Here is a 56,785-nt window from a genome sequence, read left to right as displayed (position 1 = left end):
CGACGGCGTGACCTTCAGCGAATGGCTTAGGACCCGCGTCTTTGAATGCGAGGCGGGCTTCAGGCGGATAATCTGTGGGCCAAGGCGGACCGGTTTGTCATATTGATAATGGGTCAGATGATAGATGCTGGCTTTGATCGACATATTGCTCTTTTTGTCCGCGCGCCGTTGATCGGCTTAGCTGTTCCCAAGGCCAGTGTGTGCAATGCAGCGAAAGAATGCAAGGCAGAAAGGTTAACGCGGGGATGACGTTCAGGCAGCTCTGTTGAAGGTCACCGACGCCTTCAAGCCCCTGCCGCCGCGGCCGGGGATGAGTGTCAGTCTTGCGTTGAAAAGATTGGCGATTTCCTCAACGATCGGCAGGCCGAGACCCGCGCCGGGCGCACCGGATTCATTGCCGCGCGAGAAACGCTTTCTGACCGCTTCGAGCTTTTCGGGTGGAATGCCCGGGCCATTGTCCTCGACCTCCAGCCGCACCGTCTCGGCATCTTCAAGGATACGCACGGTCACTTCTGCGCCCTGGCCGGCATAGGCAATGGCGTTGCCCGCAAGATTGCGCAGCATTTCGCCGATCAGCAGCGGTTCGGCGCGGATCATGGCTGGGCCTTCACCCTCGAAGCCGAGATCGATGCCGGCTTCGGCAGCACGCGGGATCTGCTCGCCGGTGATCTCCTGGGCGATGGCGGTGAGATCGATGGCCGAGGCTGTCAGCGCTTCCTTGGCGGTGGCGGCATCGATCTTGGCCATGAGCAGAAGCTGCGCAAGGATACGCTCGGCATGGGCGACCGCCTGATCGCCCTTGAGGGCAGCGTGCTGTGCCTCATCCAGCGAGCTGGAGCGAGCGGAGAGGGCAAGCTGGGTGCGGATGATGGCAAGCGGCGTGCGCAGCTGATGGCTGGCATTACCGGTGAAATTGCGCAGCGCATCGAGGGCCGATTGCAGGCGCACCATGAAGGAGTTGACGGTATCGACGAGCGGCTGCACCTCGCTCGGCACGGATTGTTCGATCGGGTGCAGGTCGTCGGGGCTGCGTTCGCCGATGGCATCGCCAAGCTTGTAGAGCGGTCGCAGTGCCACCGTGACAGAGATCCAGACGATGACGGCAGCACCGGCAATCATGACAGCGAGACGCAGGGCCGAGCGCACGAGGATCGCCTGGGCGAGCTGACGGCGGGCGATGGTCGTTTCTGCGACGGTGACAACGAACGGCACGGAGCGGATACCGGTCGAGGCGGATCGTCCCAAGGTCGCGACGCGGATCGGCTCGCCACGGAAGATATCGTCTGCGAAGGTGGCGGTATCGCCCTGCGTTTCCTTCAATACAGGAAGCGCCTGATATCCGGTGATGAACGTTCCGGGCGGGCCGTCTACACGGTAGAAGACACGGTCCTGCGCTGCCGAGGTGAGCATCTCCAGCGCGACATAGGGAATGTCGACCTCGAGCGTGCCGTCTTCGGCGACGACCACGCGTTCGGCAATCGCCAGTGCCGAGCCGGCCAGCACGCGGTCGGAAACGATATTCGATGTCTGCACGGCCTCGCGCCAGGTATCGGCAAGCGCCAGCGTGCCGATGACGGCGGTCGAGACAAGCAGCCAGAAAAGCAGTCGGCGCCGGAGCGAATAGGCAGCCGTCATGAGGCCTCGGGCAGTTTGTCGAGGTAATAGCCGATGCCGCGTGCGGTCTTGACCGTCAGGCCGTGCGGCGAGAGCCTTTTCCGCAGCCGGCTGACATATTGCTCGATGGCATTGGACGAAATGTCGTCATCGAAAGCGGTCAGCGACTGCATGATTGCTTCCTTGGCGACAACCTTGCCAGCACGCATGAAGAGGATTTCCAGAAGGCCGAGTTCGCGGGCGGGAATATCGAGCGGGGTATTACCGGCCGAAAAGGCGCGAGAGTTAAGGTCGAGCGAGATCGCCCCGAAACTGACGGTCGAGGAATGCAGCCCAGCCTGGCGACGCAGGAGCACGCGGACGCGCGCCTCGAATTCGGCAATGTCGAAGGGCTTTATAAGATAGTCGTCAGCGCCGAGATCCAACCCTTTGACGCGTTCTTCAGGGGAGCCGCGCGCTGTCAGGATAAGCACAGCAGCCCGGCTGCCGCGCGCGCGCATGGCGCGCAGCACATCCAGCCCGTCCATCTCAGGCAGGTTCAGGTCAAGAATGACGAGATCGAAATTTTCGGCTGCAATCACGGCGTTGGCCGAGGCTCCGTCATGGACGACATCTACGGCATGGCCCGTACCACGCAAGATCGCCGACAGGCCGTCGGCCAGCGCGATATTGTCTTCGGTCAGCAGGATGCGCAACGGATGTTTCCCTCGAATTTTTGAGGGAGTTTATCAGGGACGGCAGCCCGATGTCACAGCGATTCTGGTAATTGGTGAATGGAGAGTGGTGCGTGGGAACTCACACCCCGCGGCAGCAAACTGCCGAGGGAAGAAATACGCCGCATGTCGTGAGCCGGACCCGCTGCGACGCCGTTGACCAGTGTCGATGCGCCGACATGCCGATGGCGGGGCGCAGCCTGTCATGATAAATATAGGAGAGAAGCTCGGGGAGGCTTTGCGGATGGGGAATCTGTCGGTTGCACTGGTGGAAGGCCCTGAAGAGATCGATGCTGTTCGGCATCTCAGCCGGGCCTTCCGACAATGGCTCTACGACAACTATCCGGACGAGCGGGCCCAGATCGAACTTTACTACAGTCCGGAAAAATTCGAGGCGATGCTCGCCGATTTGCCGAAGATCCACGCAAGACCACAGGGCGCAATGTTCCTGGCGCGGCTGGATGGAGAGATTGTCGGCTGCGTGATGCAGCATGAGATCGCGCCGGGCATATCGGAGATGAAGCGGCTCTTCGTTTCCGATCTGGCACGCGGCAGCGGGGCAGCGCAGGCGCTCTGTAAGGCGTCCCTTGCTCAGGCCAAGAAGGATGGCTACCGGATGATGCGGCTCGATACCGGCCATCGGCAGGTCGCTGCTCAGAAGCTCTATCGCCGCCTGGGTTTTCGCGAGCGAGACGCCTATTACGACATTCCCGATGATCTGAAGCCGATCCTGCTGTTCTTCGAGCGCGAGCTTTGAAGCCCGACGGTAGCGACCATTGGAAACCGACCCTTGTCTGGCCTGTGCAGCTCGGGCATTCTTGCTCGATGAGGAGCGTTTTTTTTCTGTTTTTGTGCCTGGTGCCCGGCTTTGCGGTCGCGGATCAGGTCTTCTATCCGGCGAGGTCGGGCAATGCCGGCGCGCCGGTGCTGACCGTCTATTCCTCGCTCGACGAGCCGCTGGCCCAGCCCATGATCGCCGGCTTTCAGGACGCCAATCCGGATGTGGCGGTCAAATATGAGGACATGCTGACAGGAGATATATACGACCGTATCGTCAAGGAGACAGATGCAGGTCACAAGACGGCGGACTTCGCCTTCTCCTCTGCAATGGACCTGCAGGTAAAGCTTTCGAATGACGGCTATGCGCAGGTGAGCGATCTGCCGATGAGCGCCCAATGGCCGAAATGGGCGAACTGGCGCAACACGGCCTATGCATTGACCTTCGAACCGGCCGTCTTCGTTTATCACAAGCCGAGCTTCGTCCATGAATCTGTCCCGAGTTCGCGAGCGGAATTCGTCGATTACCTCAAGCGCAAGGGCAATGAAGTCTATGGACGGATCGGGACTTATGACATCGAACGTTCCGGCGTGGGCTTTTTGTTCATGGCGCGCGATCAGGAGCAGTTCGGCGACATCTGGTCGGTGATCGGCGCGATGGGCGCGGCCGGCGTGAAACTCTACTCCACGAGTTCGGCGATCCTCGAGCGGGTCGCCGACGGGCGCTTCGTGCTCGGCTACAATATTCTTGGTTCCTATGCGGCCGATTGGGCTTCGCGTCATCCTGATGTCGGCATCGTGTTGCCGAAGGACTATACGGTCGTGATGTCACGTATCGGCCTGGTGCCTCAGGCGGCGGCCGAACCGGAACTCGGGCGGCGATACCTTGCCTTCTTCATGTCGAAGGAAGGCCAGACGATCATGGCGCGCGAGTTGCAGATACCGGCCGTCAGCCCGGAAGTTGCCGGCGAGAACACCGCCAATACCTTGCAGGAACTGCTCGGCGCACAGTTGCGTCCGGTGCCGGTCAGCCCGGGTCTCATGGTTTATCTCGACCAGGTGAAGCGCGCCCGGCTGATTGCGCACTGGAATGAGGTGCTGCGGACGCAATAGGAACCCGCTCGCCGGTGCCGCCGCTTGGCAGCGCCGGTAATGGCAAGGGGCGAAGCTCGCTTGCCGCAAACCTCATCCTTTCGCATCGATGCTGCCATAACCGCAGCAATCAGCCTTTGTGAATCACCACTTCCAGATATTCCGCCGGCACGACCATGGTGCCATCCTTGGCGCGGTTGAAGCGTGCGATGAGCGCGAGGAAGTCCTCCTCGAGAGCCGTCTTTCCCGGCTGCGGCAGAGCCTCGAAAGCCTTGTAGACGGGACCATACCAGGTGCGGAAAACCTCCAGCCAGTGTGCCGGCGAGCGATAGCGGAAATTATACATCCGCGACGTTGCCTCGATGCCGGCCTGGCCGTCGAACATTTCCTCCAGCCGGGCCTTCGTACCCCAGAGTGCAGGCGACCTGACGCCCGGCATGGGCGGAATATGCTTGCCTATCGTCTTGAAGACCTGGCCGATGAAGCTCTCCGGCGTCCAGTTGGCCATGCCGATGCGCCCGCCGCGCCGGGAGACTCGCAGCATTTCCTTTGCCGCCTTGTCCTGATCCGGCGTGAACATGACGCCGAACGTGGAGACGACGACATCGAAGCTTGCATCCTGGAAGGGTAAAGCTTCCGCGTCGGCCTGCTGGAAGTTCACCGCCAGGCCGTTTGCCATCGCCCGCTCTCGGCCGCGCTCCAGAAGTTCCGGGACGTAGTCGGTCGAGGTCACCTCGGCCCAGCGACGTGCAGCAGCAAGCGTCGCATTGCCGTTGCCGGCAGCAATATCGAGAACCTTTTCGCCGGAACGCAGGTCGAGGGCCTCGCATAGATTTTCGCCGACGATCTGCAGCCGGGCGCCGATGACGGAATAATCGCCGGATGCCCAGGCCGACTGCTGACGCGACTTCAGCGCGGCGAGATCCGGCGCGGGTTGAGCTGTGGCATCTCCTGTGGTTTGCATGGCATGTTTCCCCTCATGTCGGCGAGGATGGGCCATTGCCGCGATCGCTCGCCGGTTTCGCCTAATTCAGGTTTTGAGCGCAGCCTTCGACCGGTTTCTTGAAGTGCTCCAGGTCGGCTCGCAGGCGGAGCGTGCCTCGGGATGGCAATCGGCCTAGGTACTCATCCGCCATTTGCCTTCCGATTGTCCCCCGCGCCGAAGTATCCGCCATGTCTCCGCTGGCGTCCAGTACAGACAATGTACTAGTCATATGCCTGCCCTGGGTATGTGCTGCCATCTTTCGCGCGAAGGTAGCCAAATTGCGGCAAAAAAGTGTCCTGCGCACTGGATATCCCGAGGATGTCAGCTAAATGACAGCTTCATATGATGGCTTGGGCTACTTCTTCTCCGTGGAGGCGGAGAGTTGAAGAATTCCGGGAGGACTTCCGCTCGCTATCAGGACAATTGCGTCCACCGATCGGTGATCTCTCCTCATTTTCAAAAAATAGCACAGGCGGTTCGCTCAGCCGCAGTACGGAGGACACATCGTGAAGCACACTTTCATCGCAACTCTTTTGGCAGCGGCTATTGCGCTGCCGGCCTACGCCGCCGATTACACCATCATCGCTCCGGCAGCGCCCGGCGGCGGCTGGGACCAGACGGCTCGCTCACTGCAGACGGTGCTGCAGCAGGAAGGTATTTCCAAGAGCGTTCAGGTTCAGAACGTACCCGGCGCCGGCGGCTCCATCGGTCTTGCGCAATTCAGCAGCCAGAGCGCAGGCAATCCGAACGCTCTGATCGTCGGCGGCTACGTCATGGTTGGCGCGCTGCTGACCAACAAGTCGGTCGTCACGCTGAAGGATGTCACCCCGATCGCTCGCCTGACCGGCGAGTATGAAGCTGTCGTCGTTCCCGCCGCGTCCGACATCAAGACGCTCGCCGATCTCGTCACCAAGCTGAAGGCCGATCCCGGCGCCGTTTCCTGGGGCGGCGGTTCTGCCGGCGGCACGGACCACATCGCCGTTGGTCTGATCGCCAAAGCTTCCGGTGTCGATCCGACCAAGATCAACTATGTCGCCTTCTCGGGCGGCGGCGAAGCACTCGCCGCTATCCTCGGCGGCCAGGTCACAGCTGGCATTTCGAGCTACAGCGAATTCGAATCGCAGGTGAAAGCCGGCACGCTGCGTCTGCTCGGCGTTTCCAGCGATGCCCGCATCGACGGCGTCGATGCACCGACCTTCAAGGAAGCCGGTACCGACGTTTCCATCCAGAACTGGCGCATGGTTGCCGCCGCTCCGGGCCTGACCGATGAAGAAGTCGCCTCGATTGCGGCTGACTTCGACAAGCTGCACAAGTCTGCCGCCTGGCAGGAAACCCTGAAGACCAAGGGCTGGGCCGACACCTACCTTGCAGGCGACGAGTTCAAGGCGCAGCTCGAAAAGGATGTCTCGGCTACCGCGGGCATTCTCAAAGATATCGGTCTCGTTCAATGAGTGAAGCCGATACCTCATCGGCAACGAAGCGCCGCCCCGATTGGGCGGCGCTGATCATTGCCCCTTTCCTCATCGTGGTCGCCGTCGTGGTCTTCTGGGATGCCTCGCATCTGAAGACGATCGCGCAGTATGACCGCATCGGACCGTCGACAGTGCCGAAAGTCGTAGCACTCGGCCTCTTCTGTCTTGGCATCTGGACGGCTTTCGAAGCCTGGCGCGGCGATTTTCCGGAACGCGAACATCAGGAAGTGGCGCCAGTCATCTGGGTTGTGGCGGGCCTTGCCGGACAGATGCTGCTCCTGCGCACCGCCGGTTTCTCGATTGCGACGGGCGTACTCTTTGCACTCACCGCGCGCGGTTTCGGCAAGCGCCAGATCTGGTTCTCGCTGCCTATCGGCATCATCATGAGTTTCATTGTCTGGACGATCTTCTCGCAGCTCCTGCAGCTCTCGCTGCCGGCCGGGCCGCTCGAACACCTGTTCTTCTGATAGCGCTCGCCTCGCACCGGGCGCTCTCAGTTTCGTTGCTTTTGCGCGGATGGTCCTGTGCCCCCTCAGGAGCCGCCGCTTGGGAAAAAACCATGAGCACATTCGAATTCCTCTGGCAGGGCATTCTGGTTGCTGCGCAGCCGATCAACCTGCTTTACGCCCTCATCGGCGTAACCCTCGGCACCGCCGTCGGCGTGCTGCCGGGAATCGGCCCGGCGCTGACGGTCGCGCTGCTTCTTCCTGCCACCTACAAGCTCGACCCGGGCGGCTCGCTCATCATGTTCGCCGGCATCTATTACGGCGGCATGTATGGCGGCTCGACCACGTCGATCCTTTTGAATACGCCGGGTGAAAGCGCCTCGATCGTCACGGCGCTCGAGGGCAACAAGATGGCGCGGGCAGGGCGCGGCGGACCGGCGCTGGCGACAGCGGCCATCGGCTCGTTCGTCGCCGGCCTTATCGCCACACTCGGCCTTGCTTTCGTGGCACCCTACATCGTCAAACTGGCATTGGTTTTCGGTCCGCGCGAATATTTCGCGCTGATGGTGCTTGCCTTCGTCACCGTCTCCTCGGCCTTCGGGGATTCGGCGCTGCGCGGTCTCACCTCGCTCTTCATCGGCTTTGCGCTCGCCATGGTCGGCATCGACCAGCAGACCGGGCAGGCGCGCCTGTCCTTCGGCATTCCCGATCTGCTCGACGGTATCGAGGTGACGACGCTTGCCGTTGCGATGTTCGCGATTGGCGAGACACTCTATATCGCCGCCCAGGGGAAGCGCGGCGAAGACAAGGTGGAGGCGGTACGCGGCTCGCTCTGGATGAATGCGCAGGACTGGGCGCGTTCCTGGAAGCCCTGGCTGCGTGGCACGATCATCGGCTTCCCGATCGGCGCCATGCCGGCGGGCGGTGCTGAAATCGGCACGTTCCTTTCCTATGCCACCGAAAAGCGTCTTTCGAAGAACCCGGAGGAATTCGGTCATGGCGCGATTGAAGGCGTTGCCGGTCCGGAGGCTGCCAACAATGCTTCGGCTGCCGGCACTCTGGTGCCGCTCCTGACGCTCGGTCTGCCGACATCGGCGACGGCGGCGATCATGCTCGCTGGCTTCCAGCAATATGGTCTGCAGCCGGGACCGCTGCTGTTTGCCACCAACCCACGGCTCGTCTGGGGTCTCATCGCCAGCCTGCTCATCGCCAATGCGATGCTGCTGGTGTTGAACCTGCCGATGATCGGCCTCTGGGTCCGCCTGCTGACGGTCCCGAAACCGTGGCTTTACGCCGGCATCCTGCTGTTTGCCACGCTCGGCACGATCGGCGCCAACCCCTCGGTCTTCGAACTCGGCATGCTGCTCGGCTTTGGCGTTCTCGGTTATGTCATGCGGATCTTCGGCTATCCGATCGCGCCTGCCGTCGTCGGTCTCATTCTCGGACCGCTGGCCGAGCAGCAGCTTCGCCGTGCGCTCTCGATCAGTCAGGGTGACGTAACCACACTCGTCATGTCGCCGATCGCCTGCGGCCTGCTGATCGTGGCGGCTGCCGCCTTCCTCATCCCGCTGATCCTGAGATTGCGTGGCCGCGGCCAGGTTCTCTCTCAGCTCGCGGCAAATGAAGACTAAAACAAAAAGACGACCTGACCCCTAATTCAGGCCGGCCGTGGCAACATGGCCGGCCTTTCTTTTGGCGTTTAACAATTTTTTCCGGCTGAAATCCGCTGTCCTCTCCAATCATATGATTGAAATCGAATGATAAAATTGGATTTGTAGTAACGTTTCCCGGACTGTTTTTCATTTGCCGGCGAAAGAAATATGCGCTTTTTGCATGGCAGCGGTGATTTCTTGCGCGTTGTGAGTGCATGCGGATTTTCCCATCTAGGAAAGGTCAACGAAAGAGCGAGAGGAAAAGAAGATGTCCGCTTTCAGAAAGTCGATCCACAATGGTTTCCTGGCCCGCGCCTTTGCAGCGCTTGGTGCCGCAAACGCAGTCAGCGCCGCTGTCGAAGGTGGCCGCAAGCCGCGCGCACGCGACCTGCAAGAACTCGGTATCGATCCGGTAAGTTTCGGCCGTGTCATCCGGTAAGACGTGCCGAATGCGCAGATTGAATGCCAAATCAGATATTGAATGAATGAGCCCGCAACCGATGGTCGCGGGCTTTGTTTTTGGACTATCCGAGCCGCAGCGCCAGACCGCAGCGGCTTTTGCTTATCAGGCGTGAAGGCGCTCCCGTTCGGGCATATGCGCTTCCTTCTGTCGCTCCTGTCTGTTGTAGCGGATCGAGGACCAGAGCGAGATGCCGATGAGGGCAGCGCCGCCAAGGCCAGTGATGACCTCGGGTATGTGCGTCAAGGTCTGCACATACATGATCACCGAGAGGATCAGGATCGCGTAGAAGGCGCCGTGTTCCAGGTAGCGGTATTCGGCAAGCGTTCCCTTCTCCACCAGCATGATCGTCATCGAGCGCACATACATGGCGCCGATGCCGAGACCGATGGCGATGATGAAGAGATTCTGCGTCAGTGCGAAGGCGCCGATGACGCCATCGAAGGAGAAGCTGGCATCCAGAACTTCCAGATAGATGAAGGCGCCGAGGCCACCCTTTGCCGCTTCGCTCATCGCGCGCTGCGATGCGTCGAGGAGACCGCCGATGACTTCGACCACCAGGAAGGTCACGAGACCGTAGATGGCGCAGTAGACGAAGGTGGTCGCGTCTTCACCCTCCAGGAGAGAGGAGAAGAGCAGGATCAGCAGGAGCACGAAGGCGATCTCGATGCCCTTGATCGCGGCCGAACGCGCCATGATCCGCTCCAGTGAGCCGATCCAGTGGACTTCCTTCTCATGGTTGAAGAAGTAGGTAAGGCCGACCATCATCAGGAAGGTACCGCCGAAGGCGGCGATCGGCAGATGCGCGTCATTCATGATGCGGGCATATTCTGCCGGCTCGCGGGCCGCCAACACGAGCGCTTCCCACGGACCGATCTGGGCCGCGATGGCGACGATCGCCAACGGGAAGACGATGCGCATGCCGAAGACGGCGATGATGATGCCCCAGGTCAAGAACCGGTGCTGCCAGACCGGAGTCATTTCCTTCAGCTTGTTGGCGTTGACGATGGCATTGTCGAAGGAGAGCGAGATCTCCAGAACGGCTAGCACGCTGCAGATGAAGAAGACGGTTGCCATGCCGCCCAGCGTGCCGGTCGATTGCCAGCCGAGAAATGCGCCGAGCGCAAGGCCGAGCGCCGTGACGATGAAGGCCCAGCGGAAATAGCCGAGCGAAGACTTGTGGGATTGAGGCTGGCTCATGACTGCACCTCGCAGCCGCAAACCGTTTTTGAAGATGAGGTGAAAACAGAAAAACGCATACCGCAACGGGCATGCGCGTTTGGCATGGTGAGCTTTTTCATCGATGAAAAATCCGCCGGCTAATTTGCAGGCGGTACCGACATCACGAGAGCGCCGTAAAAACTCTCGCCAGAGGGGCCCGGCACCAGGGTTCCCCCGCAACCGATGTCTGGATGAGGCGCGGGTGCCTCACTAGGTAGTGAAGTTGCTGCCCCAGTCAAGACGTGGGCTCGGTCACGGTTACCGATTTCTTTGGAACCATGCGAGCGCTCACCCGTTAGAACCTAGCTGAGCCGACGAACGCAGCTCAGAATTCTTGAAGGAGGGCGACGATGCATAATTCGACCCATGTTCCCGACAGGCGCACGGAAGCCTCGGACCGCATCAAGCGGGCGAAACCCAATCGTATGCAGAAGGCACAGGTTCTGCCGCCGCATCATGTGGACCTGACGCTGACCCCGGGTGTTATCCACGACATTCACGTGCCGGCGCATGTGACCGGCAGCGATCTTTCAAAGGGCGGTCCCGACATCAAAAGCGACAATGCCCATGTCGCAAAACCCGTCCGCTGAAAACCAGTTCCGCAATCCATCAAACAGGTGAGACACGAATGACGATCAATCTTGTGCCGCGCGATATTTTCATCCAGCACGAATATGAATGGCAGGCCGTGCGCGATGCGGCCGAGCGCCGGATCGATATTGGCAAGCGCGAGATGCCATCTGTGCAGCCGAGCGGGCAAACAGCGAAGACGCCCGCAGCGGCACCTTCGGCAGCGCAAGGCTGCTGAGTCCCAGGTAGAATTTACACGAGACGCCCGGCCATGAAGCCGGGCGTTTTCGTTTCCGGCGAATTTCGGCTTGGGAAAGCGATCCGTGGCGATGCCTTGCCAACCTTTCGGAAAGGATTGCGCTGCGATAATCCGCCCCGTTCAAGGGAATCGGATCGATGGCCAAGACAGCAACACGCGGCCGCCGCAAGGCGCCGGCAAAGAGGAAGAGCGGCGCATCCTCCGGAGGCGCGATGCCCTGGTTGGTGCTCGGCATCGCCGCGGTGGGCGCCATTGCCGCCTATGACAACTGGAAGACCATCCGCCCGATGTTAGGGAAGGCACCGGCTGCCGTTATCCGCGAAGCGGCTGAAGCCAAGCCTCAGGCACCCAAGGAAGCACCGAAGCAAGTTGCCGTCGCAGCACCTGCCGCCAAGCCGCGGCAGACGAACGATCCGGTGCCGCCTGCGGCGATCCCCTCGGCTCCAGTGCCGACCGCAAAGATCGTGCCGGCCTCTATCTCCCCTGTTGCCCCGTCCTCTTCGGCAACCGCCAAGGCCGCCTTTGGATATTGCGGGCAAGGCGAGCATATCAATTGCGTCGGCGATGCCGGCACCTTCTGGTACAAGGGTGAGAAGATCGTCATCGCTGATATGGTGAGCCCGGATGTCGACCGCGCTCGCTGTGAAGACGAACGGAAGATCGCCTTTGCCGCCAAATCCCGTCTGCTCGCGCTGCTGAACGCCGGTCCGTTCAACATGAATGCTGCCGGCAAGGTGGATGACCGTGGCGCGCCGCGTGTCATTTCGCGCGACGGGCGCTCCTTCGGTACGCGTCTTATCAATGAGGGCCTGGCGAGGAAGCCGGGATCTGCCTCGAGCTCCTGGTGCGCCTGAGGCCGTCAGTCCAGCGCTCTCTATTTTCCACCGTTTTTTCCGTGCCGGCGCCTTGCCGTTGGTGCGGAAGCTGCCCGTGAAGGCCGAATCCTTGCTTTCCGCCGTGCACTCGATGGCCATCGGCTTGCCGGCATAGGGATTGCCGAAGGTGCAGAAGCCGGCAACCTTCACTTCACCCGTCATCTTGTTGCCGACGCCGGTGGTGACGAGGCTGAGTGGCAGGCGGGCATTGCCATTGGATGCGGGCTTGATGCCCTTGCCGTCGCCCTGGAAGCCCAACAGCTTGCCATCAGAGGTGAAGATGAAGGTGACCGTGCCGTTGACGAGCGTCACACTTGCCAGCTCTCCCTTGCAGCCCTTCGTGGCATCAAACTTGGCAACGACCAGCTTCTGGCACTTGCCGCCGAGCGCGATGACGCCGGGCGCACCCGGAAAATTGTCATCCGCCTGCGCTGCTGCGGCAAAAGTGAGGGTGGAGAAGGCGGCGATGGCAAGCGCAGATAATTTCATTTCGATTCGAACCCCGTGAACTGACGAGGCGAATCAACACCTCGGGCTCCATTATCGCGCATGGCATGGCTCTGTGTCCGAATTTGGTTTGGCGTCGAAGATGGATTTCTATCGCCTCAGCACGGATACATTTGCTCCAATGACCTGAGCAGGACCAAGGGGTAAGCCTGGAACGTCTTCTCACCGATATCCGGGTGCCGCTCAAGATATCTCTTCACGATTTCGACGTACTCGGTTTGCGAAATCGTGACGTTCCGCGGTGAGCAATATAAGAGGGGCCTGCCCTCAGCTGCGAGGTGGGTGTTCACCATTCGAAGTGTCAATCCCGCCCCGCCAATCAGCATCGTGACGACGCTTGTCTCCTTGCTCTCCATGAGCGCGCGGAGCGTCATGTCTTCTTTTGCGGAAGCCGGGCTCCAGCTCAACACCAGCAGCAATATCAATCCGATGAAAATTTTCATGTGCACCCCCAATGAGGGAGAGCGAAGCAACATTGCAACCGTTTGGTCAAGCCACTTTTCAGGGAAGTTTCGGCAAATGCGGCACGAACAAGCAGACACTTCGCACCGGTCTTAGAAGAGCCTGCGAAGGCCACAGCGCCAAAACTAAAAAGGCCTTTCGATTTCTCGAAAGGCCTTGCTTTTCAGCGAATTAGGATGGTGGGCGTGACAAGGATCGAACTTGTGACCCCTACGATGTCAACGTAGTGCTCTCCCGCTGAGCTACACGCCCATCCGATGTCGGCGCATAGACCACAAAACCTCCGGAGCCGTCAATAGGCTTTTTTGAAGTTTTGTGACGATCCGCCAAGACGCCTTATGCGGCAAGCATCTTGTTGACCTCTTCGACGAGGTCGCGCAGGTGGAAAGGCTTGGAAAGGACCTTCGCATCCTTGGGAGCCTTCGAATCAGGGTTCAGTGCAACGGCTGCAAAACCGGTGATGAACATCACCTTCAGGTCGGGATCGAGTTCGGTCGCGCGCCGCGCCAGTTCGATGCCATCCATTTCCGGCATGACGATATCGGTCAAGAGCAGGGAGAAGGGCTCCTCACGCAGGCGGTCATAAGCGCTAGCGCCGTTGTCGTAGGAAAGGACCTTGTAGCCGGCCTTTTCAAGCGCCTTCACCAGGAAGCGGCGCATATCATTGTCGTCTTCGGCGAGAAGTATCTTCTGAGTCATTAATCCGGACCGCTGATCACTACGTTTTTTATGGGATACCAGCCGTCTACACTATACTTCGCCCGGTAAACAACCGGTGAAATCGCCCTAGCCGCGGCCGCTATCCCTTCCATGTAGTATGGACTTAAGGGCAGGCAACTGGCAACATAGCCCTCACAGCCACTTGATGACATGGTAAAGAGGGCAGAAAGTGCCGGAAATACGCGAATACGAGCTTTTTGAAGTGCATGAGCCCGTGTCGCAGACCATCCCCTTCGTCTACAACTCCCCTCACAGCGGCCGTATTTATCCACCGGAATTCATCGCACAGTCGCGGCTGGAAGGCATCTCGATACGCCGGTCCGAAGACCATTATGTCGATGAACTGTTCGGTGCGGCCGTGGACCTCGGCGCGCCACTCCTGCTTGCGAACTTCCCGCGCGCTTATCTGGACGTCAACCGAGAGCCGTATGAGCTCGATCCGCGCATGTTCGACGGCCTGCTGCCGCCTTATGCGAATATCAATTCGCTGAGGGTTGCCGGTGGACTTGGTACCATTCCGCGCATCGTGGCCGAGAATATGGAAATCTATGCGCGCCGGCTGCCCGTACAGGAAGGGCTGGAACGTGTCGAAAGCGTCTACAAGCCCTATCATTCGACGCTGCGGCGGCTGATTGCGCGCACGCATGTACAGTTTGGCTTTGGCGTCCTGATCGATTGCCATTCCATGCCCGGCAATGTGCGCGTTGCCGGCAGCAATGCGCGACCCGATTTCATCATAGGCGACCGCTACGGGACTAGCGCTTCGTCAGAGCTTTCGCGCACGGCGATCGGCATCCTCGAGGAAATGGGTTTTGCCGCGATCCGCAACAAACCTTATGCCGGCGGCTTCATCACCGAACATTACGGCCGCCCGTCGCGCGGGCTGCATGCGCTGCAGATCGAGGTCAATCGTTCGATCTATGTCGATGAGGTCACGCTGGAGAAGCGGCCCGATTTCGACATCGTGGTGACCGCCATTACGTCGTTCATGCGGCAGATGGCCGACTACGTCGAGAAATTCTCCGGCGACCGGGCGCTTGCTGCCGAGTAATTTCTCAATCAGGTCAAAAAAAACCGCGCCTTGTCAGCGCGGCTAAGTCTAGGGAGGAAACACCCAAGGAGGGTATTTACAGTCAGAAGACTGTAATCAGGAAACTACTGTTGCATTGCACAAATGTCAAGCATTATATTGCACTGCAAAATCTTTAGGCAGCTAAGCCAAAATTGCCCGTTTCATTTGCATTCCACTGCTTTTTCGCTATGAAAAGCGCCATTTCCCGCCAGCTATACGGATTTCTCCATGCTTCCTGACCGTTCGTTCTTCAACCGTCTTGCCGAAGCTGCGAAGGCGGAAACCCTGCCGCGTTTTCGCTCGGGCACCAATGTCACCAACAAGCTGTCCTCCGGCTTCGACCCGGTCACCGAAGGCGACAGGGCGGCGGAAACCGCGATCCGCGCGCTGATTGAGGCGCATTTCCCCGACCACGGCATTCTCGGCGAAGAGCACGGCAATGTCGGCCTTGATCGCGAGCATGTGTGGGTGATCGACCCGATCGACGGCACGCGCGCATTCATCTCGGGCGTTCCTGTCTGGGGGACACTGATCGGCCTGCAGAAGAACGGCCGGGCTATTGCCGGCATGATCGAGCAGCCTTTCACCGGCGAACGCTATTTCGGCGACGAGAATGGTTCGACCTACAGCGGACCTGAGGGCGAGCGCCGGCTGCAGGTGCGTGATTGCGGTGCTCTTTCCAATGCCATCCTGTTCACAACATCGCCACATCTCTTCGTCGGCGAGGAGATGGACAAGTACCGCGAAATCGAAAGCAAGGTACGGCTTTTCCGCTATGGCTGCGATTGTTACGCCTATGCGCTGCTGGCGGCGGGCCATGTCGATCTTGTTGTCGAAAACAGCCTCAAGCCTTACGACGTCGGCGGCATCATTCCTGTCATCGAGGGTGCCGGTGGCATCATGACCACCTGGGATGGCGGGCGGCCGGAAAATGGCGGTTCGATCATCGCTGCCGGCAGCAGGGCGGTTTATGAAGAAGCCGTCGAGATTCTGCAGCGCTGAGGCTCATGCGCCGATCGCAGCCACATCCTCGGTCGCCTCAGCATCGCTGCCTGGAATGAAGGCGTGGAGCGCTGCCAGCGCGGCGGCGCGGTACATATCTCTTTCCTGGAATACCTCGTGTCGGGCGCCATTGATCGGCACGAGTTGGCCGGCACGGAAATAGCGCGAAAGCCGCTCTTGCGCCGTATAGGGCACCAGGCCGTCGCGCGTCGGTGCGATGACGACAGAGGGGATCGTGATCGAGAAGAGATGATAGGGCTGGGTCACCCGGTCGATCGCTTTCATGCATTCGTGCATCCAGCGGGCAGTCGGCGCTCCCAGAGCAAGTTCCGGGTGAGCCCTTGCGATCTCCGCGTTTCGCTCGAAACGCGTTTCATCCGATGTCAGAGGGTTATCGGGGAACTGCAATTCTTTCATCTTGCCGAGCGGCAAGGCACCAAGGCCGATCGTGCTGAGCGTCGCCGACACCGCGCGGATCATCCCCTCGGAAGCGGCCTGGCCAATAAGGCCGAGGAAAGGGGCGGACAGCACCATGCGCTCGATACGCGTCGAAAGATAAGGTGCGGCAGAAAGCGCGATCAGTCCGCCGGTCGAATGGGCGAGCATGTAGAAGGGCAGCCTTGTATCCGGCAGCACGACCTTCTCGAGGAAGGTGTCGAGATCGCGCTCGTAGTCGGAAAAGCGGCGCAGGTGGCCGTGATTGCGCTTCTTGATCAGCCGTGGTGAGCCGCCCTGGCCGCGCAGGTCGTAGGTCGCGACCCAGAGACCCTTGGAAGTGAGATCGCGGATCGTTTCGAAATACTTTTCGATACATTCGCTACGGCCGTGCAGAAGCACCACAGTTCCATGGGCCGCCGGTGTTTGCGACCGGAAGACGGCATAACGCAACCTATGGCCGTCGTGTGTCTCGAAAAAACCTTCGGTGCGGTTCTCCGGCGCCGGATTGTCTGGAGTTGAGTAAAGCACCTGTTCCATGGCCAGTGTTTCTTCGCGTGAGATATTGACTAGGGGATACCGCAGGGATTGGGAAAATCAATGACGAAATTACTGCTTAATGTAAGCGAAGTATAATGGAACGAGATTTCTCCATACGACAAGCTCGGCGAAAGCTGAGACACGCTAAAGTTAGTGAGAACGAAAGATTTGTCCCGGCATGAAGCCGGTTATCCGCACGTTCATGACTGAAGATTGGGGCGCCGGGAGGCCGGTCACGAATTCGGGTCCTCCATCGGCCTGTCAATTTCGGCGCCCGCCAATCAATCGGCTCGACCATCTGCGGCTGGATTGTCTCGATATCGATCCGCGGATCGACTTGCAGAGCTCTATGCTTGAAGAAAAGTGGCCGGCGGAGCTGAGGGAGCTCTTGGCCGGCCGAATTGAGGCTGAAGAAGAAGGGACGATACACTTCAGCCGTCGGGCCAGTGTCACCCGATGCGCCTATCTCTAGTGAGAGGCGGCTGAACCTTCTCCGAACCTGCCGTTCATGCAGGGTTCACGCAGAAATCCCAGCGTTTTGAAGAGGGCTTGAAGTCCATGAAGGCCATCCCCATCTGAACTTTGCGGACGCCAGAAGGGTCCGCGCAATCGTCCCGGAGCCGCCAAGAATGGGGTTTCACGGACATGCTATCGCAACACGTCGCTTCCCTAGGAGGACATCATGCGTCACGTAGACTTCTCTCCCCTTTATCGTTCCACCGTTGGCTTCGACCGTCTGTTCACGATGCTCGACAGCCTTTCCCAGCCGGACCAGGTTCCGACCTATCCGCCTTACAATATCGAACGGACCGGTGAGAACACCTATCGCATCACCATGGCCGTTGCCGGCTTTGACGAAACCGAACTCGCCATCGAATCGCATGCCCACGCGCTCACCGTGAAGGGTGAAAAGCGCGAAGAAAATGCCGATGGCGGCGAGTATCTCTACCGCGGCATTGCAAAGCGCGCTTTCGAGCGCCGCTTCCAGCTTGCCGACCATGTCGAAGTCACTGCCGCTTCGCTGAAGAACGGCCTCCTGCATATCGACCTTCTGCGCAGCATCCCGGAGGCTCTGAAGCCCCGCAAGATCGCTATTGCCGCTGAGCCGGTCGAGGCTCCGAAGTCGATCGAAGCGCAGGTCGTCAACAGCTAATCCGCTTTCAACCGGATCAGACCGAAACGGCGCCCGAAAGGGCGCCGTTTTTGTTTTGAAGCCGTCTCACCTGGTCAGGCCGGGCTTGTCGCTTCTTCCAGCTTTTTTTCCGATGTGCGGCGCGCTGCGGCAGCGGCATATTTCTGGGCGATGACGGCGCAGACCATCAGCTGGATCTGGTGAAAGAGCATCAGCGGCAGGACGATCGCGCCGATCGATTGGCCGGCAAAGATGACGTTTGCCATTGGAACACCGCTCGCAAGGCTCTTCTTCGACCCGCAGAAGGTTATGGTGATCTCGTCGGCCTTGTTGAAGCCCAACCAGCGGCTGCCATGCATGGTGATGACGAGGACGAGCGCCAGCAGCAGCATATCGGCGATGATGACGGCGACGATATCGGCGATCGAAAAGGTGTGCCATAGCCCTTCGACGACGGCCGTCGAGAAAGCCAGGTAGACAACCATCAGGATGGAGCCGCGATCGACGGGCATCAGGATTTTCTTCTTGGAGCGGATCCACTCGCCGATCCAGGGCTGCAGGATCTGGCCGACAACGAAGGGAGCCAGCAATTGCAACAGGATCTGTTCCAGTGCGTCGAACGAGAAGCCGCCATGGCCACCGACCGAGAAGAGCAGGCCGACAAGCAGCGGTGTCAGGAACATGCCGAAGATGTTCGAGGCCGACGCCGAGCAGATCGCCGCGGGGACGTTTCCGCCGGCCATCGATGTGAAGGCGATCGAGGATTGCACCGTCGACGGCAGCACGCAAAGGAAGAGGATGCCGAGATAAAGCGGCTGCGGCAGGATCGAATCCGGGATGAAGCCTATCGCCAGCCCGAAGATCGGGAAGAGGCCGAAGGTAGTCAGCAGGATCATGAGGTGCAGGCGCCAGTGCAGCAGACCGGCAACAACGACATCACGCGAGAGGCGTGCGCCGTGCAGGAAGAACAGCAGCGCAATGGCAAAATCGGTCGCTACCCCGAACCAGCCGGCAAAGGCGCCGCTCGCGGGGAAGATCGACGCGAGGATGACGGTGCAAACGAGCAGGATGGTGAACGTATCGGGTAGAAAGCGCCGCATGGCTGTCTCGCCTAACTTAAAGAGTCATTGTTCTGTCGCTCATTATGATCCAGGATGCAAGGAATAACAGTTATTGCAAATCTGGATCTCCCCGATGCTGGATCTCTCACAGCTACGCAGTTTCGTCACCGTCGAGCAGATGGGCAGCTTTACTCTGGCCGCCGAAAGGCTGGGGCTTGGGCAGTCGACGGTCAGCCAGCATATCCAGAGGCTGGAAACGTCACTCGGGCGCCGGCTGCTGGAGCGTGATACGCACAAGGTCGTGCTGACCGGCGATGGCGAAGCCTTGCTGACACATGCGCGGGCGATGCTGTCGATCGAGGGGCAGGTGCAGTCGCTGTTCAAGAGCGGCAGCCTGCGTGGGCGGCTGCGGCTTGGCGTTTCCGAGGATTTTGTGACGAGCCGCTTGCCGGCGGTGCTGGAAGATTTCGTACGCTCGCATCCTTCCGTCGATATGGAACTGACGGTGGCACTTTCCGGTGTACTTTATGAAATGCAGGATGCAGGGGCGATCGATCTCGTGCTTGCCAAGCGAAGGCTCGGCGATGAGCACGGAAAGCTCGTGTACCGGGAGCCGCTGGTGTGGCTGGCGCGTGATCCGGAGCATGTGCTCGCATCCGGTCCACTGCCCTTGATCGCTTTCCCGCCGCCGAGTGTGACGCGCGCCATTGCGCTGGAAGCGCTCGGTCGGCAGGGCGTGGACTGGCGGATCGTCTGCACCTGCGGCAGCCTCAGCGGACTGACGGCAGCAGCACGCGCCGGAATGGGAGTGCTCGTGCAGCCGCGCAGCATGGCTCCCTCGGGGTTGAAGGAAATCTCGCCGGCCCGGCTACCGGTGCTGGAGGATGTCGAGTTCGTACTGGTGCCGCGAAAGGGAGCCGATCAGGCGCTCGTGGCGGCACTTTCGGATGATATTCTAAAGAAGGTCAGAGGCTTGCGGTCGGCCTGAAGATCTTCAATCAGAATTCCCGCCGGCGACGGCGGGATTTTCCCTCGCGAATCTGGCATTTGCGAAATCAGGCGGCCAGGCATTTGAGGAAGCCATCGACATCGGCTTCGGTCGTTGCAAAGCTGGTGACGAGACGGACAAGAGTTTCGCCCTCCGAAACGAGATCCGGCATCCCGGCAGGGATCGGCCACTCGTAAAATTTTGCACCCTTGCTCTCAGCCGTTTTTGCCGCCGATTTCTGAATGACCGCGAAAACTTCATTCGAGGCGGTCGGCCAGGCGAGCCGGGCCGAATTGCTGGCGCCGATGCCGGCGCGCAAGCCGTCGGCCATGCCATTGGAGTGTCGGGCGAGATCAAGCCAGAGGCCGTTTTCGAAATAGGCGTCGAACTGGGCGGAGATGAAACGCGACTTGGAGAAGTGCTGGGCAGCCCGCTTGCGGATGAAATGCATTTCCTTCGCCTGTTCCGGATTGAAGAAGACGATCGCTTCAGCACACCAGCAACCATTCTTCGTGCCGCCGAAGGAGAGCATATCGACGCCGCGCTTCCAGGTCATTTCGGCAGGTGTTGCATTCAATGCAACGAGCGCATTGGCAAAGCGCGCGCCGTCCATGTGCAGGGGTAGTCCTCGCTTCTTGGCGATCGTGGAAATCTCGCCGATTTCCGGCAGCGAATAGACGGTACCGATTTCGGTGGATTGGGTGATGGTCACAGCGGTGGCGCGGCCATGACGAAGGGCATCCTCCGGGAAGTGCGCGATCTTTGCCGAGAGCTTGGTCGGATCGATCTTGCCGGCCTCGCCGTCGACGGCCATGAGGCGGGCGGAGCCGGAGAAGAATTCTGGGGCGCCGCATTCATCCTCGATCACATGGGCTTCTGAATGGCAGAAGGTGATCCCGCCAGGGCGCTGGACGCTCGCCAGCGCCAGGGAGTTGGCAGCGGTGCCGGTCGCAACGAAGAAGACGGAAACCTCGCGCTCGAAGATTTCTGAAAAGCGGGCTTCCACTCGCTTGTCGAGATCGCTGTTGCCGTAAGCGGCGGCAAAACCGGTGGATTCGGCGAGCAGGCGTTCGGCAATGGATTTATGGGCGCCAGCCCAGTTGTCAGAAGCAAAAATCATAGAGAAAACCACTGAAAATGATGGGGAGGGAGTTTCGGGAGTGGACACTACGCCAAAGCTTCACAGGATCAAGGGCGGAAACCTAGATGCATCACAAAAATTGAACTGCGCAATCAATAAACAAAATGATAAGTTGGAAGGTAATTTTATGTCGCCATTTTGGTTGATCTGGCAATCTTCCGTCGCAAATTGACGTTTTTTTAAGATGGCGCTCTTGCGAAGAGGAATTGTTTCTGGCATTGAACGGACGAACTAGGACAGGGTTGCTGTCCTATTTTGGTCTTCACGGCCGAAGAGGCGCTCGAAAGCCCTGGAACAGACCGGCTTTCACGCTATAGTTCTTTCGAGCGCTGAGCCTTCCATATGGCGGCGCACGGAAGCGAATGGCAGGCGCGGAACGCGACGGTTTGCTTTCCCTGAAAGCAGATGTCTGCGACCGGATCTTCATGATGCAACAGCGCTGTCACGCGCCGGACCTATCTTAAAGGTGCGGTGCGCGACGAAAAGCCGCCCGCAGCCCCGCGGGCTTCGACAGGAGGAAAGACGATGACGAAGATGACGCCATCCACGCATATTGACCAGTTTGCAGCAGACGCGCGCGCAATGGCCAATACGCGTAAATCCGCCTCCGGTCTGCCGAAGAAACAGGGGCTTTACGATCCGCGCAATGAGCACGATGCCTGCGGCGTTGGCTTCGTTGCGCATATGAAAGGGCAGAAGTCGCATCAGATCGTCAAGGACGGTCTCTTCATTCTCGAGAACCTGACGCATCGCGGTGCCGTCGGCGCCGATCCGCTGATGGGCGATGGCGCCGGCATTCTGGTGCAGATTCCCGACCGCTTCTTCCGCGAGGAAATGGCCAAGCAGGGCATTACCCTGCCGAAGGCCGGCGAATATGGCGTCGGCCATATCTTCATGCCGCGCGACGAAAAGCAGATCGAACACTTCAAGAAGGTGATCAAGGACGTTATCGCCGAAGAAGGTCAGGTCCTTATCGGCTTCCGTGACGTACCGGTCGACAATTCATCTCTGTCAAAGGCGCCGGCGATTGCAGCGACCGAGCCGCATCACGTGCAGGTCTTCATCGGCGCCGGCAAGGATGCCGCGACGAACGACGAATTCGAGCGCCGGCTCTTCACGCTTCGCAAGGTCATTTCCAACCGGATCTATGACGAGTTCGACGGTGAGGAGAGCCATTTCTATCCGGTGTCGCTGTCCAGCACGACCGTCGTCTACAAGGGCATGTTCCTGGCCTATCAGGTCGGCGCCTATTACAAGGACCTGGCGGACCCGCGTTTCGAAAGCGCGGTCGCCCTCGTGCATCAGCGCTTCTCGACCAACACCTTCCCGTCCTGGAAGCTCGCGCACCCCTATCGCATGGTCGCCCATAACGGCGAAATCAACACGCTGCGCGGCAATGTCAACTGGATGGCGGCGCGTCAGGCTTCGGTCTCTTCTCCGCTTTTCGGCGAGGACATTTCCAAGCTCTGGCCGATCTCCTACGAAGGCCAGTCGGACACGGCCTGTTTCGATAACGCGCTCGAATTCCTTCTGCGCGGCGGCTATTCGCTATCGCATGCCGTCATGATGCTGATCCCGGAAGCATGGGCGGGTAATCAGTCCATGTCGCCCGAACGCAAGGCATTCTACGAGTATCATGCCGCGCTGATGGAGCCGTGGGACGGACCGGCTGCCGTTGCCTTCACCGATGGCAAGCAGATCGGTGCGACGCTCGACCGTAACGGCCTGCGTCCGGCACGCTATCTCGTCACCGATGACGACCGCGTCATCCTCGCATCGGAAGCCGGCACGCTGCCGGTTCCCGAAGAGAGCATCATCCAGAAGTGGCGCCTGCAGCCCGGCAAGATGCTGCTGATCGATATGGAAGAGGGCCGGATCATCTCCGATGACGAGGTGAAGGCGCAGCTTGCGAACGCGCATCCCTATCGCAGCTGGCTCAACCGCACGCAACTCATTCTGGAAGACCTGAAGCCGGTCGAGCCGCGCGCGCTTCGCCGCGACGTCTCGCTGCTCGATCGCCAGCAGGCCTTCGGTTACACGACCGAGGACACCAAGATCCTGATGTCGCCGATGGCGACGACGGGTCAGGAAGCGATCGGCTCGATGGGCACGGATACGCCGATCTCGGCCATGTCCGAGAAGTCGAAGCTGCTTTACACCTATTTCAAGCAGAACTTCGCGCAGGTGACGAACCCGCCGATCGACCCGATCCGCGAAGAGCTGGTCATGAGCCTCGTTTCCTTCATCGGTCCGCGTCCGAACATTCTCGACCATGAAGGTATGGCGAATGCCAAGCGACTGGAAGTACGCCAGCCGATCCTGACCAATGGCGATCTCGAAAAGATCCGCTCCATCGGTCACACTGAAGACCGTTTCGACACCAAGACGCTCGACTTCACCTATGATGTAGAGCGCGGCGCCGAAGGCATGCCGGAAATGCTCGACCGTCTGTGCGAGCGTGCGGAAGCGGCGGTCAAGGGCGGCTACAACATCATCGTGCTCTCCGACCGCCAGATCGGTCCGGATCGTATCGCGATCCCGGCGCTGCTGGCGACTGCTGCCGTGCACCATCACCTGATCCGCAAGGGGCTGCGCACCTCGGTCGGTCTCGTCGTCGAGACCGGCGAGCCGCGCGAAGTGCATCATTTCTGCCTGCTGGCCGGTTACGGTGCGGAAGCGATCAATCCCTATCTCGCTTTCGACACGCTGCTCGACATGCATGCCAAGGGTGAATTCCCGAAGGAAGTCGACGCCAACGAAGTCGTCTATCGCTATATCAAGGCTGTCGGTAAGGGCATCCTGAAGGTCATGTCCAAGATGGGCATCTCGACTTATCAGTCCTATTGCGGCGGGCAGATCTTCGATGCGATCGGCCTGCAGTCGGAATTCGTCGACAAGTATTTCTTCGGCACGGCCACGACCATCGAAGGCGTCGGTCTGGAAGAAATCGCCAACGAGACGGTCATCCGTCACAAGTCTGCCTTCGGCCGCGATCCGATCCTGGCGAGCAACCTCGATATCGGCGGCGAATATGCCTACCGTATGCGCGGCGAAAGCCATGCCTGGACGCCGGATGCCGTGGCTGCCCTGCAGCATGCGGTGCGCGGCAATGCCGAGGATCGTTACCGCGAATTCTCCGAGATGGTGAACACCTCGGCACTGCGCATGAACACGATCCGCGGCCTCTTCAAGATCAAGAGCGCCGAGGCACTCGGCCGCACGCCGGTCTCGCTCGACAGCGTTGAGCCTGCCGTCGATATCGTCAAGCGCTTCTCGACGGGTGCCATGTCCTTCGGCTCGATCAGCCGCGAGGCGCATACGACGCTGGCAATCGCCATGAACCGGATCGGCGGCAAGTCGAACACCGGTGAAGGTGGTGAAGAGAGCGACCGTTACATGCCGCTGCCGAATGGTTCGTCGAACCCCGAGCGCTCGGCGATCAAGCAGATCGCGTCCGGCCGTTTCGGCGTGACGACGGAATATCTGGTCAATGCCGACGTGTTGCAGATCAAGGTCGCTCAGGGCGCCAAGCCCGGCGAAGGCGGCCAGTTGCCCGGCCACAAGGTCGATGCGGTCGTTGCCAAGACCCGTCACTCGACGCCGGGCGTCGGCCTGATTTCGCCGCCACCGCACCATGACATCTACTCGATCGAAGATCTGGCGCAGCTGATCTACGACCTGAAGAACGTCAACCCGACCTCGGATGTATCGGTCAAGCTCGTCTCGGAAGTCGGCGTCGGCACGGTTGCCGCCGGTGTTGCCAAGGCACGCGCCGACCACATCACGGTTGCCGGTTTCGATGGCGGTACAGGTGCATCACCGCTCACTTCGCTGAAGCATGCCGGCTCGCCCTGGGAAATCGGCCTTGCCGAAACACAGCAGACGCTGGTGCTGAACGGACTGCGCTCGCGTGTTGCCCTGCAGGTCGATGGTGGTCTGAAGACCGGCCGTGACGTCGTCGTCGGCGCGCTGCTCGGTGCCGATGAATTCGGCTTTGCAACGGCTCCGCTGATTGCTGCCGGCTGCATCATGATGCGCAAGTGCCACCTGAACACCTGTCCGGTCGGCGTCGCGACGCAGGATCCCGTCCTGCGCAAGCGCTTCAAGGGCACGCCCGAGCATGTCATCAACTATTTCTTCTTCGTCGCCAACGAAGTGCGCGAAATTCTCGCCTCCCTCGGCTTCACCAGGCTCGATGACATCATCGGCGCTTCGGAACTGCTCGAGAAGGATGAGATGCTGGCGCACTGGAAGGCCAAGGGGCTCGACTTCGCCAAGATCTTCCACAAGGTCGATGCACCGAAGGAAGAGACCTACTGGACAACACGCCAGAAGCACCCGATCGACGACATTCTCGACCGCAAGATGATTGCGGCCGCCGAGCCGGCACTGGCATCGAAGACGCCCGTCGCCTTCGAAGTCGATATCAAGAACGTCGACCGCTCGGCGGGTGCAATGCTCTCGGGCGAGGTCGCCAAGCGTTATAACCACCGCGGCCTGAAGGAAGATACGATCAACGTCACCCTGAAAGGTACCGCCGGGCAGAGCTTCGGCGCGTTCCTGGCACGCGGCGTCACCTTCAACCTGATCGGCGACGGTAACGACTATGTGGGCAAGGGTCTCTCGGGCGGCAAGATCATTATCCGCCCGCCTGACAATTCGAGGATCGTCGCTGAAAACTCGATCATCGTCGGCAATACCGTTCTTTACGGGGCGACCGAAGGCGAGTGCTACTTCCGTGGTGTCGCGGGCGAGCGTTTCGCAGTTCGCAACTCCGGTGCGATCACTGTCGTTGAAGGCGTGGGCGACCACGGCTGCGAGTATATGACGGGTGGCGTGGTCGTTGTGCTCGGCGGAACGGGGCGCAACTTCGCGGCCGGCATGTCCGGCGGCGTGGCCTATGTTCTCGACGAGACAGGCGATTTCGCCAGCCGCTGCAACATGGCCATGGTCGAGCTCGAGCCGGTTCCGGAAGAGGATGACATGCTGGAGAAGCTGCACCATCACGGAGGCGACCTCATGCACAAGGGACGGGTCGACGTCTCTGGTGACATGACGCGCCACGACGAGGAACGCCTCTACCAGTTGATCTCCAACCATCTGCACTATACGGGCTCCACCCGCGCCAAGGAAATCCTTGAGCACTGGGCCGACTATCGCCCGAAATTCCGCAAGGTCATGCCCGTCGAGTATCGGCGTGCGCTTGAGGAAATGGAACGCAGCCGGATGGGCATCGCTGCCGAATAATTGCACCGAACAATCCGCCACGCTCCAAGGCGCGCGTGGCGGATGACCGAAATATCTCAATGACCTCAACGACGATCAGCCGCAAGCCCGAAGCTTGCGCAACCGCGTGGATGGCGACAAGGGATATGTTCTGATGACGGTCAAGACAAACAACCTGCCTCCGCGATCGAGGCTGAACAGACAACTGGCCGCGGGCGAGGCGGTCATGAGGGTAAGGGACGAAAATATGGGTAAGGTTACAGGTTTTCTGGAAATCGACCGGCAGGTGGCGAAGTATCAGCCGGCGTCGGATCGCATCCGTCATTTCCGCGAATTCACGATCCCGATGTCGGACCCGGAAGTGCAGAAACAGGCAGCGCGCTGCATGGACTGTGGCATCCCCTATTGCCACGGCCCGACCGGCTGCCCGGTTCACAACCAGATTCCGGACTGGAACGACCTCGTCTACAACAACAACTGGGAAGCGGCGATCCAGAACCTGCATTCGACCAACAACTTCCCGGAATTCACAGGTCGCGTCTGCCCCGCTCCCTGTGAAGAGGCCTGTACGCTGAACCTCGAGGATGCGCCTGTTGCCATCAAGACGGTCGAGCAGGCGATTGCCGACAAAGCTTACGAGCTCGGCTTCATCCGCCCGCAGCCGGCAACGATCCATACCGGCAAGAAGGTCGCGATCATCGGTTCCGGCCCCGCCGGAATGGCGGCTGCCCAGCAGCTCGGCCGCGCCGGTCATGACGTGCATCTCTACGAGCGTGAGACGAAGCCGGGCGGTCTGCTGCGTTACGGCATTCCGGACTTCAAGATGGAAAAGAACTTCATCGATCGCCGCGTCGAGCAGATGAAGGGCGAGGGCGTCACCTTCCATTGCGGCGTCAATGTCGGCGTCGACGTCAAGGTCGAACAGTTGCTCGCCGATTATGATGCCGTGCTTTACTGCGGCGGCTCCGAGACGCCGCGCGCAGCCGGTATTCCCGGCACCGATCTCGCCGGTGTTCACGATGCGATGCCGTATCTCGTTCAGCAGAACAAGCGTGTCGGTCGCGAAAATATCGACAGCACCGGCTGGCCGTCCGACCCGATCCTGGCCGGCGCCAAGCATATCGTGGTCGTCGGCGGTGGCGACACGGCGTCGGACTGCGTCGGCACGGCCTTCCGTCAGGGCGCCGTCAAGGTGACCCAGCTCGACATTCGGCCGCAGCCGCCGGAGAAGGAAGACAAGCTCGCCGTCTGGCCGTTCTGGGCCACGAAGATGCGCACCTCCTCTTCGCAGGCCGAAGGCGCGATTCGCGAATTCCAGGTCGCGACGCTTGAATTCGTCGGTGAAGACGGCGTGCTGACCGGTGTGAAGTGCTGCGAAGTCGATGAGCGCCGCCGCCCGGTTCCGGGTACGGATTTTGTCATCAAGGCGGATCTTGCCTTTATCGCCATCGGCTTCAGCGGTCCGTTCAACGACAGCGTTTTGAAGGAACTCGACGGCAAGCTGACGCTCAATGTCGACAAGCGCGGATCGACCAACGTCGTTGCCAACGATCGTGACTACAAGACTTCGGTCGACAAGCTCTGGACGGCTGGTGACGTGCGCCGCGGCCAGTCGCTGGTGGTCTGGGCGATCCGCGAAGGTCGCCAGGCGGCGCGCGCGATCGACGAGGCGCTGATGGGCTCCACCGTTCTGCCGAACTGATCCTCTTCGAATAATTCGTCGAGCGATAAAACTCCGCCGTATTCCGGCGGAGTTTTTCGTGGTGCGACCGGTTGACGCGCCGTGGCCACCGGCAAGCTCCATGCAATTCCCGAACCGCAGGATTCTTGCGTGCGCAGGCCCGAACCGGCCCGCGACGACTGGCCGGACATGCCCCCGTCCGTTCAGTCGTGAGGCGTTTACTGTTGGCCGTGGCGCAGGGACAAGGTTGCTGCGGACCATATCAAAGGAAAAACCATGGTTTCCGCAATCGATAGTACGCGGCTGGTCTCAGCCCAATATGCCCTGAAGAACCTGCGCGGTTCCGACAGCGACAGCAGTCAGAGTGCCACCGATTCCTCCAGCGCTGCCAGCATTCTCAGCAGCTACGGTTTGGATCCCGACACGTCGTCACTACTTTCCAACAATGCGCTGGCAAGCCTGCTCGATACGCTCTCGACGCAGAACGATCAGGCCGAGGAGACGGCCGACACTTCGGGCGAGAATCCCGATGTGACGAGTTCTTCCTTCATGGCCATGCTTAAGAAGCAGCTTGAAGAGGCCGCCCAGCAGGAAGGGACTGACGGTACGGCGCATGACATGCTGGCCGCTCTTGAAAACGGCACACTGACGGTCTCCGATCCAACGCAGGGCGTTTCCGTCACCGCCTGGGATATCGAAAATCCGGATGAAGCGAATACAGACAGCAAGCCCGGCACCGATATCGACGCCAGCGGCTGGAACGATTTCCTCAACGCGCATCTGAAGCGCGGCGATGATGCGTCCTTCGTTAAGCAGGGTAATCACTACGTGGATCAGCTCGACAACAGCAATGCCTATTTCGGGCAGATCGGCTCGAACTTCTACTATCTGACCTGGCCGCAGGCGCAGCCAAGTAAGTCCTGAACGTCAATAAGGGCCGCTCAAACGGCCCTTTCCTATTTTATGGAGACTTCCGCCGTCGTCTTCAGCGTCGGCATGCGGTAATCGTCTATACGCCCCGCCGGCGCCGGCGCCATTTCCCCCTGTTCAACCAAGAGATCGCGCGGCGATTTCGTCAGCGTCACCGGCGGTATCTTGCTGGCGCCGAGCAGTTCCGCTCCGCCATCGAGGTTCGGGTCGGACAGGCTGATCGGCTGCGTGTGTTCAACCGGATTGTTGGGCAGCGTCAGCGCCGGCAGGTTGCCGGGATCGAGGCGCACGAGATCGGGGCTCGCCTGAGTGCCGAGAAGGCGACGCGCTGGCTTTTCCACGTAAAAGGCCAGCTTGCGGCGACCTGCCTGCGTCAGGTTGATGCCATCGGTCGTGCGCAAGCGCACCTGCTGGCCGTTGACATCGGAGCCGGTGACGATGAACTTGCCATTCTCGTCCACGAAGCCGTCCCAGATATCGACGAATTCGCCACCGATACTTTCCAGTTGATTGCGGTAGAGCTGGTTCATCTGCACGGCGTCAGCGGTCATCGAATCGGATTCGAAGGCGGGAAGTCCGACCCAGAGCAGCGGAATCTTGCGGCTCGTTACCTCCTTGCCGAAGGCCAGCACGCGGCGCTGATATTCGCTGAACCAGCCATCGGTGCGGAATTTTTCCTTGCCGGCATCCGTCACCATCTGCTGGCGATCGTTGGCGCCGATCATGACGACGACCATTGCCGGTTTCAGCTCGTCGATCATTTTCGGCAATTCGCCGGGCCAATTGTAGTAGTCGTCGCGAACGAGGCCAGACGAGACGTTGCTGCGGGCTTCGACCACGACACCGGGCGAGGTTTCGAAAGCAGCGGTGAGGCCGTCACCCAGCCCGCCGGCCAGAAAGTCGCCAACGACCAGAATTTTCTGGGCGTTGTCGAGCTTTTGGACCACGGGTTGGCTGGGCGCGACCGGCGCCGTGCGCATTGGTGTCACGGCCTTCTGCGCAGGCGGGCGCCTGCGGGGCTGCTGTTGCCGCCGCGGCTGGTCGCGCATTTCGGGCTGTGGATTCTCGTCGATGTAACGGCGGCCGAGAAAGAAATCGAGGATGGAGCGACGCTGATAACGAAGCTCCTGCGCCTCGGCGTAATGGGCCGGCAGCATTGAACCCAGGCAAAGAGACAACGCGGCTGCGGCGAGCGCAAGCCCACGAATCCATCGGGTCCGGTTAATTTTTCTTGTCATCGGGCAGTTCCGCATCTGCCGGGCATTTTGCATAGGCAGCAGCTTTCCGTCCACTCTACCCGTATTATTTAGGTCAGGCTTTCCCCGCTTCTACAGCATCGGCTCGAAAATCATTATCGATTCCCGGAAGGCACGATGCGTAAATTCAACGAGTTAAGGCGTCTTTCATGTGTCTGGACGTGCGGCGCCTTAACGGCGCAGTGCATCGAGAAGCGAGAGCGATGGCTCACCATCCGGCTGCATGCCTATGCGCTCCTGAACGGCTGCGATGGCTGCCTTGGAGCCGGATCCGAAATTGCCGTCGACATCGCCGCTATAGTAGCCAAGCGTCTTCAGGCGCGTTTGCAATTCGAACTTCTCGGTGATGTCCAGCGCACCTTGGGGACGCGGCCATCGCTGCTGCATGCCGCCAAAGCCGGCGATCTGGTCTGCAAGAAGGCCGACGGCAAGAGCGTAGCTATCGGAGGCATTGTAGTTCTTGATGGTGAAGAAGTTCGCCGTCATCAGGAAGCCTGGGCCATCCGCACCCGCCGGCATCTTCAGCATGGCGCGGGTATCGCCGTCCTTGAAAGGCTTGCCATTCGGACGCTTCAGTCCGAGGGCCGCCCATTGGGCGAGTGTACGCGTCTTGCCGGTCTGCTGGGCGGCGGATGCCGGCACCGCAACCTCGTAGCCCCAGGTCCTGCCGGTGTCCCAGCCGTTCTTCATGAGAAGGTTGGCCGAAGTCGCCAGCGCATCGGGCACCGAATTCCAGATGTCGCGATGGCCGTTGCCATCGGCATCGACGGCGTAGAGAAGATAGCTTGTCGGTATGAACTGAGTGTGGCCCATGGCGCCGGCCCACGACCCGGTCATTTGCTTGGCGGGCACGTCGCCGTTCTGCAGGATCTTCAGCGCTGCGATCAACTGCTTCTTGGCAAATTTGGCACGCTTGGGGTCGGCATAGGCAAGCGTTGCCAATGCGCGCGGCACATAGTGAAGGCGCTCATCCTTAGCGAGAACTGCGCCGTAATTTGATTCCATCGACCAGATGGCGAGCAGAATCGATTTGTCGACACCGAATTGGCGCTGGATCGCATCCAGCGTCTTGCCATACTTGGCGGCCATCTTGCGGCCGATTTCCACAGTATAGGGATTGACGCGGGAATCGACGTAATCCCAGATTTTAGATGTGAATTCAGGCTGATAGGTCGCCTTTTCCAGTACCGTTGGGTCAGGCTCGCTTACCCCCGAAAAGGCTTTCTGATAGGTTGCCTTACTGATGCCACTCTGCGCGGCAGTTTGGTAGAAGTCCGCGATCCATTTCTGGAACCGGGCATCCGCTTTTGCGTTATTGGGGGCCAGTCCGGTCGCTGTGGCGACAACGAGGGCGAGAGCAAGACCACGAAGGGAGTTTATATATTTTTGGGTCATCGGCAGTCGTATCCGTCATCTTCAGTTTTAGCCTGGGCAGTACGTCATGCCCGTCCTACGCTGAAATTACAGGAACGGAGTCAACAAATTCTTTACCATGGGCGGCCGGTCCAGTCACCATTTGCAAAACGGTAGCAATTCTATACTAGTTCAAATCGATATAGCGTTGAATTAAAAGCGGTATAGTCAAAACAGGAGGTCGGTGTGGCTCTGAATAAGAAAGTTCGTAAGGCAGTATTTCCGGTTGCAGGCCTGGGAACGCGATTCCTTCCAGCCACAAAAGCGGTTCCGAAGGAAATGCTGACTGTCGTCGACAAGCCAATCATTCAGTATGTCGTCGACGAAGCACTTGAAGCGGGCATTGAACATCTGGTTTTTGTTACTGGTCGTAACAAACATGTCATCGAAGATTACTTCGATATTCATTTCGAACTTGAGCAGACGCTCAAGGAGCGCGCCAAGAAGGCGGAAATCACCCTCCTGCAGCAGCAGCTTCCCAAGGCAGGCACGGTGAGCTTTACCCGTCAGCAGGAGCCGCTCGGCCTCGGCCACGCCGTCTGGTGCGCCCGCGAGATCATCGGCGACGAGCCTTTCGCCCTGCTTCTGCCCGACATGATCATGAAGGCTCAAAAAGGCTGCATGAAGGGCATGATCGATCTCTATGAGCATAGCGGCGGCAACATCATCGCCGTCGAGGAATGCGCTCCCGACCAGGCACACAAATACGGTATCGTCGGCGTTGGCGAATCCGTCGGCGAAGGTTTCCGCATCACCGGCATGGTCGAGAAGCCGGCCAAGGGTACGGCTCCGTCCAATTTCTTCATCAACGGCCGTTACATCCTGCAGCCGGAAATCTTCAAGATCCTGGAGACCCAGGAGCGCGGCGCCGGCAACGAAATCCAGCTCACCGACGGCATGCTGAAACTGCTGAAGGAACAGGATTTCGCCGGCTACCACTTCAAGGGCGAGACATACGATTGCGGAGCAAAGGACGGTTTCATCCTCGCCAACGTTGCTTTTGCTCTTGAGCGCGCGGATATCCGCCCGACCGTCGAAGACGGTTTCAAGAACCTGCTCGCCCGCCTGAAGTAAGGTTGTTCAGCGCTTCAATTTGAGACCGACGCCGGCTCGCCATTGCTGCGAGTCGTCGCCTTCCTTGCGGGTCGTCAGCTCGTAGCCAAGCGTGCTGGTCAAATCGAGGTATCGGTTGATATTCCAGATAAGACCAGTCGAGGCGGTGTAAACCGTCTCGTCGCTGATCGTGCTGCCGCTTGGATAGTCGCGTAGCGTCACCCCGCCGATAACCGTCGTTACCAGATTGTCGCGCAGCTGATGATCGACCGTTGTCGTCAGCTGATGCGAGACATAGCCGCTTTCGCCCGCCGCCGTCGACGGCTGGATGCTGGTCTGCAGATCCAGATTGACATTCGTTCCGCGGATCGGCGACCAGAGCAGGCTTGCATCGAGTGTTGCCGTGTCGATCGATTTCAGGCGGCTGTCGTCGAAATCCGCCGTCGCATAACCGACTGCGACCTCGCCCTTGAGTTTTTCGCCCATATCGACCTGCACGCCGCCCTTGCCGCCGTAGCTGTCTCCCGAACGCCGGTAACCCGATGAATCGGTGCGTTCATCGTAATTCGTCTTGCCGATAGACGCTTCGATAAACGGAATGAGGGCGGGCGACAGTTCATAGCCGATGCGGCCGCGCACGGTCCCCGTAGTCTCGTTGCGGTCGCTCATCGAAACTGTCGTACCGTTCGAAAGCTCGGCGTCCGAATAGATCGAACGGGAGAGTGCGAGAGCGGCGGTTCCGCGCAAGATGCCGAAGTCGTGCTCGATGGATGCGCCGCCGGTAAACTCCTGTACATCGGATTGCTGATCCGCGTTGGTGATCGCATCCGGATCATCCGTGTCTTCGCGGTAGAAATTATAGCCGCCGGTGATGTGGCCGACGGTGTCGCGTGTCAGGTCCAACCGCAGATCGCCATCGATCTTGAAGGATGGCTGTTCTTCACCCTCGCCGCTGATGTTCTGCTGCCAGGCTCCTTCGGAGGTCACGGTCAGCTGATGCCGGCTCCAGTCGGAGGTCAGCGTCGCGCCCATGTCGGTTTCGAGAAAACCGCGGCTTTTTTTCGTGCCGCCATCCTTCGTGGTTTCGGTGTTGATCGTTTGTGTGACGCTCGGGCGCAGTACAAAGCTGCCGAGCGGGATCCCCGGCGTCTGCTCGGTCGAGACGCTCTCAGATACCTTGCGTGCCTGTGTCTCGTCGAGGCGGGGCTCGCGGGTGTTCAGCCTGCGCATATCCTCGTCCAGGATCGAACCGGTGATCTCGTCGTCGGGCAGCGGTGATCGAGCGGGTGCTATTGCGCTGTCTGCGTCCTGTGCCGGTGTCGAGGTGTTGGCAGGGGCGGTCGCATCATCGCCCGCGCCACCGCCGTCCGGCGCCGCGTTGCCCGCGCCGCTGCGCTGCGTGGCTGACGTGGCCGTGGTGCGGGAATTTGCCGTGCCTGCCGATTGTTGCTGCGATGTGATCTGCTGCGCGAAAGCTGAGGGCACGAGCAGCAAACCGATAGCCGTGATGGAGACGGCACGGCTCATGGCGCGGAGCGGCGTCACACTGCTCGTCTGTTTTCCCTGGCCCATTCAATCCGCGCCTGAAATGCTTCGAAGTCTTACCCAAGCGTAAAGCCTTGTGGTTAATCATTCGTTGCCGCGCAGGCCGCGTGTTCATACATGGGAAAGATTGTCGGGTGGACAGGTAAAGTGAAAAGGTCTAACGCATTGCCATGATCAGAAGAGCGGTAAAACTCGTCGAAAACAGCGTTCTGGAGTCGGGTAAGCGCACCGTCAGCATTGAAAGGCGCGCTCTGGAAGCACTCGAGCGTGCTTTCGATGATGGGCTGGCCGGACCCTTTACCCGGGCGGTCGAGGTGATTGGCGAGAATACCGGCCGCGTGATCGTGACCGGCGTCGGCAAGAGCGGCCATATCGGCACGAAGATTGCTGCCACCTTCGCTTCAACGGGTACGCCAGCCTTTTTCGTGCATGCGGCGGAAGCCAATCACGGCGACCTGGGCATGATTGCCGGCGACGACGTCGTGCTCGCAATCTCGAAGGGCGGCGAGAGCGCGGAGCTGAAAAGCATCATTTCCTACACGCGCCGTTTTTCCATTCCGCTGATCGCCATGACCTGCAGCCCGCGGTCCTCGCTGGCGACTGCTGCAGATATTGCTCTGTTAATTCCCAATGAGGAAGAGGCCTGCCCCAACGGGCTGGCGCCGACCACGTCGACAATGATGCAGCTCGCGCTCGGCGATGCCCTCGCGATCGCGCTTCTGGACGCGCGCGGCTTCACTGCTACGGACTTCCATGTCTTCCATCCCGGCGGCAAGCTGGGTGCCAGCCTGATGCATGTCGCCGACGTCATGCATACCGGTGACCGCCTGCCGCTCGTCTCCAAGGGCACGTCCGTGCCTGACGCAATCAGGGTGCTGTCGCACAAGCATTTCGGCTGTGTCGGCGTTCTGGATGCGGAGGGCCGGCTTTGCGGCATCGTCACGGATGGTGACATGTCCCGCAATCTCAACCGCAATCTCGCAGAGCTGATAGTCGACGACATCATGACGCAGGCGCCGAAGACTGTGAGGCCGACGATCCTGGCGACTGCGGCCATGGCGCTGCTCGAACAATACAAGATCGGTGCGCTTATCGTCGTCGACGACGATCAACGGCCGATCGGGCTCGTTCATTTCCACGATCTCTTGCGGATCGGAGTCGCCTGATCAGGTCGGTTCCACCGTCAGGTCGCGGCCGCTGCTGGAAACGACCCTGACCTGTGTTCCGGCCGGAAGATTCGGCCCCATGACCTGCCACATCGTGTCGTCGAGACGAATGCGGCCGCGGCCTTCGCGGATCGGTTCGTGTAGTGTCGCGGTACGACCAACAAGGCTCGCGCCGCGCTGATTGAGGAACGGCTCGTCCGTCCTGTCGTTACGCAAAGTCAGCCGCCTTCCAATGAATGTTGCAGCGACCGCCAGGATGGCGAAGAGGATCGCCTGAAGTTCCCAGACCCAGAAGGCGGCATCCCAGAAGAGAAGCGACAGAACGCCGACGGCAAGTGCGGCAAGCCCGATCCAGACGAGGAAGAAGCCGGGCACGACCATTTCGGCGGCAAGCAGCACGAGACCTGCCACCCACCAACTCCACGGTCCAAGTTCGCCGACGATCTTCGCCAACATCGCTCATCGCTCCGAACTGGGATTGAAGGGACTGGGCGCAGGCGGGGCGACCGGAGGCGTCGAACGCACCGGACCAGGACGCGGGCGTGGCGGCGGCGGATTGTTGCCGTCGCCAAAGACTTCGCGGGCGATCGAACCGATACCGGCAAGCGAACCGAGAATGGAGGAAGCCTCCATCGGCATCAGCACGACCTTGGCATTGTTCGCCTGGCCGATCGATGCCAGCGCTTCCGTATATTTCTGTGCAACGAAATAGTTGATCGCCTGTACGTCGCCAACGGCGATGGCTTCGGAGACCATGCGCGTCGCCTTGGCCTCGGCCTCGGCCAGGCGCTCACGGGCTTCAGCGTTGCGGAAGGCGGCTTCGCGCTGGCCTTCGGCCTCGAGGATGGCGGATTGCTTGGCGCCCTCGGCTCGCAGAATCTGCGCGTTGCGCGAACCTTCGGCTTCCAGCACCTGAGCACGCTTCTCGCGCTCGGCTTTCATCTGGCGGGCCATCGCGTCAACGAGATCGCGCGGCGGCTGGATGTCCTTGATCTCAACGCGGGTAACCTTGATGCCCCAGGGATGCACAGCTTCGTCGACAACACGCAGCAGCCGGTCGTTGATTGCATCGCGATTGGAGAGCAGTTCGTCGAGGTCCATCGAGCCCATGACGGAGCGGATATTGGTCATGGTGAGGTTCAGGATAGCATTTTCCAGATTGGAGACCTGATAGGCGGCCTGAGCGGCATTCAGCACCTGGTAGAAGGATACGGCATCGGCTGAGACCGAAGCATTGTCCTTGGTAATCACCTCTTGGGTCGGCACGCTCAGTACCTGTTCCATCACGTTCATCCTGGCGCCGACACGCTCAATGAAAGGGGTGATCAGGTTGAGGCCCGGTTCCAGCGTGCGTGTGTAGCGGCCGAAACGCTCGATCGTATAGCGATAGCCCTGCGGAACCGTCTTGATACCCGCAAAGAGCACCATGATGACGAAAATCACCAATACGATCACGACGATATCGAAGCCGCCCAGCAGCATGTATTCCTCCCTAAGCCCACCTAACTGACGTGGTGAGTTAGCACGATATTTGCAAGGAAGGAATGACGGCTGCGCCTGTCAAATCAGGGTGATAGGCCGACGTCGTCAAGGTCGCTCTTGGTGATGTAGCCGCCCATGAGGCAATTGGTGAGAAACGGTTGATCGTCCGGCCTCAGATTGCTGGTTTTGACATCGCGGAGGCGGAGTTGACACGCGACCTGCCCGACGATGCCTTTCGGAGGGGTGCTGGCAGAGATCCGCTGACAACGCTCCCAAACGAAATAACTGCCCCCTGCGATAACGAGCAAGCTGGCGAAGACAATCAATTTTCTCAAACCCGAAGTCAGCAAATGCGTCCAGATCAATAAGGCGGCAGGCCGTGAATGTGCGGGATGCAGTCGTGTCTGCGACGCGATTGCAATCGCCTGCCGGCCATTCTCTAGATCTGGGGCGCAGAGCGCTTTTATCTATTGCAGGCGCCAGAAAATCTGGCGCCGCAGGGATCAAGCCCAGCCGAGCAGCTCGCGGCGCACGACTTTTTCCAGCACCTGCATGCCGTCTTCACCGTCGTTCAGGCAGGGAATATGTGCGAACTGCTCGCCGCCATTGTGCTTGAAAGAATGGGCGGCCTGTTCCGCGATCTCTTCCAGTGTTTCCAGACAGTCGGAAACGAAGCCGGGGTTCATGACGGCGATGCGTTTGACACCGTCCTGCGCGAGCTTCTCGACGGTCTTGTCGGTATAGGGCTGCAGCCATTCTTCCGGCCCGAAACGGGACTGGAAGGTGACCATGAAGTTCTCCTTGGTGAGCCCCAGACGCTCGCGCAGCAGGCGCCCTGTCTTCTGACACTGGCAGTAGTAGGGATCGCCCTGCTGGAAATAGGAGAGCGGGATGCCGTGGAAGGAGGCGAGCAGCATCTCCGGTTTCCAGTCGAGGGTAGCGAGATGCTGCTCGACGGATTTTGCCAGGGCTTCGATATAGGTCTCGTCGTCATGGTAGTCAGGAACCGTGCGCAATGCCGGCTGCCAGCGCATGGTGAGCAGCTTCTGGAAGGCCTTGTCATTGACGGTTGCCGTGGTGGCGGCTGCATATTGCGGATAAAGCGGGAAGAGCAGGATGCGGTCGCAGCCTTCATCTTTCAGCGCTTCGATGCGCGAGGGGATCGAAGGGGTGCCGTAGCGCATCGCCCAATCGACCTTGACGTTTGGCAGGTCCTTCAGGCGTTCAGCCATGAAATCCGACTGATTGCGGGTATAGGTGCGCAGCCAGCTTTCATTCAGCTCCTTGTTCCAGATCGTCTCATAGGCCTTGCCAACTTTCTGCGGGCGCGTGTTGAGTACGATGCCGAACAGGATCGGATACCACTTCCAGGGCGACCATTCGATGACGCGTTTGTCGGTCAGGAATTCGCGCAGGTAGCGGCGCATGGACGTGTAATCGGTGCCGTCAGGCGTGCCGAGATTGACCAGCAGGACGCCGACCTTGCCGAATTTGACGGCGGGATGATCCGCCGGGCGGAGTGAAGTATCTGTCATTCTGGCCCCAACGCGCTTTCGTGCCTCGCCGGCTCATACGCAGCCGGCCGGTCACGGTTCACCCTATAAGAAGAAAAGCCGGCCCGGGGAACCCCGGACCGGCTCTCATGATCGGGACAAATCGTCTTACTTGGCGGGAACCTGGATTTCCTCGCCGATCCGCAAATGGCGCGGGTTCGGGCTGCCATTGGCTTCCGACAATTTGCGCCATTCGGCTCCATCGCCGTAGAAGGTCTTGGCGAGATCCCAGAACGTATCGCCGGCAGCGATGACGTGTGTCGAGGGCGCCGCGGTTGCGGAGGCTGCCGGAGCGGGAGTGGCAGGGGCCGGTGCGGGTTCTGCAGATGGAGCCGGCGCAGCAGGCGCCGGAGCCGCGGGTGCAGGAGCAGCGGGAGCCGAAGCTGCCGGAGCCTCCGTGGAGGGAGCAGCCTGCGCAATTTCAGTGATGCGGCCGTCCGTGTAGGGCTTATAGGGCGAGTGTGCGGCGACATATTCGGCCGTCACATCGGCCAGATCCGGACCGAAGTCGTAGGCATTCTGGCCGTCCTTGAAGGCGACATAGCCATCGCCGCCGGCGCGCATGAAGTTGTTGGTGGCGACGCCATAGGTCTTGGCATTGTCGATCGGCACGAAATTGTCGCCGTCCTTGACCAGCACGTCGCTGACGCGGCCGCCGACCGGCTTCGACTGGTCGAAGGTGAATTTCAGGCCGGCGACCTGCGGGAACCGGCCGGCGCCCTGGTCAATCTGACTGACGCCGTTTTCGAGCGCCTTGACGATATCGGCACCGGTCAGCTGGAAGGTTGCGAGCGTATTCTGGAAGGGCAGCACAGTGATGACTTCGCCTTGGGTGACGTCGCCGCCGTCGATGGAGGCACGCAGGCCGCCGCCGTTCTGGATGGCAATGGTCACGCCCTGGTTCCTGCTGCGGTCAAGTATGGCATCGGCGACCAGGTTGCCCATCGAGCATTCCTTGACGCGGCAGACCTTGCGGTCGCCCTCGATCGGGCCTTCCGAGGATCCGATCACCTTCTTGCGCAGCTCTTCGATCGGCTTTGCCAGTTCGACAATGCGTGCCGCGACGGCCGGGTCGGGCGTGAAGGAGGAATCGATCAGGATGGGGTCGCCCTTGGCTTCCTTGACGACGCCGTTATCATCGAAATTGACGACGAGATCGCCGAGATATTTGCTGTAGGAGGCGGCCTGCACCACCGGCACCTTGTAGCCGCCGGGATTGTCGACCATCGTCGGATAGGGGCCCTCGGCTTTCGGATCCGTGTTCGACAGCAGGCTGTGCGAATGACCGCCGACGACCACGTCGACATCAGGGATCTTGGCGATCATGGCGAGATCGCGCGGGTAGCCGACATGGGTAAGCGCAATGATCTTGTTGACGCCTTCGCTCTTCAGCTTCTGAACTTCAGCCGTAATGCTCTGGACGTCGTCGGCAATGGTCACATTCGGGCCGGGGGAGGAAAGCTCGGGCGTGTCGTTGGTGACGGCGCCGACGATGCCGATCTTCTGGCCGCCGATATCAAGAACGAGCGAAGGCTTGACACGGTCGCCGATCTTGGAGGCAGCACTTGCCTTGACGTTTGCGGTGACGACGGGGAACTGCACCTTGTCGAGGAAGGTCGCGAGCCCATCTTCGCTGTCGTCGAATTCATGATTGCCGACGGTCATCGCATCGAACTTCATCATGTTCAGCATCTCGGCTTCGGCTGCGCCCTTGTAGGTCGTGTAAAACAGCGAGCCCTGGAAATTGTCGCCGGCGTTGAGCAGCAGCGTGTTTTTGCCCGTCAAAGCCTGGCGGCGCTGGTCGATCGCGGTCTTCAGGCGCGCGGCACCACCGAAACACTCATTCTTGCCCTCTTCCTCGGCAGAGCAGGTGGAATCGAACTTGTTGATCGATTCGATGCGCGAGTGGAAATCGTTGATATGAAGAATATTGAGTTCGTAATCCGCAAATGCGGCGCTCGTACTCAGCGCCAGAATAGACGCGGTCAAAAGACCGAAGCTGAAAGACTTCGTCATCCCTGTTCTCCTGATTAGGGGCGAAGATCCCCTGATCCTCGCCAGCCCCTTCCATAATCCACCGGGGCGGTTTCCCGGCTGGCGGATGTTCCATCAGACGATGGAGAGCCGCAAGGGAAAGCTGGACCAGGGGAGCGGCTTTCCAAGGGGAGCCAGGCAAAAAAGCCGGCCGGTTACCCTGCGCAATCGCCGGCTGCAGCGTTTCGGTAGAGTTCCTGTGTGGCCGCTGCAATATTCGAAAACGTGGCGAGCGCAACGATCAAGCAAAGAAGGGAAAGAATGCGGTGAACGCGTCGGCGGGCCCGATAGGCGACGAACGCGCCTGCACCGTAGATCAGGACAGCCGGCAGGGCAAAGATCAGAACCTGCAGCGGACCGTCGCAATCTGGGGCGGCGATGCCTTGGGCACGATAGACATTAGCCGGCAAAATGACCGCAAGTGCGGCAAGCGGCGTTGCGAGCAACAGGACGAGGTAACCGGCGAAAGCTCGCATGGCGCCTGGCCTTCGCCCTATCTGCTGTTTTAGCTGCGGCGGCTCAGGACGAACTGTGCGCCGGCATCCGAGGTGCAGTTCAGCTGGCTCGTCGTGACGAGCGCGCAATTGACCTTCGACTGGGTGTTGCGAACAAGCGAGGTCATGTTGATTTCCACCAGCGTCGGCGACTTATTGGTATAGGTGCCCGAGGCCAGAAGCTGGTTGCTGTCTGTCGTGCGCGTCGTGAAGGTGCCGGACTGGAAGGTGGAGACGATCCCGTTCGGATCGGCCCAGGTGCCCTCGACACCGGCAGGAGCGGGTGCCGATGCGACGGGAAGGGGGCGTGGGCCGGAGGAAACACAGGCAGCAAGGGCTGCCGATGCAACCGCAAGAACGAGACCAGTTCTGACTTTCATAGGGCTTCTCCCGGCGAATCTAGGCGGAAACTATCCGCGACAGTCCGCCAAAAACATGGCGCGGGCCTTCCACGAAGGCAAGCCTTCGACGGAGGTCGGCCGGCATTTAGACAGAAGGCGTTACAAAAATGCCCGCCTGACAGCGGGCATCTTCGAAGACGTATGGCAGGGTTCAGCGAACCAGGATGTTCTTGAACTGCCACGGATCCTTGGTGTCGATGTCTTCCGGGAACAGGCCCGGGCGGCCGTCGAGCGGGGTCCAGTCGGTGTAGTGACCCTCAACCGGGCCGAGATAGGGCAGCTGCACTTCGAGGCAGCGCTTGTAATCCATTTCGTCGGCTTCGACGATGCCGGCCTTGGGATTTTCGATCGCCCAAACCATGCCCGCGAGAACGGCAGAGGTCACCTGCAGACCAGTCGCGTTCTGGTAGGGGGCAATGCGGCGGGTCTCTTCCAGAGACAGGCGCGAACCGTACCAGTAGGCGTTCTTGTCATGGCCGTAGAGCAGGACGCCGAGCTCGTCGACGCCGTCGACCAGCTCGTTCTCGTCGAGAACGTGGAGAACCGGCTGTGCCTTGCCGCCATTGCCGAACATCTCATGCAGCGACAGAACCGCGTCGTTGGCCGGATGGTAGGCGTAGTGGCAGGTCGGACGATAGGTAACGTCGCCGTCCTTGTCCCTGACCGTGAAGAAGTCGGCGATCGAGATCGACTCGTTATGGGTGACGAGGAAGCCGTACTGCGGGCCGGGCGTCGGGCACCAGGTGCGAACGCGGGTGTTGGCGCCGGGCTGCTCAAGGTAGATGGCGGCCTTGTTGCCCTTCTTGTGCTTCTTGGCGTTCTTCGGCATCCAATTTTCATGGGTGCCCCAGCCGAGTTCCGCCGGCTGCAGACCTTCAGAGATGAAGCCTTCGACGGACCAGGTGTTCCAGAAGACGTTGAGCGGCTTCGGATGAATGGTGCGCTGAGTGTCGCGTTCGGCGATGTGGACGCCCTTGACGCCGACCTTCTTCATGAGCTTCGCCCATTCTTCGCGGTCGTCCTGGCCCGGCTCGTCGAACTTCAGGCCCATGTCACGCGCAAGGTTCAAAAGCCCCTGCTTGACGAACCAGGAGACCATGCCCGGGTTTGCGCCGCAGGTGGAAACGGCAGTCGTGCCGCCGGGGTTCTTGGCCTTTTCCTTGCGAACGGTTTCGCGAAGCGCATAGTTGGTGCGGTCTTCGTTCTTCATGTCCTTGTCGAAATAGAAGCCGAGCCAGGGCTCGACGACGGTATCGATATAGAGCACGTCAAGCTTGCGGCAGAGCTTGATGATATCGAGCGAGGAGGTATCTACCGAGATGTTGACGCAGAAACCCTGGCCTTCGCCTTCAGTCAGGAGCGGCTTCAGCAGCTCCTTGTAGTTGTCCTTCGTCACATGCGCCTGGATGTGTTTGACGCCATGCTTTTCCAGAATGTGGGCATCGTCCGTGCGCGGGTCGATGACAACCATCCGGCTCTTGTCGAATTTGAAGTGGCGCTCGATCAGGGGCAGCGTGCCGCGGCCGATGGAGCCAAAGCCGATCATGACGATCGGACCGGTAATTTCGCCATATACCGGATAGTTCTGTTCCGTCATTCTTTTCTCCTGTTGGAAGGGAAGGAAGGCCTTCAGCCTAAAGAATTCATGTGAAGATGCCGCGAAGCTCGCGAGGTGACCGGCTCTAACCACAAAATGGCGTCACAATAAAGAGTGTTCCCCCCGCAAAGGTCAAATATCGGCGCTGCAAACCGCGCGCAATTTCCGCACGAGTTCCGTCCGTTGCAGGCTCAGCCCTTTGTAGGCCGTCTGCTGGTCGTCGAGCGCCTCCAGCTGATCGGCAAAGCTTGATGCGAGCTTTTGCGCCTGCGGATGGCGGGCGATGACGGCGATCGGATCGATATAGATGCGGATGGTGAAGAGAATGTCGCCCGACACAGGCAGCTTGCGAAGGGTCTGGCGTTCGACGCGGACGAAGCGCTCTTCAAGTGTGAAGGCCTCGGCATAGGGTGGCCGGCGATGTTTCGAGACGGGGAGGAAGAGATCGGCGGTGGCGTTCACCGACCAGTTCAGCCGCTCGACCGGCTGGGCGATCTGCAGGCTGTCGAAGATGCGAGTAATCAGTGTTGCATTGCGGGTGCCTTCGCCGAAGCCCGGCACATCCGCGTGGATTTCATGCATCGGACGTCCGAATTTCTCGCGCAGCGACCATGAGGAGGGAAAGGCGACATGGGCGGCGACGAGACGCCAGCTATCTGTCTTGCGGCGCATCAGAACGAGATCGTCCTGGATGAGCGAACCGGCCTTGAAGAGCGGCGGCAGATTGGAAGCGTCAAGCTGGAGCATTCCGGGATGCTGATCGGCAAGGTGAGCGAGGAGAATATCCAGCGCCTCCTGCTGGGCAGCTTCCGTCCCATCCTCTGCGACGAAGACGGCGTCGAAGCAATCATCCGCCAGCCGCGTCTTTTCCTTGATATAACGTTCGAGCTCGTCGTCAGGCTCGATCCAGCGAGCGGTATCGAGCGGCATCAGGCCGATCGTGAAGGGTCGGGCCGAGCCGTCATAGGGTGTATAGGTTGGGGACGTGCAGGTCGGACGTTTCATCGCCGTTCCTTTTCGAGCCTGACGATTGGCGTGCGGTTTGCTACTCAGCGCTTGAGAGCCTCCAGTCCTTCCGTCACTGTCGTCAGCGCGACTTCCATTATGTCATATTCGGCAACACCGTGGATGGTGAAGGGATCGGCCGCAACGTAGGCTTCGATCTCCGCACGCTCGCCAACGGCGAGAATGACGCCGCCGGTGCGGGGCACCTTGCGGCCGGAGGCGAGGAACCAGCCCTTGGCATATCCCTCCTTCACCCAGGCCATATGCGGCTCCATATGCTTGTCGGCCTCTTCGTTCGGCTTCACATAGGTCAGGGCGAGGATCAGCATGGTCAGTCCTTTTGCAGCGAGGCGCGGATCAGCCCGCGCAACGAATTTCCAACGAAAAGCGTACCTGCGTCCAACTCGTCGGGCGTGATGCGGCCGACGCGGGCCTTGCGCTGGCAGATGAGTTCGGTGCGCAGTACACCGGCGAGCAGGCCGCAGGAGATCGGCGGAGTCCTGAGGATGCCGGAGCCGTCATCAAGGAAAACGGAAGTGATGGCTCCCTCGCATACTTCCTGCCGCTCGTTGAGCAGGATGACTTCATCCGCCTGCTGCTGCGAGAACTCGCCACGCGCCGCTTCATACACAGCCCGGCGCGTGGTCTTGATGCGCAGCAGCTTGTCAGTGGAATCGAGACGTGTGCCGGCGAGACGGAGTTTCCAGACTGTATCTTGCGGCAGTGGCGTGAAGGGGGCGGAGGTAACGTCGATCCGACCCTCTCGATCGAAAGTCAGCCTGATACGGCGAGGTCCCTTTTCTTCGATTACCGCCGCTTCCAGCTTCGCGACCACGTCCATCGGCTCGGGAAAACCGATGCGACGGGCGGAGCGGGAGAGGCGGGCGAGATGAAGACGGAGGCGAATGAAGCCTTCGTCCGGTTGCCAGCGCAGGGTTTCGATCAGCGAAAAATCTGTCATCGGGCAATCCATTGGTCGCCGACCGCAAAGCGGGCTTTGAGCAGGCATTCCTCATATTCGGCTTCAGCTGTGGAATCGAAGACGATGCCGCCGCCGACATTGAAGACTGCTTTGCCGCCGTCAAACAGCGTCATGGTACGGATGGCGACGGAAAAGCGCATCGCGCCGCCGGGCGAGATCATGCCGATTGCGCCGCAATAGGCATCGCGCGGACCGTCCTCGAGGTTGTGCAGGATTTCCATGGCGCGGATCTTCGGCGCACCTGTTATCGAGCCGCAGGGAAAAAGGGCGGCAAAGATGTCGCGGACGGAAAGATCGGGCAGGAGCTTCGCCTGAACGTGGCTGACCATCTGGTGGACGGTCGGATAGGTCTCGATTTCGAAGAGTTTTGGAACGTCCAGCGTGCCGACTTCGGTGATGCGCGAGATATCATTGCGTAAGAGGTCGACGATCATGCGGTTCTCCGCCTGCGTCTTGATGTCGGCCTTCATGGCTTCAACGATATCTGCGTCTTCCGCGGGCGTCGCACCGCGCCTGGCCGTACCCTTCATCGGATGCGTCTCGATCCAGCCATCTTCATCGGCGCGGAAAAACAGTTCCGGAGACCGGGAAAGTATGATGGGGCCGCCAAGATCGGCAAATGCGCCGTACCTGACGGGCTGGCGGTCGATCAGCGACCAGAAGGCGGCCAACGGGTCGCCGCTCCAGCGAGCCACGATCGGCATCGTCAGGTTGGCCTGATAGATATCGCCGAGGCGCAGATGTCGGTGCAGGCGGTCGAAACGCTCTTTATATGTATCGAAATTCCAGCCGGCCCTCGGTGCGGTCAGGAATTCCTCGTTTTCGTGCCGTTGCCGCGGCCTTGCGAGAGGATGACCGTCCGGCTGAGGAGCATCGAAGACGCCGAACAGCAGCAACGGTGTCTCGCGGTTGTCTTCAGCGAAGGGAGCAAGCTTTTCTTCGAAGAGATGACCGGATTCGTAAGCGATATGGCCGGCAAGCCATTTGCCTGCCTGTCGCGCCTCTTCCATCCGCTTGAGCGCCGGCAGGAATTCCGCCTTCGTGCGGGCGATAATCATGCTGGTCGGACCGGCGAAGAGCATAACTTCGCCGGTCGTGTCGTCCCGGAACAGGATGAAAGGTTCAGAGGCTGCCATTGCCTTTTCCAGCGAAACTGCAGGTTTCGGCGGTCTTATGCCTTGTCCAGTGCCTCAAGTTCGTCGATCAAGCCTTCGATCATCGACAAGCCCTTGGTCCAGAAGGAAGGATCCGTCGCATCCAGGCCGAAGGGCTTCAGCAGTTCGGAATGATGCTTGGTGCCGCCGGCCTTCAGCATGTCGAAATACTTGTCCTGAAAGCCCTTCTCGGCCTTCTGATAGACGGCATAGAGCGAGTTCACCAGGCAGTCGCCGAAGGCATAGGCGTAGACATAGAAGGGCGAGTGGATGAAGTGGGGGATATAGGCCCAGTAGGTCTCATATCCTTCGGAAATCTTGATCGCCGGGCCGAGGCTTTCCGACTGGACGGAAAGCCAGAGTTCGCCGATATCGTCGGCGGTCAATTCACCGGCCTTGCGGGCGGTGTGGACCTTGCGCTCGAACTCGTAGAAGGCGATCTGGCGTACGACCGTGTTGATCATGTCCTCGACCTTCTGGGCAAGCATGGCCTTGCGCTCGCGCTTGTCGCTCGTGCGTTCGAGCAGCGCGCGGAAGGTCAGCATCTCGCCGAAGACGGAAGCTGTTTCGGCGAGCGTCAGTGGCGTCTGGCACATGAGGGCGCCTTGCGCGCCGGCAAGAACCTGATGAACGCCGTGGCCGAGTTCGTGGGCGAGCGTCATCACATCGCGCGGCTTGCCCATGTAGTTGACGAGTACATAGGGATGGGCCGACGGAACGGTCGGATGAGCAAAGGCACCGGGCGCCTTGCCGGGGCGAACGGGGGCGTCGATCCATTGTTCGTCAAAGAAGCGCTTGGCGATTTCAGCCATTTCCGGCGCGAAATTGCCATAGGCGGACAGCACCGTGTCCCTGGCCTCGGACCAGGAAATGACAGCACCAGAGGTTTCGGGAAGCGGCGCATTGCGATCCCAGAAATTCATCTGCTCCATGCCGAGCCATTTCGCCTTCATCTTGTAGTAGCGATGCGAGAGGCGCGGATAGGCTTCCTTGACGGCGGCTGCAAGCGCGTCGACTACTTCGCGCTCGACGCGGTTCGCCAGGTGGCGGCTGTCGGCAATGTCTTCGAAGCCGCGCCAGCGATCGGCGATATCCTTGTCCTTGGCGAGCGTATTGGTGATGAGCGTAAAGATGCGGATGTTGGTCTTGAAGGTTTCGGCGAGCGCCATTGCCGCCTTGCGGCGCACTTCCGGATCCTTTTCCTGCAGCATGTTCAGCGCCACTTCCAGCGGCAGCTTCTCGCCGTCGATCTCGAAGCGCAGTTCCGCCATCGTCTCATCGAAAAGACGGTTGAAGGCGGCAGCTGATGTCATCGACTTTTCGAGGAAGAGCTGCTCAAGCTGGTCTTCGAGCTGGTAGGGCTTGTCCTTGCGCAGGTCGACCAGCCAGGGGCGGTAATGGCCGGCAAGCGGATCGTTCGCCATGCAGGCATCGATCGCCGCATCGTCGATGCGGTTGAGTTCGAGAGCGAAGAACAGCAAGCGGCCGGAATAGTCGGTAAGCTTGGTCTGGACGTCGCCGTAAAGCTTGCCGTTTGCCGGGTTGGACGTATCGGAGAAATAGGTAAGGCCGGCGAAGGAGCCGAGGCGGCCCATGATATCGTCGAGCGCCTCATATTCCTTCAGCGCCTGGCCGATGCCTTCCTCGCGCTTCTTCGCGGCTGCTTCGGCAAGTTTGCCCTTCCATTTGTCTTCGAAAGCGGAAGCGGCCTTGCCGGCCTTTTCCATATCGGCAACGAAGGCGGTGGAGGTGGCCGAGGGGTAGAGATCCTGCAGCCGCCAAGAGGGAAGCTCGCCCAGAGCCGGGTCCGATGCTGCAGCGGGAGCCGTTGCCGAAAGGTGAAGATCGGCATGCGCAAGCATATGTCTCATGGGGCGGTTCCTCTTCCTCTTTTATGACAGGTCTGACTGTCTAAGCGTCGTAACGCCTGTCAGCAAGGGTTTTTCGGCGCGAAAAAGGCCCTGTTACGGCACGAAAGCGGCCGGTCATAACAGTTAAAATGCAATTGTTTCTCAAAACAGGATGTTCAAGCCTTTCTGTCAGAGTGCGCTTCATGGTTTCGCATGAAGTGAGGCGACAATGACCGGTTACAATGAGCTCAAAGGGGCAGGGCAGATCCTCGTGGTCGAGGACGATCCCGTGCAGCGCCGTCTGCTCAAAAACGCGATCGAGCGTAGCGGCCATGTGGTGCATCAGGCCGAGAACGGCCGCATCGGGCTGGAGATGGTGAAGCGTGATCCCGCCCTTTTCAATGTCATCGTGCTCGACCTGATGATGCCGGAAATGACCGGCCTCGAATTTCTCGAAGCTCTGCATGATTTCGGCACGCAGATCCCGGTCATCGTCCAGACGGGGCAGGGCGGCATCGAAACGGTCGTGCAGGCCATGCGCGCCGGTGCCTTCGATTTCGTCGTCAAACCGGTCTCTCCGGAGCGCATCAATACGTCGATCTCCAATGCCATGAAGCTCGACCACCGCGAGGTGAAAGCCCGCGCCGGCCGCCGTTCGCGCTCGGGTTCCGTCGGCTTCGATGATATCGTTTCGGCAAGCCCGGCGATGATCCGCGTGATCGATCTGGCGCAGCGCGCCTCGCAGTCCAACATCCCGGTCGTTCTCGAAGGCGAATCAGGCGTCGGCAAGGAGTTGGTGGCACGCGCCATCCAGTCGGGCGGCGATCGCGCCAGCAAGCCGTTCGTGACGGTCAATTGCGGCGCCATTCCGCACAATCTCGTCGAAAGCATCCTCTTCGGTCACGAGAAGGGTGCGTTTACCGGCGCAACCGAAAAGCATATCGGCAAGTTCATGGAAGCCGACGGCGGCACCATCTTCCTCGACGAGATCGGCGACCTGCCGCTCGAGGTGCAGGTGAAGCTTCTGCGCGCCGTTCAACAGGGCGAGATCGAAACCGTTGGTGCGCGCACTGCACACAAGGTCAATGTTCGCCTTATCTCGGCGACGAACAAGGATCTGATCGAAGAGGTCAAGAACGGCCACTTCCGCGAAGACCTTTACTATCGCCTGAACGTCTTCCCGATCACCATTCCGGCGCTGCGCAAGCGCAAGGAGGACATTCCGCATCTGGTGCGCGTCTTTGCCGAACGCTTCTCAAGCGAGCAGAAGAACGGCCGGCGCATGACGGTCAATGCCGGCGCGCTGGCACTGCTGACCGCCTATGACTGGCCTGGCAATATCCGCCAGCTCGAAAACGCGATCTTCCGGGCTGTCGTGCTTGCCGAGGGTCCGGAACTGACTGAAGCGGATTTCCCGCAGATCGCCGCCCAGCTTCCAAACTACGAGGTCGTCGATCACCTGGCGCTCGTTGCCGACAATTCGCACCTCGATCCGGACGCGGAATTTCCCGAGGATTATCCAGCGGAATCCGCCGCCGAAACGATGCGCCGCGGGACTGACGCTTCCGACAACGCAATATCGAGCGTCAATCCATCTGGTGACGTTCGGCGTCTCGCTGATGTCGAGGAAGAATTGATTCGTTTTGCCCTGAAGTTCTATCGAGGGCAAATGAGTCAAGTGGCAAGAAAGCTAGGTATCGGGCGATCCACACTTTATAGAAAGCTCAAGGACTACGGCATTGACCCCGACAATCCTCAGAAAGATGCGGCATAAGCGCCTTTTTATTAAGAATGGGGCAACCATATTTCGTTACCATCCATAAACCACTTGTTAGCGGCTCGTTCACTATGTAAAGAAAAGGTTGATCATGTGTGGCATTTTTGCCATCGTGTGACCGCAATTGACAGCCATTTGAGACAGCACGGGACATTGACTGTCTGACGGGGATCGAGTTGCCGAATTTGAATGGGAATACCAAGCTTTCGCGCTTGAGTTGGCGCTTGTGCGCCAAGATTGGCGGAAGGGCAGTTAGGACGGCAGCGGCCGCCCTTCTTGCGCTCGCGGTTTCCTCACCTCTATTCGTAAGCACACCGTCTCAGGCTGCAGGCGATACCCGCAGCCTGAAGCTCTATTTCATCCATACCGGTGAAAAGGCAGTCATTACCTACAAGCGAAACGGCAAGTTCGACCCCAAGGGCCTTGAGCAGCTCAACCGCTTCCTTCGCGACTGGCGCAAGAATCAGCCGACGAAGATGGACCCGCGCCTCTTCGACCTCATCTGGGAAGTTTACCGCCAGTCCGGCTCCAGGGATTACATCAACGTCGTCTGCGGTTTCCGCTCTCCCGGTACCAACGAGATGCTGCGTGGACGTTCGCGCAATTCCGGCGTTGCCGAAAAGAGCCAGCATATGCTCGGCAAGGCGATGGATTTCTTCATTCCCGACGTGAAGCTCGCCACGCTGCGCGGTATCGGCATGAAGATGCAGGTCGGCGGCGTCGGCTTCTATCCGAAGTCCGGTTCGCCTTTCGTCCATATGGATGTCGGTGGCGTTCGCGCCTGGCCGCGCATGAGCCGCGATGAGCTGGTCAGGCTCTTCCCCGACGGCAATACCATTCATATTCCTGCCGATGGCAAGCCGCTGCCGGGCTACCAGCAGGCAATGGCCGATTACAAGCGCCGCGTGACGAACGGCAGCCAGATCATGATGGCCAGCGCCGGCGCTTCCGTTTCCGATGACGAACCTCGCAAGCAGAAGACGCTGTTTGCCTACCTCTTTGGCGGTGGCGCCGACGAGGAAGAGGATAATTCGGAGGACAGCACGCCGGTGGCCGTCGCCAAGGCAACGCCGCCGAAGCCTGAGGCAGTCCCGGCAGCTGATGAACCTCAACAGCAGACCGAAGTCGCAAGCGTGAATGCACCGGTGCCGCAGGTTCGTCCGGCCTTCAGCAACCAGCTTGCCGGCAACGAGGTTGCCAATGCACTGGTGCCGCCGTCTGCAGGTAACGCTGCCCAGCAGGCCCTTGCCGCGATGCCGGCCGGCCAGCCGCAAGAGCCTGAGCATTTCGCCGATCTCAGTGGTTACAGCATTCCGGTTCCGTCGCTTCTTGGGCAGCGCCGTTCCCCGGGTGACGCCGAACTTGCCTCTGTCGATCCGAACCTGATGTCGACAGGCGTTCCGATGCCAGCTGAACGTCCGGCCGTTGCTGAAAACCTGCTTGCTGCACAGGATGCCGATCCTGAAGCGGGTGAAGACGAAGCCGATCAGGATACGCTTTCGCCCGCCATGGCGGCGGCATTGGCAAAACAGCAGGATCAGAGTGGTGGTGGTGAGGTTGCTATGAACGCGCCTTCAGAGCCGCAGACCGTGGAGCAGGCAATCAATGCTGCCGCCCCGAAGAACCCGCCGGCACTCGACAAGCCGCCGCTGCAGCTCGCCGCACTTGCTCCGATGACGAAGTCAGCAGCCTTTGCTGCTCCTGTCGCGGCGCCGAAGTCTGTTGCCGTCGAGAGCCCGGTCGCACAGGGCCTGCCCGCCAAGGGCGGTCGTCCGACGAAGCAGGAAGCGGTGGCCGCCGATGAAAGCCGGCAGACCGTTCGTACGGAACCGAAGCTGACGCAGAAGATGATCTCGCAGTGGGCTCTGACCAATGCGCGCCTCGAAATGGCGTCCAAGAAGGTACAGGCTCCGCGCTTCGTCAGCCAGGAGCTGCGCGCTCAGCCAACCTCGGTCTATGCCGAAGGCTTCCAGAAGACTGCTTCGATCGATCCTGGCCGCTTCAGCGGTACGGCTGTCAACTTCATGGAAGTGCGTAAATTCAATACGCGCTGATCCGCTAGATCTTGAAATAAACAGAAGCCGCTGGATCGTCTCCGGCGGTTTTTTGTTTTAGGACCAGCGGCAGGGCGAAAATGCGCTGGCGCTTGAAGGAGCCAAAAGAAAGCCGCCATGAAGGCGGCTCTCTGAAAGTATGGCTAGATGGCCCTCAGCCTTCCGGCGGAGACTCGATCATGCCGAGCGCATGCAGATAGGTATCGAGGATCGCATCCTCTTCCATGCGTTCCTGCTCGTCCTTCTTGCGCAGCGCAACGACCTTCTTGAGGATCTTGGTGTCGAAGCCCATGCCCTTGGCTTCGCCATAGACGTCCTTGATGTCGTCGGCGATGGTCTTCTTTTCTTCTTCCAGGCGTTCGATACGCTCGACAAAAGCGCGAAGCTGATCGCGAGCGACGCCATGTGCATCAGACATCGTGTTCTCCTGATTTCGGGATATGCATCGGGTTGCCAGTGACTGCCGCGAAGTGTCGCCAGCGTCAAGGCGCTTTGAGACCGTATGGCCTATTTGTGCGGGTTGTTCACCTCAAAAGCTGCCTTTTGCACAGGCGATGCTTCGGACTGGTGAAGGTTCTTCCAATCTTCATAGGGCATGCCGTAGACAATCTCGCGCGATTCGTCTTTCGTCATGGGAACGCCTTCAGCTTCCGCAGCCTCGCGATACCAGTTGGACAGGCAGTTACGGCAGAAGCCGGCGAGATTCATGAGATCGATGTTCTGCACATCGGTTCGTTCGCGAAGATGCGCAACGAGCCGGCGGAACGCGGCCGCCTCGAATTCCGTCTGCTGTTCTTTGCTGAGTGTGGTCATGGTCAGGTCCTTTCACTCAATAGGGGCCAGTGCGTGACGCGTGCACGCTGTATGCATGAAGGGCCGGATCGGCGTTCATCTCCGCAAAGATCGCGGCCAGACGCACCGCCCATTCCTCGATGCCGGCCTCATCGCTGATGAGGTCCTGACGCACTTCCAGAAGCGCGTGCGGAATGCCCGTAATCATGCAATGACGATACATGGTGTCGCCCTTCAGGGCGCCGTCATAGGGCTCGTTGTCGCCGATGACGAGATCGGGATCGGCCCGCAGATTTTCAAGTAACGGGGCGACAGCGCGGTGGTCGCTGTCCCAGAGCACGGCTGCATGCCAGGGGCGGGGAACACCCTTCCAGGCAGGCGTGAAGGAGTGGAGGGACAGTACCAGCGGCGCCTTTCCGGTCGCGTTCGCCGCCCTGTCGATCGTCTCCGACACGGCATTGTGATAGGGCCTGTGGAAGGTCTCGATCCGGTAGTTCCACTCCTCTTCGGATATCGGATGGTTGCCGGAGATGATGGCGCCGTCGGAGATTTTCATGATCAGGGTCGGGTCATCCTCACCCCTGTTGGGGTCGATCAGCAGGCGCGAAAAACCGCCGAGCACGCCCGGCACGCCCAGTCGTGCGCACAGTTTGCGGGTAAGGCCCTCAATGCCGATGTCGTAAGCGATGTGCCTGGAGAAGGCGCTTTCCGGCAGGCCGAGCCGGCCATAGGGTTCCGGCAGGCGGTTCATGGCATGATCGCCGAGGATCACCATGCCTTTGTCATGTTGGCCGGGTAGGGTTTCGAAGGATTGGAAGTGGTCCATCAGGAAATTGCCGATTGTCATTTCGCGTCTTCGCCCAGTGATCGCATGCGCGTTCGGCCGGTTCAAGCGCGATGGGCGGGCCGGCGCGACAAGATGCGCCCGATAGGCGGTTATGAAAGGAAATATAATCGATTAGCATTGCGTTGACTTTCGCTTGACGGCGGCGCAAGAAGACACGGATAACGAATAACCGTGGAGCTATTTGGGAGCCGTGTTGATCCAAGCTGCGCCAAGTTTCCTCACGCGGTCCGGACCGATGGTTCGTCTCGCATTGTTCGCTCTTGCAGCCGTCTCGCCGTTCTTCATTGCAGATGCCGCGCGCGCGGATTTCCGTGTATGCAACGGCACGCAAAATCTGGTTGGCGTTGCGATCGGATACCGGGCGAAGGAAGGTTGGGTCACAGAAGGTTGGTGGCAGGTGCCAGCAACGACCTGCGCCACGCTGATCGAGGGAGAATTACAGTCGCGTTATTATTACCTCTACGCAGAAGATGCCGCCCGGGGAGGCCGATGGACGGGTGATGTGCAGATGTGCGTAGCGGAAAACGAATTCAAGATCGCGGGCGTGCAGGACTGCTATGCTCGGGGTTATCAGAAAATGGGATTCAAGGAATACGATACGGGCCGCCAGGGAAGCTGGATGGTTCAACTCTCCGACACCCCAGGGACGCAAGAAAGCCAGAATTGATGAAGCGTAACCGCAAAGTTAAAATCCTCGCCACCCTCGGACCCGCCTCTTCCGAGGAATCGATGATCGAGAAGCTGCACCAGGCCGGTGCGGATATTTTCCGCATCAACATGAGCCATGCAAGCCATGATGTGATGCGCACACTCGTGCAGCGTATCCGCGCCGTCGAGGCCCGTTCGGGCCGGCCGATCGGCATTCTGGCTGACCTCCAGGGACCGAAGCTGCGCGTCGGCAAGTTTGCCGATGTGAAAGTGGAACTGAAGCCTGGCCAGACCTTTACGCTCGATAACAACGACACTCCCGGCGACAACACCCGCGTTTTCCTGCCGCATCCCGAAATTCTCGAAGCCGTGCAGCCGGGCCATCGCCTGCTGATCGATGATGGCAAGCTGGCACTGCGCGCTGAAAAGTGCGACGGCAAGAGCATCGTCACCACGGTTATCGCTGGTACCAGCATTTCCGACCGCAAGGGCGTCAGCCTGCCGGACACACTGCTCGGCGTCGGCGCGCTGACCGACAAGGACCGCGTCGATCTCGATGCTGTTCTGGCAACCGACGATGTCGACTGGGTGGCGCTCTCCTTCGTTCAGCGCCCCGACGACCTCGCCGAAGTCCGCAAGATCGCCCGCGGTCGCGTCGGCATCATGTCGAAGATCGAAAAGCCGCAGGCTCTGGAGCGTATCGAGGAAATCATCGAACTTTCTGACGCCCTGATGGTCGCCCGCGGCGACCTTGGCGTCGAAATGCCGCTCGAAGCCGTCCCTGGCATCCAGAAGCAGCTCATCCGCGCCTGCCGCCGTTCGGGCAAGCCGGTGGTCGTTGCCACGCAGATGCTGGAATCGATGATCTCTTCGCCGGTTCCGACCCGTGCCGAAGTTTCTGACGTTTCCATCGCCGTCTTCGAAGGCGCCGATGCGATCATGCTTTCGGCCGAATCGGCTTCCGGTGCTTATCCGGTTGAAGCCGTCTCGATGATGGCCTCGATTGCGAGCACGGTCGAGAAGGATCCGCACTATTCGGGCATCATCTATGCGCAGCGCGCCCAGCCGGAAGCGACCGGTGCGGATGCCATCTCGCTTGCCGCCCGTCAGATTGCCGAGACGCTGAAGCTGTCGGCTATCGTCTGTTACACCTCGTCCGGTACGACGGGTCTGCGCGCTTCGCGCGAGCGCCCGCAGGTTCCGATCATTGCGCTGTCGCCGATCATCAAGACGGCACGTCGCCTCTCCGTTGTTTGGGGCATGCACTGCGTCGTGACCCATGACGCGACCGACCTCGATGACATGGTCAACCGCGCCTGCCGTATCGTCGCGTCGGAAGGCTTCGGCAAGCCGGGCGATCGCATCATCATCTCTGCCGGCGTACCGCTCGGCACACCGGGCGCGACCAATATGTTGCGCATCGCCTATATCGGTTCCGACGGCCAGAGCGGCATCTGATCGCTTTCAGGTCTGAATACAAAAAAGCGCTCCTCGAAAGAGGGGCGCTTTTTGTTTTGCGATTTTGCCGCTGCTGCCTCAGCCCCGCGAGAGGTGGCCGACGCGATAGATCTGGTTGGTGCTCGAGGCAGGCGGAGCTTCTGCGTGGAGCCCGAAACGCACCGTCGCCCAATCATACGGATCGAAGGCGACGACACAGGCAAGCGCGTGTCTGTCGCGGGTGGCTTGTTTTGCCAGGTCAACCTCCTGCTGTCGCAGGTCGGATAGAGAAGCATGCGGTTCGATCGCGAGATGTTCGCTGTGAGCAAAGCGGGCGGCGGCAAGGTCGGGTGAGACATGAGCATGCCAGACGATCCAATGGCGAATCCGCGGCCGACCGAAGGTGTCGCTCAGTGCGGCAAAGCCCGGACCGCAGATGAAGCTGCTGGCGCCTTCCGGCTGATCCCAAAGATAAAAAGGTGCGTACAGGTTTTCCCGACTGCCGTATTCCCCCTGACGAGCACTGAGAAAGGCCTTGAAACCGAGCTGTGGGAAGCCATTCATCGCCGGGCCTTTGTCGCGTATGCGGCGATCGATGATCTCCATGTCGTAATCTGCGGGGAGGGTGAAGGAATATTGCATGGCTATCATGGTTGCGGTTCCCCATTGTCCTGCCAGTCGACGAAACGTCCGTTATCAAATCCCTGGATGCTGAGATAGCTGAAGGGACTGTCGGCTGACGCGCCATGCCAATGAAGCTCATCGGCGGCGAACCATATTGCGTCACCGGTTCTGACCTCCTCGGCAGGTTCGCCCTTCCGCTGCACGAGACCGACACCCGAGAGGACGTAAAGAAGCTGGCCGCGGGGATGCGTATGCCAGTGGGTGACCGTGCCGGGATCAAGCGTTGCGCGCATGGCGGTATTCTCTCCGTCGATCTCGCTTTCGAGCAGCATTTCGACCCAGAAGGACCTATTCGCAATGCCTTCGGGAGAACGGACGGCACCGCCGGGACGGCGGACCGTCATCGTCTTCGGGTTGCGCGTGCTCATGCCGGAACTCCCCTGGAACGCGCTTCCCATCCGGGCTCGGCCATCTGCGCCAGGCCGTCGCCGAAGGACCATTCGTCCGGTTCGCTGGTGGAGATGACGATCATGACATCTTCCGGGCGCAAGCCGGGGGAGTGATGCAATAGTTCAACGGTTCGGCGGA

The 56,785-nt window shown here is 60.0% G+C and carries 53 protein-coding genes, 1 tRNA gene and 1 pseudogene (2 of these 55 cut by a window edge); 22 read left to right on the top strand and 33 right to left on the bottom strand.

The features are described 5' to 3' along the window. From LVY75_29610 to LVY75_29600, 3 genes are all read right to left on the bottom strand, one after another. Positions 1-144, bottom strand: partial view of a transglutaminase family protein gene (locus LVY75_29610; protein ID XAZ22921.1) — the 5' portion only. 3,177 nt of this gene lie to the left of the window's left edge; only the first 144 of its 3,321 coding nucleotides appear in the window; it begins with the start codon at positions 142-144; the stop codon falls past the left edge of the window. 108 nt (positions 145-252) lie between these two features. Beyond that, on the bottom strand, positions 253-1,635 hold the full coding sequence (locus LVY75_29605; GenBank protein XAZ22920.1) for a sensor histidine kinase N-terminal domain-containing protein: 1,383 nt from the start codon (positions 1,633-1,635) through the stop codon (positions 253-255). Beyond that, a complete protein-coding gene (locus tag LVY75_29600; protein ID XAZ22919.1) occupies positions 1,632-2,309 on the bottom strand; it encodes a response regulator transcription factor in 678 nt (225 codons plus the stop codon). The genes LVY75_29605 and LVY75_29600 overlap by 4 nt, the downstream gene beginning before the upstream one ends. A gap of 262 nt (positions 2,310-2,571) precedes the next feature. On the opposite strand from LVY75_29600, the gene LVY75_29595 reads away from it, so the two are divergent. Together LVY75_29595 and LVY75_29590 are read left to right on the top strand one after the other, a co-directional pair. Beyond that, positions 2,572-3,084: a GNAT family N-acetyltransferase gene (locus LVY75_29595; GenBank protein ID XAZ22918.1), complete on the top strand. Its 513-nt coding sequence runs from the start codon at positions 2,572-2,574 to the stop codon at positions 3,082-3,084. Between the two features lie 68 nt (positions 3,085-3,152). Next, complete coding sequence (locus tag LVY75_29590; GenBank protein XAZ22917.1) at positions 3,153-4,217, top strand: ABC transporter substrate-binding protein; 1,065 nt, start codon at positions 3,153-3,155, stop codon at positions 4,215-4,217. 109 nt (positions 4,218-4,326) lie between these two features. On the opposite strand, the gene LVY75_29585 is transcribed toward LVY75_29590, so the two are convergent. Continuing rightward, positions 4,327-5,160 carry a class I SAM-dependent methyltransferase gene (locus LVY75_29585; protein XAZ22916.1) on the bottom strand — a complete coding sequence of 278 codons (834 nt, stop codon included), beginning with the start codon at positions 5,158-5,160 and terminating at the stop codon, positions 4,327-4,329. Between the two features lie 527 nt (positions 5,161-5,687). Here LVY75_29585 and LVY75_29580 point away from each other — a divergent pair. The 4 genes from LVY75_29580 to LVY75_29565 all read left to right on the top strand — a co-directional run bounded on the left by LVY75_29580 (position 5,688) and on the right by LVY75_29565 (position 9,190). Continuing rightward, the gene (locus LVY75_29580) at positions 5,688-6,632 is read left to right on the top strand and encodes a tripartite tricarboxylate transporter substrate binding protein (protein XAZ22915.1); all 945 of its coding nucleotides are present in this window, start codon (positions 5,688-5,690) and stop codon (positions 6,630-6,632) included. Beyond that, positions 6,629-7,120, top strand: a complete 492-nt coding sequence (locus LVY75_29575) for a tripartite tricarboxylate transporter TctB family protein (protein ID XAZ22914.1) — start codon at positions 6,629-6,631, stop codon at positions 7,118-7,120. The genes LVY75_29580 and LVY75_29575 overlap by 4 nt, the downstream gene beginning before the upstream one ends. A gap of 92 nt (positions 7,121-7,212) precedes the next feature. Beyond that, a complete protein-coding gene (locus tag LVY75_29570) occupies positions 7,213-8,730 on the top strand; it encodes a tripartite tricarboxylate transporter permease (GenBank protein XAZ22913.1) in 1,518 nt (505 codons plus the stop codon). Between the two features lie 289 nt (positions 8,731-9,019). Continuing rightward, the gene (locus LVY75_29565; protein XAZ22912.1) at positions 9,020-9,190 is read left to right on the top strand and encodes a hypothetical protein; all 171 of its coding nucleotides are present in this window, start codon (positions 9,020-9,022) and stop codon (positions 9,188-9,190) included. A 126-nt stretch (positions 9,191-9,316) separates the two neighbouring features. On the opposite strand, the gene LVY75_29560 is transcribed toward LVY75_29565, so the two are convergent. Continuing rightward, on the bottom strand, positions 9,317-10,411 hold the full coding sequence (locus LVY75_29560; GenBank protein ID XAZ22911.1) for a DUF475 domain-containing protein: 1,095 nt from the start codon (positions 10,409-10,411) through the stop codon (positions 9,317-9,319). 371 nt (positions 10,412-10,782) lie between these two features. Between LVY75_29560 and LVY75_29555 the strand changes: the two genes are divergently transcribed. From LVY75_29555 to LVY75_29545, 3 genes are all read left to right on the top strand, one after another. Then, entirely contained in the window at positions 10,783-11,022 is a 240-nt protein-coding gene (locus LVY75_29555; protein XAZ22910.1) for a hypothetical protein, read from the top strand. Positions 11,023-11,060: 38 nt separating this feature from the next. Then, a complete protein-coding gene (locus LVY75_29550; protein XAZ22909.1) occupies positions 11,061-11,240 on the top strand; it encodes a hypothetical protein in 180 nt (59 codons plus the stop codon). A 158-nt stretch (positions 11,241-11,398) separates the two neighbouring features. Beyond that, positions 11,399-12,115 carry a hypothetical protein gene (locus LVY75_29545; GenBank protein XAZ22908.1) on the top strand — a complete coding sequence of 239 codons (717 nt, stop codon included), beginning with the start codon at positions 11,399-11,401 and terminating at the stop codon, positions 12,113-12,115. Positions 12,116-12,166: 51 nt separating this feature from the next. Here LVY75_29545 and LVY75_29540 read toward each other — a convergent pair. The 4 genes and pseudogenes from LVY75_29540 to cpdR1 form a co-directional block, all read right to left on the bottom strand. Next, positions 12,167-12,625 (bottom strand): annotated as a pseudogene (locus tag LVY75_29540) (hypothetical protein). 116 nt (positions 12,626-12,741) lie between these two features. Next, the gene (locus LVY75_29535) at positions 12,742-13,086 is read right to left on the bottom strand and encodes a hypothetical protein (protein XAZ22907.1); all 345 of its coding nucleotides are present in this window, start codon (positions 13,084-13,086) and stop codon (positions 12,742-12,744) included. A 196-nt stretch (positions 13,087-13,282) separates the two neighbouring features. Further along, positions 13,283-13,357 (bottom strand) — tRNA-Val (locus tag LVY75_29530). 84 nt (positions 13,358-13,441) lie between these two features. After that, positions 13,442-13,804, bottom strand: coding sequence for a response regulator CpdR1 (cpdR1, locus tag LVY75_29525; protein ID XAZ22906.1), 363 nt, complete (start codon positions 13,802-13,804; stop codon positions 13,442-13,444). Positions 13,805-13,994: 190 nt separating this feature from the next. On the opposite strand from cpdR1, the gene LVY75_29520 reads away from it, so the two are divergent. Then, positions 13,995-14,876, top strand: a complete 882-nt coding sequence (locus tag LVY75_29520) for an N-formylglutamate amidohydrolase (GenBank protein ID XAZ22905.1) — start codon at positions 13,995-13,997, stop codon at positions 14,874-14,876. Between the two features lie 249 nt (positions 14,877-15,125). Then, positions 15,126-15,899 carry a histidinol-phosphatase gene (gene hisN, locus LVY75_29515; GenBank protein XAZ22904.1) on the top strand — a complete coding sequence of 258 codons (774 nt, stop codon included), beginning with the start codon at positions 15,126-15,128 and terminating at the stop codon, positions 15,897-15,899. 3 nt (positions 15,900-15,902) lie between these two features. On the opposite strand, the gene LVY75_29510 is transcribed toward hisN, so the two are convergent. Next, positions 15,903-16,874 (bottom strand): alpha/beta hydrolase, encoded by a 972-nt coding sequence (locus tag LVY75_29510; GenBank protein ID XAZ22903.1) that lies wholly within the window; start codon positions 16,872-16,874, stop codon positions 15,903-15,905. A gap of 682 nt (positions 16,875-17,556) precedes the next feature. On the opposite strand from LVY75_29510, the gene LVY75_29505 reads away from it, so the two are divergent. Beyond that, positions 17,557-18,027, top strand: coding sequence for an Hsp20 family protein (locus LVY75_29505; protein XAZ22902.1), 471 nt, complete (start codon positions 17,557-17,559; stop codon positions 18,025-18,027). Between the two features lie 74 nt (positions 18,028-18,101). Here LVY75_29505 and LVY75_29500 read toward each other — a convergent pair whose 3' ends face one another. Next, on the bottom strand, positions 18,102-19,106 hold the full coding sequence (locus LVY75_29500) for a bile acid:sodium symporter (GenBank protein XAZ22901.1): 1,005 nt from the start codon (positions 19,104-19,106) through the stop codon (positions 18,102-18,104). Positions 19,107-19,200: 94 nt separating this feature from the next. Here LVY75_29500 and LVY75_29495 point away from each other — a divergent pair, with 94 nt between their 5' ends. Further along, positions 19,201-20,055: a LysR family transcriptional regulator gene (locus LVY75_29495; protein XAZ22900.1), complete on the top strand. Its 855-nt coding sequence runs from the start codon at positions 19,201-19,203 to the stop codon at positions 20,053-20,055. Between the two features lie 67 nt (positions 20,056-20,122). On the opposite strand, the gene LVY75_29490 is transcribed toward LVY75_29495, so the two are convergent. Beyond that, on the bottom strand, positions 20,123-21,175 hold the full coding sequence (locus tag LVY75_29490) for a low specificity L-threonine aldolase (protein XAZ22899.1): 1,053 nt from the start codon (positions 21,173-21,175) through the stop codon (positions 20,123-20,125). 546 nt (positions 21,176-21,721) lie between these two features. On the opposite strand from LVY75_29490, the gene gltB reads away from it, so the two are divergent. From gltB to LVY75_29475, 3 genes are all read left to right on the top strand, one after another. Beyond that, a complete protein-coding gene (gene gltB / locus LVY75_29485) occupies positions 21,722-26,443 on the top strand; it encodes a glutamate synthase large subunit (GenBank protein XAZ22898.1) in 4,722 nt (1,573 codons plus the stop codon). Positions 26,444-26,669: 226 nt separating this feature from the next. Next, positions 26,670-28,124, top strand: a complete 1,455-nt coding sequence (locus LVY75_29480) for a glutamate synthase subunit beta (GenBank protein XAZ25855.1) — start codon at positions 26,670-26,672, stop codon at positions 28,122-28,124. Positions 28,125-28,379: 255 nt separating this feature from the next. Then, positions 28,380-29,027 (top strand): hypothetical protein, encoded by a 648-nt coding sequence (locus tag LVY75_29475; protein XAZ22897.1) that lies wholly within the window; start codon positions 28,380-28,382, stop codon positions 29,025-29,027. A gap of 32 nt (positions 29,028-29,059) precedes the next feature. Here the strand turns inward: LVY75_29475 and LVY75_29470 are convergent, their stop codons facing one another. Beyond that, a complete protein-coding gene (locus LVY75_29470; GenBank protein ID XAZ22896.1) occupies positions 29,060-30,271 on the bottom strand; it encodes a DUF459 domain-containing protein in 1,212 nt (403 codons plus the stop codon). A gap of 189 nt (positions 30,272-30,460) precedes the next feature. Further along, positions 30,461-31,684, bottom strand: a complete 1,224-nt coding sequence (locus tag LVY75_29465) for a lytic murein transglycosylase (GenBank protein ID XAZ22895.1) — start codon at positions 31,682-31,684, stop codon at positions 30,461-30,463. Positions 31,685-31,888: 204 nt separating this feature from the next. On the opposite strand from LVY75_29465, the gene galU reads away from it, so the two are divergent. Beyond that, a complete protein-coding gene (galU, locus tag LVY75_29460) occupies positions 31,889-32,776 on the top strand; it encodes a UTP--glucose-1-phosphate uridylyltransferase GalU (GenBank protein ID XAZ22894.1) in 888 nt (295 codons plus the stop codon). Between the two features lie 6 nt (positions 32,777-32,782). On the opposite strand, the gene LVY75_29455 is transcribed toward galU, so the two are convergent. Next, positions 32,783-34,327: an outer membrane beta-barrel protein gene (locus tag LVY75_29455; protein XAZ22893.1), complete on the bottom strand. Its 1,545-nt coding sequence runs from the start codon at positions 34,325-34,327 to the stop codon at positions 32,783-32,785. Positions 34,328-34,470: 143 nt separating this feature from the next. Here LVY75_29455 and LVY75_29450 point away from each other — a divergent pair, with 143 nt between their 5' ends. Continuing rightward, positions 34,471-35,466 (top strand): KpsF/GutQ family sugar-phosphate isomerase, encoded by a 996-nt coding sequence (locus LVY75_29450; GenBank protein ID XAZ22892.1) that lies wholly within the window; start codon positions 34,471-34,473, stop codon positions 35,464-35,466. Here LVY75_29450 and LVY75_29445 read toward each other — a convergent pair whose 3' ends face one another. From LVY75_29445 to LVY75_29390, 12 genes are all read right to left on the bottom strand, one after another. Then, positions 35,467-35,922 carry an NfeD family protein gene (locus LVY75_29445; GenBank protein XAZ22891.1) on the bottom strand — a complete coding sequence of 152 codons (456 nt, stop codon included), beginning with the start codon at positions 35,920-35,922 and terminating at the stop codon, positions 35,467-35,469. A 3-nt stretch (positions 35,923-35,925) separates the two neighbouring features. Further along, positions 35,926-36,948, bottom strand: a complete 1,023-nt coding sequence (locus LVY75_29440) for an SPFH/Band 7/PHB domain protein (protein ID XAZ22890.1) — start codon at positions 36,946-36,948, stop codon at positions 35,926-35,928. A 503-nt stretch (positions 36,949-37,451) separates the two neighbouring features. Continuing rightward, the gene (gene hemH, locus LVY75_29435) at positions 37,452-38,483 is read right to left on the bottom strand and encodes a ferrochelatase (GenBank protein ID XAZ22889.1); all 1,032 of its coding nucleotides are present in this window, start codon (positions 38,481-38,483) and stop codon (positions 37,452-37,454) included. 126 nt (positions 38,484-38,609) lie between these two features. Beyond that, positions 38,610-40,517, bottom strand: coding sequence for a 5'-nucleotidase C-terminal domain-containing protein (locus LVY75_29430; protein XAZ22888.1), 1,908 nt, complete (start codon positions 40,515-40,517; stop codon positions 38,610-38,612). A gap of 173 nt (positions 40,518-40,690) precedes the next feature. Continuing rightward, positions 40,691-41,011, bottom strand: coding sequence for a hypothetical protein (locus LVY75_29425; protein XAZ22887.1), 321 nt, complete (start codon positions 41,009-41,011; stop codon positions 40,691-40,693). Positions 41,012-41,040: 29 nt separating this feature from the next. Next, positions 41,041-41,409, bottom strand: a complete 369-nt coding sequence (locus LVY75_29420; GenBank protein XAZ22886.1) for a hypothetical protein — start codon at positions 41,407-41,409, stop codon at positions 41,041-41,043. Between the two features lie 172 nt (positions 41,410-41,581). Next, positions 41,582-43,027 (bottom strand): homospermidine synthase, encoded by a 1,446-nt coding sequence (locus tag LVY75_29415; GenBank protein XAZ22885.1) that lies wholly within the window; start codon positions 43,025-43,027, stop codon positions 41,582-41,584. Positions 43,028-43,159: 132 nt separating this feature from the next. After that, entirely contained in the window at positions 43,160-44,032 is an 873-nt protein-coding gene (locus LVY75_29410; GenBank protein ID XAZ22884.1) for a DUF3445 domain-containing protein, read from the bottom strand. A gap of 44 nt (positions 44,033-44,076) precedes the next feature. Further along, positions 44,077-44,361, bottom strand: coding sequence for a YciI family protein (locus tag LVY75_29405; GenBank protein ID XAZ22883.1), 285 nt, complete (start codon positions 44,359-44,361; stop codon positions 44,077-44,079). A 2-nt stretch (positions 44,362-44,363) separates the two neighbouring features. Further along, complete coding sequence (locus tag LVY75_29400; protein ID XAZ22882.1) at positions 44,364-44,993, bottom strand: aminotransferase class IV family protein; 630 nt, start codon at positions 44,991-44,993, stop codon at positions 44,364-44,366. After that, positions 44,990-46,150 carry an aminodeoxychorismate synthase component I gene (locus LVY75_29395; GenBank protein ID XAZ22881.1) on the bottom strand — a complete coding sequence of 387 codons (1,161 nt, stop codon included), beginning with the start codon at positions 46,148-46,150 and terminating at the stop codon, positions 44,990-44,992. Before LVY75_29395 ends, LVY75_29400 begins: the two co-directional genes overlap by 4 nt. 35 nt (positions 46,151-46,185) lie before the next feature. After that, positions 46,186-48,039: a M3 family oligoendopeptidase gene (locus LVY75_29390; GenBank protein XAZ22880.1), complete on the bottom strand. Its 1,854-nt coding sequence runs from the start codon at positions 48,037-48,039 to the stop codon at positions 46,186-46,188. A 208-nt stretch (positions 48,040-48,247) separates the two neighbouring features. Here LVY75_29390 and LVY75_29385 point away from each other — a divergent pair, with 208 nt between their 5' ends. Both LVY75_29385 and LVY75_29380 read left to right on the top strand, forming a co-directional pair. After that, on the top strand, positions 48,248-49,792 hold the full coding sequence (locus LVY75_29385) for a sigma-54 dependent transcriptional regulator (protein ID XAZ22879.1): 1,545 nt from the start codon (positions 48,248-48,250) through the stop codon (positions 49,790-49,792). A 179-nt stretch (positions 49,793-49,971) separates the two neighbouring features. Next, a complete protein-coding gene (locus tag LVY75_29380; protein ID XAZ22878.1) occupies positions 49,972-51,849 on the top strand; it encodes a DUF882 domain-containing protein in 1,878 nt (625 codons plus the stop codon). A 154-nt stretch (positions 51,850-52,003) separates the two neighbouring features. Here LVY75_29380 and LVY75_29375 read toward each other — a convergent pair whose 3' ends face one another. The 3 genes from LVY75_29375 to LVY75_29365 all read right to left on the bottom strand — a co-directional run bounded on the left by LVY75_29375 (position 52,004) and on the right by LVY75_29365 (position 53,467). Beyond that, on the bottom strand, positions 52,004-52,267 hold the full coding sequence (locus LVY75_29375) for a DUF2312 domain-containing protein (GenBank protein ID XAZ22877.1): 264 nt from the start codon (positions 52,265-52,267) through the stop codon (positions 52,004-52,006). Positions 52,268-52,356: 89 nt separating this feature from the next. Further along, complete coding sequence (locus tag LVY75_29370) at positions 52,357-52,662, bottom strand: DUF1244 domain-containing protein (GenBank protein ID XAZ22876.1); 306 nt, start codon at positions 52,660-52,662, stop codon at positions 52,357-52,359. Positions 52,663-52,678: 16 nt separating this feature from the next. After that, on the bottom strand, positions 52,679-53,467 hold the full coding sequence (locus LVY75_29365) for an N-formylglutamate amidohydrolase (GenBank protein XAZ25854.1): 789 nt from the start codon (positions 53,465-53,467) through the stop codon (positions 52,679-52,681). Positions 53,468-53,723: 256 nt separating this feature from the next. Between LVY75_29365 and LVY75_29360 the strand changes: the two genes are divergently transcribed. Both LVY75_29360 and pyk read left to right on the top strand, forming a co-directional pair. Then, on the top strand, positions 53,724-54,155 hold the full coding sequence (locus LVY75_29360) for a DUF1036 domain-containing protein (protein XAZ25853.1): 432 nt from the start codon (positions 53,724-53,726) through the stop codon (positions 54,153-54,155). Next, positions 54,155-55,594: a pyruvate kinase gene (gene pyk, locus LVY75_29355; protein ID XAZ22875.1), complete on the top strand. Its 1,440-nt coding sequence runs from the start codon at positions 54,155-54,157 to the stop codon at positions 55,592-55,594. Before LVY75_29360 ends, pyk begins: the two co-directional genes overlap by 1 nt. 78 nt (positions 55,595-55,672) lie before the next feature. On the opposite strand, the gene LVY75_29350 is transcribed toward pyk, so the two are convergent. The 3 genes in view from LVY75_29350 to LVY75_29340 are tightly spaced (each overlapping or abutting the next) and all read right to left on the bottom strand, a layout consistent with a single transcriptional unit that may run on beyond the window. Then, entirely contained in the window at positions 55,673-56,224 is a 552-nt protein-coding gene (locus LVY75_29350; GenBank protein XAZ22874.1) for a DUF4865 family protein, read from the bottom strand. Next, positions 56,221-56,625 carry a cupin domain-containing protein gene (locus LVY75_29345; protein ID XAZ22873.1) on the bottom strand — a complete coding sequence of 135 codons (405 nt, stop codon included), beginning with the start codon at positions 56,623-56,625 and terminating at the stop codon, positions 56,221-56,223. The genes LVY75_29350 and LVY75_29345 overlap by 4 nt, the downstream gene beginning before the upstream one ends. Then, positions 56,622-56,785 carry the 3' portion of a tautomerase family protein gene (locus LVY75_29340; protein ID XAZ22872.1) on the bottom strand. The gene runs 256 nt beyond the window's last position, so only the last 164 of its 420 coding nucleotides appear in the window; the start codon falls outside the window, past its right edge; the stop codon is at positions 56,622-56,624. The genes LVY75_29345 and LVY75_29340 overlap by 4 nt, the downstream gene beginning before the upstream one ends.

Origin of the sequence: Sinorhizobium sp. B11 (assembly GCA_039725955.1) — a bacterium.
Lineage (GTDB): Bacteria > Pseudomonadota > Alphaproteobacteria > Rhizobiales > Rhizobiaceae > Rhizobium.
Note: the sequence above shows the minus strand (reverse complement) of the source record. Positions and strands in the feature narration are given on the sequence as shown.

Excerpts from the sequence above, each read along its gene's own strand:
- LVY75_29555 (XAZ22910.1), top strand. The coding sequence starts at position 10,783 with ATGCATAATTCGACCCATGTTCCCGACAGGCGCACGGAAGCCTCGGAC.
- gltB (XAZ22898.1), top strand. The coding sequence starts at position 21,722 with ATGACGAAGATGACGCCATCCACGCATATTGACCAGTTTGCAGCAGAC.
- LVY75_29360 (XAZ25853.1), top strand. The coding sequence starts at position 53,724 with ATGGTTCGTCTCGCATTGTTCGCTCTTGCAGCCGTCTCGCCGTTCTTC.
- hisN (XAZ22904.1), top strand. The coding sequence starts at position 15,126 with ATGCTTCCTGACCGTTCGTTCTTCAACCGTCTTGCCGAAGCTGCGAAG.
- LVY75_29450 (XAZ22892.1), top strand. The coding sequence starts at position 34,471 with ATGATCAGAAGAGCGGTAAAACTCGTCGAAAACAGCGTTCTGGAGTCG.
- LVY75_29390 (XAZ22880.1), bottom strand. The coding sequence starts at position 48,039 with ATGAGACATATGCTTGCGCATGCCGATCTTCACCTTTCGGCAACGGCT.
- LVY75_29505 (XAZ22902.1), top strand. The coding sequence starts at position 17,557 with ATGCGTCACGTAGACTTCTCTCCCCTTTATCGTTCCACCGTTGGCTTC.
- LVY75_29430 (XAZ22888.1), bottom strand. The coding sequence starts at position 40,517 with ATGACGAAGTCTTTCAGCTTCGGTCTTTTGACCGCGTCTATTCTGGCG.
- LVY75_29480 (XAZ25855.1), top strand. The coding sequence starts at position 26,670 with ATGGGTAAGGTTACAGGTTTTCTGGAAATCGACCGGCAGGTGGCGAAG.
- LVY75_29345 (XAZ22873.1), bottom strand. The coding sequence starts at position 56,625 with ATGAGCACGCGCAACCCGAAGACGATGACGGTCCGCCGTCCCGGCGGT.
- LVY75_29410 (XAZ22884.1), bottom strand. The coding sequence starts at position 44,032 with ATGAAACGTCCGACCTGCACGTCCCCAACCTATACACCCTATGACGGC.
- LVY75_29495 (XAZ22900.1), top strand. The coding sequence starts at position 19,201 with ATGCTGGATCTCTCACAGCTACGCAGTTTCGTCACCGTCGAGCAGATG.
- LVY75_29595 (XAZ22918.1), top strand. The coding sequence starts at position 2,572 with ATGGGGAATCTGTCGGTTGCACTGGTGGAAGGCCCTGAAGAGATCGAT.
- cpdR1 (XAZ22906.1), bottom strand. The coding sequence starts at position 13,804 with ATGACTCAGAAGATACTTCTCGCCGAAGACGACAATGATATGCGCCGC.
- LVY75_29545 (XAZ22908.1), top strand. The coding sequence starts at position 11,399 with ATGGCCAAGACAGCAACACGCGGCCGCCGCAAGGCGCCGGCAAAGAGG.
- LVY75_29370 (XAZ22876.1), bottom strand. The coding sequence starts at position 52,662 with ATGACCACACTCAGCAAAGAACAGCAGACGGAATTCGAGGCGGCCGCG.
- LVY75_29475 (XAZ22897.1), top strand. The coding sequence starts at position 28,380 with ATGGTTTCCGCAATCGATAGTACGCGGCTGGTCTCAGCCCAATATGCC.
- pyk (XAZ22875.1), top strand. The coding sequence starts at position 54,155 with ATGAAGCGTAACCGCAAAGTTAAAATCCTCGCCACCCTCGGACCCGCC.
- LVY75_29385 (XAZ22879.1), top strand. The coding sequence starts at position 48,248 with ATGACCGGTTACAATGAGCTCAAAGGGGCAGGGCAGATCCTCGTGGTC.
- LVY75_29465 (XAZ22895.1), bottom strand. The coding sequence starts at position 31,684 with ATGACCCAAAAATATATAAACTCCCTTCGTGGTCTTGCTCTCGCCCTC.
- LVY75_29605 (XAZ22920.1), bottom strand. The coding sequence starts at position 1,635 with ATGACGGCTGCCTATTCGCTCCGGCGCCGACTGCTTTTCTGGCTGCTT.
- LVY75_29535 (XAZ22907.1), bottom strand. The coding sequence starts at position 13,086 with ATGAAAATTTTCATCGGATTGATATTGCTGCTGGTGTTGAGCTGGAGC.
- LVY75_29500 (XAZ22901.1), bottom strand. The coding sequence starts at position 19,106 with ATGCGGCGCTTTCTACCCGATACGTTCACCATCCTGCTCGTTTGCACC.
- LVY75_29415 (XAZ22885.1), bottom strand. The coding sequence starts at position 43,027 with ATGACGGAACAGAACTATCCGGTATATGGCGAAATTACCGGTCCGATC.
- LVY75_29470 (XAZ22896.1), bottom strand. The coding sequence starts at position 30,271 with ATGACAAGAAAAATTAACCGGACCCGATGGATTCGTGGGCTTGCGCTC.
- LVY75_29395 (XAZ22881.1), bottom strand. The coding sequence starts at position 46,150 with ATGGCAGCCTCTGAACCTTTCATCCTGTTCCGGGACGACACGACCGGC.
- LVY75_29550 (XAZ22909.1), top strand. The coding sequence starts at position 11,061 with ATGACGATCAATCTTGTGCCGCGCGATATTTTCATCCAGCACGAATAT.
- LVY75_29585 (XAZ22916.1), bottom strand. The coding sequence starts at position 5,160 with ATGCAAACCACAGGAGATGCCACAGCTCAACCCGCGCCGGATCTCGCC.
- LVY75_29375 (XAZ22877.1), bottom strand. The coding sequence starts at position 52,267 with ATGTCTGATGCACATGGCGTCGCTCGCGATCAGCTTCGCGCTTTTGTC.
- LVY75_29490 (XAZ22899.1), bottom strand. The coding sequence starts at position 21,175 with ATGATTTTTGCTTCTGACAACTGGGCTGGCGCCCATAAATCCATTGCC.
- LVY75_29425 (XAZ22887.1), bottom strand. The coding sequence starts at position 41,011 with ATGCGAGCTTTCGCCGGTTACCTCGTCCTGTTGCTCGCAACGCCGCTT.
- LVY75_29570 (XAZ22913.1), top strand. The coding sequence starts at position 7,213 with ATGAGCACATTCGAATTCCTCTGGCAGGGCATTCTGGTTGCTGCGCAG.
- LVY75_29420 (XAZ22886.1), bottom strand. The coding sequence starts at position 41,409 with ATGAAAGTCAGAACTGGTCTCGTTCTTGCGGTTGCATCGGCAGCCCTT.
- LVY75_29565 (XAZ22912.1), top strand. The coding sequence starts at position 9,020 with ATGTCCGCTTTCAGAAAGTCGATCCACAATGGTTTCCTGGCCCGCGCC.
- LVY75_29350 (XAZ22874.1), bottom strand. The coding sequence starts at position 56,224 with ATGATAGCCATGCAATATTCCTTCACCCTCCCCGCAGATTACGACATG.
- LVY75_29510 (XAZ22903.1), bottom strand. The coding sequence starts at position 16,874 with ATGGAACAGGTGCTTTACTCAACTCCAGACAATCCGGCGCCGGAGAAC.
- LVY75_29440 (XAZ22890.1), bottom strand. The coding sequence starts at position 36,948 with ATGCTGCTGGGCGGCTTCGATATCGTCGTGATCGTATTGGTGATTTTC.
- hemH (XAZ22889.1), bottom strand. The coding sequence starts at position 38,483 with ATGACAGATACTTCACTCCGCCCGGCGGATCATCCCGCCGTCAAATTC.
- LVY75_29590 (XAZ22917.1), top strand. The coding sequence starts at position 3,153 with ATGAGGAGCGTTTTTTTTCTGTTTTTGTGCCTGGTGCCCGGCTTTGCG.
- LVY75_29365 (XAZ25854.1), bottom strand. The coding sequence starts at position 53,467 with ATGGACCACTTCCAATCCTTCGAAACCCTACCCGGCCAACATGACAAA.
- LVY75_29405 (XAZ22883.1), bottom strand. The coding sequence starts at position 44,361 with ATGCTGATCCTCGCCCTGACCTATGTGAAGCCGAACGAAGAGGCCGAC.
- LVY75_29445 (XAZ22891.1), bottom strand. The coding sequence starts at position 35,922 with ATGTTGGCGAAGATCGTCGGCGAACTTGGACCGTGGAGTTGGTGGGTG.
- LVY75_29400 (XAZ22882.1), bottom strand. The coding sequence starts at position 44,993 with ATGACAGATTTTTCGCTGATCGAAACCCTGCGCTGGCAACCGGACGAA.
- LVY75_29560 (XAZ22911.1), bottom strand. The coding sequence starts at position 10,411 with ATGAGCCAGCCTCAATCCCACAAGTCTTCGCTCGGCTATTTCCGCTGG.
- LVY75_29575 (XAZ22914.1), top strand. The coding sequence starts at position 6,629 with ATGAGTGAAGCCGATACCTCATCGGCAACGAAGCGCCGCCCCGATTGG.
- LVY75_29455 (XAZ22893.1), bottom strand. The coding sequence starts at position 34,327 with ATGGGCCAGGGAAAACAGACGAGCAGTGTGACGCCGCTCCGCGCCATG.